Raw genomic sequence first — 57671 nt, forward strand, 5'->3', positions numbered from 1 at the left:
TACAACTCGAAATTAAGCGCCGACTGCAGCTATAAAACAACGCGTAAATCCAGAGAAGTTCCGGTTCGTTTTTTAGGCTTTTTATGTGTAAATTTGTCGCTTCAAATTTCACTGATAACTATGAGTAAATACGATATTATTGTCTTAGGAAGTGGACCCGGTGGTTATGTTACAGCTATTCGTGCTTCACAATTAGGTTTTAAAACCGCTATTGTAGAAAAAGAAAGCCTTGGAGGTGTGTGCTTAAACTGGGGCTGTATCCCTACTAAAGCCCTTTTAAAAAGTGCCCAGGTTTTTGAATATCTTAAACATGCTGAAGACTACGGTCTTAAAGTAGAAGGTGCAGATAAAGATTTTGATGCCGTAGTAAAACGTAGCCGCGGTGTTGCAGAAGGAATGAGCAAAGGTGTTCAATTCTTAATGAAGAAAAATAAAATTGACGTTATTAACGGTTTTGGAAAACTAAAACCAGGTAAAAAAATAGACGTTGATGGTACTGAGTATAGTGCTGATAATATTATTATCGCTACTGGTGCTCGCTCACGTGAATTACCTAGTTTACCTCAAGATGGTAAAAAAGTAATAGGATATCGTGAAGCTATGACTTTAAAAGAGCAACCAAAGAGCATGATCGTTGTAGGATCTGGTGCTATAGGTTGTGAGTTCGGAAGTTTTTACAACGCTATGGGGACTGAGGTAACTATAGTTGAGTTTATGCCAAATATCGTTCCTGTTGAAGATGAAGAAGTATCTAAACAATTTGAACGCAGCCTTAAGAAAACCGGTATTAAAATAATGACAAACTCATCTGTAGAGTCTGTTGATACTTCTGGTGAAGGCGTTGTTGCAACTGTAAAAACAGCTAAAGGAGAAGAAAAACTACAAGCAGATATCATTCTTTCTGCAGTAGGTATTAAAACCAATATTGAAGGTATAGGCCTTGAAGATGTAGGTATTATTACAGATAAAGATAAAGTTATTGTAAATGACTGGTATCAAACAAATATGCCGGGTTATTATGCAATAGGTGATATTACTCCTGGACCAGCCTTGGCTCACGTAGCTTCTGCAGAAGGAATACTTTGTGTGGAGAAGATTGCAGGAATGCATGTTGAAAAATTAGACTACGGAAACATTCCTGGATGTACATACGCATCACCTGAGATTGCATCTGTAGGTATGACTGAAAAACAAGCTAAAGAAGCTGGATACGAACTTAAAATAGGTAAGTTTCCATTCTCAGCATCTGGTAAAGCAAGCGCTTCAGGTAACAAAGATGGTTTTGTAAAAGTTATTTTTGATGCTAAATACGGCGAATGGTTAGGCTGCCATATGATAGGTGCAGGTGTTACCGATATGATTGCTGAAGCTGTATTAGGACGTAAATTAGAAACTACAGGTCACGAAGTACTGAAAGCTATTCACCCGCATCCAACGATGAGTGAAGCGGTGATGGAAGCTGTTGCTGCTGCTTACGATGAAGTGATTCATTTATAGGCATTCCCATATAATTAGAATTAAAAAACCCTGCAAATCAATTGATTTACAGGGTTTTTTAGTTGTTTAAATTTAGGATATAAGTAAATATATAAAGCTCAGACCTTAGTTCAATTCAGTAGGTATCAAGTCACAAAACCAAAACTTTGTATCCCATGATTTTTGATTATCAGAAAAGCAATTATCATCATCACATTCTGAAGGTTCATAACCGCGTAAAACTTTTTCACCTATGCTAAAATCAATTGGAGTCTTAAAAATAGGCCCATCATAGACAAAAGTGTGAAACTCGCCGTTTTCTCCACAGGGATCAACACCTGCTGGCAAATCTTTAATAAATTGTTTATCTATAACTCGTCCTACAAAAGATTTATCGAGATGCTTAGCATTTACACAAACGGTAATGGCCTTAAATCCCTGATCTATAAAGCTATGAATAAGTTCTAATGTGTTTCGTTTCCAAAGTGGAAAAATTGCTTTTATTCCTACTCGATCTAATTGCTCTTCTCTATATGCTTTTAAATCTTCAAGAAAAATATCTCCGAAAATACTATGCGTATTTCCCTTTGCGGCTAAAGCTTCCGTAGTAGCTCCTAGTATCTTAGAATATTCAGCCATACTCACGTTTCCTGAAAGAAATACTTTCTCTAGAGTTAAACCCAAACTTTCCGCCTGTAAATCTAGAAGAGTTTCTCTCAGACCGTGCATGGAAACCCGATCAACATCAGAGTTTAATGTCGTTACTAGTTTTGTAATAGTATATTCTTGTTGCTTTAAAATCTCATAAAGCGCCAATGTAGAATCTTTACCACTACTCCAGTTAAAATAAGCCTGTTTCAAATTGAATTATAAAAAAGACTTAATTGCCAACTCGTAACTTTTAAGACCAAAACCTACAATAATTCCTACTGCATTCTTTGATATATACGAGTGATGACGATAGGACTCACGTGCAAATGTATTAGATATATGTACCTCCACAACCGGAACAGAAATAGCAGCAATAGCGTCACCAATACCTACTGAAGTATGTGTATAAGCAGCGGCATTTAAAACAATACCGTCAAAAACACCTTCGGCTTGTTGAATTTTAGTTATTAAATCTCCCTCACTATTAGACTGAAAATAAGAAAGTTCTGTTTCCTTAAACTGAAATTGTAATGTAGAAAAATAATCTCCAAAACTTTGATTCCCATAGACACCGGGTTCACGTGTGCCCAATAGATTTAAGTTAGGACCATTTATGATAAGTATTTTAAGTTCTTTTTCCATCATTTGAAATTAAGTAAGTAAAGGTAAATTAAAAGCAAAGCAAAAAAAAACCTCGCGAAGCGAGGTTTTAGTTGGTTGATTGGTTTGTTTAGTATGATTAAAATACAAAACCTACACCTGCTTGGATAGCGTAGTTGTAAGCTTTTACATCATCATAAATTTTTGTAAAACCTCTTGTGTAACGACCTTGAATAAAAAGACCGTTGTCAAATTTGTATTCTAAACCTGCTGCAGTACCAAATTCAAAATCATTAGCACCATCAACAATGTTTATATCTCCACCATTATTTGTAGGTTCATAATCGATTTCTTCATTAACTAAGAAGTTAAAAGAAGGACCTGCTTGTAAGCTTAGACCGTCTACTAAGTATATTTTAGCTAATAATGGTACTTGAATGTAATCTAATTGGTATTCTGTGTTGTCATCAATATCAAAAATATTATCCTGATCGATTGTAGCGATAGTTGCTCCTTGCGCAGAATAAATAACCTCTGGTTGTATAGAGAAGTTTTCAGCGATAGGAAATTCTGCAACTAAACCTGCATAAAATGCTGTTCTTGAATCTGGATCGTTTGAATCATCTCCAGCAATATTAGCGAAGTTAACACCACCTTTTACTCCAAATTGAAATGACTCTTGAGCTTTAGCTGTAGTAGTTCCTAAAGCAATAATACTTGCAATTAAAATTAGCTTTTTCATAAATTGTTTGTTGTTTATAATTCTGTGCAAAGCTATATTCTGTAAGGGTTAACGAATGCTAACACTTCTTTAATATTATCTAAATAATTGCCAATTGGGAATACCTTTTCATTCTAAAACTAAACGTTTTGAATTTCTGCTGTTTACCATATTTACCGCAAATTATTCCTCATATGATACCCTTGCAACTCTTTGAAATCTATAATCTTGCAATTTATTGCCTCTTTCTGAAAATATTTTTTAATTGTTAAAATATGTTAATTAAAAATAGTTAGATTTAGTATTTGTAGAAAAAAAAAGCACCCCATTGGGGTGCTCTAATCTAAATATTTTGATTTTTTAGTTAAAGATAAAACCAATTGATGCAGAAAAAACGCCGTTCTTAGCATCAAGAGCATCTGTATCTACGTTGTCTCCATTATCGTAAACATCAGAAAAACCTTGAGTATAACGTCCGTTAAGATAAAGACCTCCATCAAATTTGTAACCTAGACCTACGGCACCACCAAAGTCGATATCATTAAAGTTATCTTCATCGATATCTACACTACCATTAGGACCATCTAATTGACTATCTACAAGAAATCCTATTTGAGGTCCTGCCTCAACATATAATCCCTTAACTAGATATAATTTTGCTAATACAGGAACATTAATATAGTTCAATTGAAATTCTGTATCCTGCTCATCATCTCTTTGCACAAGATCAAAACCTTGTCCAGAGTAAAATACTTCTGGTTGTATAGCAAATCTTTCTGTTACCGGTATTTCTACAAGAGCACCAATATTAAAAGATGTTCTTGCATTATCATCATCAAAGCCATCTCCCCCATCACCAGTGAAGTTAGCAAAGTTTACACCACCTTTAATACCAAAAGCTAATTCGCTTTGCGCCATTAAAGCGGTAGAACCTGAGACAAAAAGTATCGCTGCAATAAATAATTTTTTCATAATTATAAGTTTTAGATTTGAAGCAAAGCTAATTTCAATCTGTTTCAAAGATTATTAACGGAGTTATAATTAAATTTTAAAATATTCCCAAAACCACATTGTTTATTGATGAATTGGCAAAAAACATTAAAAGATTATCAAGCTTATTTAAGATTAGAGCGCGGTTTGTCAGAAAATAGCATTATTAATTATATATATGATATTCAGAAATTAATAAATTGGCTAGCTGATACTAGTGCTCAATGCTCTCCTGTGACTATTAATCAAGAACTTATTCAGCAGTTTATATACAACGCAGCTAAAGATCTTAATGCCACATCACAATCCCGATTGATTTCTGGCTTAAAAGGTTTTTTTGATTACTTGGTTTTCGAAGATTACCGCAAGGATAACCCAACAGATTTAATCGAATCACCTAAAGTAGGACGCAAATTACCAGACACCTTATCTGAAGAAGAAGTAAATTCTATTATTGAAGTCATCGATTTAAGTTCGCCTCAAGGTGAACGCAATCGCGCCATTATAGAAACTTTATACGGTTGCGGATTACGGGTTTCTGAGCTACTTAATCTCAAATTATCTGATCTCTTTTTTGAAGAAGGATATATTTTAGTTACGGGAAAAGGAGATAAACAACGATTTGTACCTATCGCTCCAATCACCCAACACTATATTAAAATATATAGAGATGAAATACGCATTCATGAAAATCCAAAACCACTATTTAAAAACATACTATTCTTAAACAGACGTGGAGCACAATTAACACGTGCGATGATATTTACCATTGTAAAACAGAATACAAAAAAAGCAGGGATTCAGAAAACAATTAGTCCGCATACTTTTAGACATTCATTTGCCACACATCTATTACAAAATGGTGCAGATTTAAGGGCCATACAATTAATGCTGGGACACGAAAGCATAACAACTACAGAAATTTATATGCATCTAGACCGAACACATCTCACAGAAGTTATGAATACCTATCATCCCAGAAAATAAAGCATAAAAAAAACCGGTATAAAACCGGTTTTAAAGACAAACCAACTAATTAGTCTGTAACAACTAATCGTAGGGGGAGAAAGTAAGTTTGCCCCTTAATAGCCTTTGCCTTTAATTCTTTGTAATTCAATGTATTTTGTATTGAATTCTTAATTGCAGCGTTATCTGTTTTCACATTAAGCACTACAATTTCATTTTCAGAATTTACAGTAAAGGCAATGTTTACAGTAGTCTCTTGAGCCACTTTAAAGCGCGAATTACTCAATAAATCCAACAATTGCTTATTCATAGAAGCCTTCACTTCTTTACTAGTAGTTTTACTAGTGGGTTCTGTAGGATCCACAGGATTGGCTGTTAAGATTGCTGAACTGCAAATCGCAAATGCGAGCATAAAAATTTCAATTGTCTTCATAATATTTGATTTTTGATTGATGTATTATAAAGACGAATGGCTTAAAAAACTGTTACACTAAGTCTATTTACTTAACAGATTTTTAACTTTTCAAGTGACTGATCATCAGCGATCTGTAAATTTATTCCAAAGAAAAAGCCCAACTTAACGGTTGAGCTCTTTCCCCTAACTAAACGAAAATCATAGATAAACTTATTTGTTCAATTTACCTATTATACTTATATTGATTGATTGATTGATACTTAAAAGACGCTTGAAATTTCTAATCGTTACACCCACAATCTATTTTAACAGGTTATTAACTTCATTTATATCCTTTTATGTAATGTGTCGCAATTAAATTTACTCACTACTGTAAATTCCAAAAAAAAAGGCTCTCATAATTGAGAGCCTTTAAATATCCTAGTTGAACTAAGACTATAAATTAGCAAGTACTTTTTGTACTTTATCTGCTGCTTCCTGAAATTGGATTGCACTTTGAACGTCTAGACCACTGTTGTCTATTAATTCTTTTGCGATATCAGCATTTGTTCCTTGAAGACGTACAATAATAGGCACGTTAATAGTTCCCATATTTTTATAAGCATCTACAATACCTTGAGCAACGCGGTCACAACGAACGATTCCTCCAAAGATATTTACAAGAATAGCCTTTACATTAGGATCTTTAAGAATAAGTTTAAATGCAGTTTCAACACGCTCTGCATCTGCAGTACCACCTACATCTAAAAAGTTTGCAGGTTCACCACCAGCTTGTTTAATTAAATCCATAGTTGCCATTGCAAGACCAGCTCCATTTACCATACATCCTACGTTTCCGTCAAGATCTACGTAATTAAGGCCTACTTCTTTTGCTTCAACTTCAACAGGATTTTCTTCACGAGTATCACGCATAGCTGCATAATCTTTATGACGGTAAAGTGCATTATCATCTAACGACACTTTAGCATCAACAGCTAAAATTTTATCATCACTTGTTTTTAAAACTGGGTTGATTTCAAATAGAGATGAATCTGAATCTGAGTATGCTTTATAAAGAGCTGTAACAAATTTTGTCATTTCCTTAAAAGCCGTTCCACTTAGACCAAGGTTAAAAGCAATACGTCTTGCCTGAAAAGGTAATAAGCCTGCAGCAGGATCTACTTCTTCAGTATATATAAGATGTGGCGTTTTTTCTGCTACCTCTTCAATATCCATCCCACCTTCGGTAGAATACATAATCATATTTTTACCAGTACCTCTGTTTAATAAAACAGACATATAATATTCTTCTGGCTCACTGTCTCCAGGATAATAAACATCTTCAGCAACTAAAATTTGATGTACCAGTTTACCTTCAGCAGATGTTTGTGGAGTAATCAGATTCATTCCGATAATATCTCCAGCAATTTTTTCTACTTCTTGTAAATTCTTGGCAAGTTTTACACCACCACCTTTTCCTCTACCACCGGCGTGTACCTGAGCTTTAATTACATGCCATCCGGTACCTGTTTCTTCAGTAAGTTTTTTTGCAGCTTCAACAGCTTCCGCCGGACTACTTGCAACTTTACCGCGCTGTATGCGCACTCCAAAACTATTTAGTATTTCTTTTCCTTGATATTCGTGTAGATTCATAATCAGGCGTTTCTATGTATTTGAATTTTGCAGAGCAAAAATAAGTATTTTAAGGCAAACCCTACTAGTAAAATAGTTGGGATTTCAACCTTAATAAACTATTCTATATCACCTAGTGTATAGTCTGTAAAATCTAAAGGATTAAAGTTTTTAAAATGACCGTTGAGTTCTATAAGTCTGCGTGTACGATTTATCTCTTCAACCATAGGTATGGTAGCAGATAAATGATCTATTAGATAAATATAACGATCAGCTTCTTTTTCCATTTTAATAAGCTTTAGCTCCTGCTCTATCGAAAGACCTAATTTATGCGCAAAACTAAAACTGGTCACTTCGTCTGCTAGAAATACTGGCGCTTCTACTTGTAGGGCCTCATAGAGACGTAGAACTAATTTAATAAATAGCAATTTTTGATTTGTCGTACCATTTTTGATATCATCTAGAAACTGTACTTCTGCACCAGCGTAAAGTCTATCTGAAAGAGTAGGTTGAAAATCTAAAATTTTAAAAACGCGTATACCCTCACAAACCACATCACTAGCACCGCTTGAATATTTTTTATCGACTTTTACAAGTTTAACTTCTGTACCATATGCTAGAGTTTTCTCAATATAGGCTGGTATGCCAAAGGTTATCTCGTGTTGTTCGCAGTCATTTACAAGTTGTTGATACCTGTCTTCAAAAATATGTAAAGCCAATCGTTCTTCTGGAAAGACGACCATCTCCAATGGAAACATTGCTAATGTTGATGTCATATAACACTTCTTTTTCGTGAAAATAACTAATTACGGTTCAAAAATTAATTTTTTACTATTTCTCTAACAGATTGATCAATTTTTGAACTTGTTAGGTGCTTAAGTAGATATTCTATATTAGATTTGCACGTTTAAAGTCTTATAGTTATGACCAATCAAAATCTTCTAGCAATTGCTAAAGAATACGGTAGCCCGATATATGTTTATGATGCTGCTAAAATAGAATCACAATACAACAGGTTAACGGGTGCATTTAAAAAGGTTAAAGAATTGCGTATTAATTATGCGGTTAAAGCCCTTTCTAATATGGCAATACTTCAACTTATTCACGGTTTTGGTGCCGGTCTTGACACCGTAAGTATTCAAGAAGTTCGCTTAGGTCTTGCAGCAGGCGTAGATCCTTCAAAAATTATGTTTACTCCTAATGGTGTTTCTCTTAACGAATTAGAGGAAGTTGCTAAAATGGGGGTACAAATTAATATAGATAATTTATCTATTCTCGAACAATTTGGCACCAAGCACCCAAAAACTCCTGTTTGTATACGTATCAACCCCCACGTTATGGCTGGAGGAAATTCTAATATTTCTGTAGGTCATATAGACAGTAAATTTGGAATAAGTATTCACCAGATTCCGCATCTGCTACGAATTGTTGAAAACACAAAGATGAATATCAACGGTATTCATATGCATACGGGAAGTGATATTCTCGATATAGATGTGTTCTTACACGCTGCAGAAATTCTTTTTGATACTGCCAAAGACTTCAAAGATCTTGAGTTTTTAGACTTTGGAAGTGGTTTTAAAGTACCTTATAAGCCCGGAGATATTGAGACCGATATTGAAGAACTTGGCGATAAGCTATCGACTCGGTTTAACGAATTTGCAAAGGCTTATGGGAAACCGCTTACTCTTGTTTTTGAACCTGGAAAGTTTTTAGTAAGTGAAGCCGGCAAATTCTTAGTTAACGTAAATGTTATTAAGCAAACTACTTCTACGGTATTTGCTCAGGTAGATAGTGGCTTTAACCACTTAATACGCCCTATGCTTTACGGAAGTCAGCATGAGATTCATAATATTTCAAACCCCTTAGGACGCGAACGTTTTTATTCGGTAGTAGGATATATTTGTGAGACAGATACTTTTGCGACAAACCGAAGAATCCCTGAAATTGCTGAAGATGATATATTAGCATTTAGTAATGCAGGTGCATACTGCTACAGTATGGCAAGTAATTATAATTCTCGATATCGTCCTGCTGAAGTGTTATTTATGGATGGAGAAGCACATCTAATAAGAGAGCGTGAGACATTTGAAGATCTTTTAAAACATCAAATCCCTCTGAAACAAATAGAAAATGCTTAACTATATGTGAGTTTTATTTTTCACATAAATTTCTAAAAAAAAATAATGAGCCCTGAAGCAAAGCTTCAGGGCTCATTATTTTTTTCAATTTTAGCGAATTCATCAGCGCTTGAACTGATAAAATGATTAAATTAAAATATACTCAATGAAAAGATTAGAAAATAGGCATTTGTATTTAAAATCTTTAATTTCGTTGATTATAATAATTCATATTAAGTGAATAAAAGAGTACTCACAACAATCATTACTTGCTTAGTTTTTTTCGCTTCACAGGCTCAGCAAATTGCTGTGCTTCAATACGAAGGGGGTGGCGACTGGTACTCAAATCCTACGTCCCTGCCTAATCTGGTAAAGTTTTGTAATAAAAATATTTATACACAGCTCGATACAAAAATTGCAACTGTTCTTGCCACAGACACTGGTATTATGCAATTTCCTTTTGTGCATATGACCGGCCACGGGAATGTTTTCTTTTCTGATGAAGCTCTAGATAATCTCCGCAATTATTTAAATGGAGGTGGATTTTTACATATCGATGATAATTACGGTATTGATGAATATTTGAGACCGCAGCTTAAAAGATTATTTCCAAAGGAAGAATTAATAGAATTACCCGCATCTCATCCACTTTTTTCAACGGCCTATACATTTGAAAAGGGATTACCTAAAATACACGAGCACAATGGCACAAGGCCTCTTGCTTTAGGTATTTTTAGAGAAAATAGACTGGTGTTATTATATACGTTAGAAAGCGATTTAGGAGATGGATGGGAAAATCCTGAAGTACACAATGATCCTCCTGCAGTTCACGAAAAAGCATTAAAAATGGGTGCGAATATTATAAAGTACGTTTTTGAAAACTAAACAGTTATCGCACGAAAATACACAAATAGAACCTAATACTTTTCATTTAGTTCTGGTTTGTGATGGCATAACCAGTCCGGCAAATGCAGGAGGTTTAATGCGGCTTTCCGATGCATTAGGAATTTATCACGTGTATTTTTGTAATAGTAAAATTAATTTTGAAAGTTCGAGATTTAAAAGAACTGCGCGGTCTACAGAAATGTACGTACCTTATACGCAGACTCTAGATACTCAAGCACTCTTAGAAAATTTAGTTGCCACTAATTATAAATTGATAGGTCTAGAACTTACTAATACAAGTTTACCACTTACAGCTTATAAAACGGGAGAAAATACCAAAATTGCATTGGTTCTTGGTAATGAACGCAACGGGATTTCTCAAGAGGTTTTAGACAAATTAAATGATACCGTCTTTATACCCATGCACGGTAAAAACAGTAGTATGAATGTAGCTCAAGCCGCAGCAATTGCAGCTTACAACCTTATTAACAATGCCTTATAATGGAAGATAAATCTAAAATAATTGCATATGGTATTCTTAGAGCGCTAGGTATACTTGGCGGAATCATATTAATTCTTTGGTTCTTATACAAGGTGCAGGCTGTAATAATGTTTATTGCTATAGCTGCAGTTGTTTCGCTAATAGGAAGGCCCATAGTAACCTTCTTAAAAACACGACTCAAATTTGGTGATGTGGGAGCAGCAATAACAACGCTTCTCATCGTTATGGGTATTATTGTAGGAATCATAGCCATTTTTGTACCTATACTTATCGATCAGAGTGAACACATAAGTAAAATAAATTTTGAAGAAGTTCAGCACAATATAAATCGCCTCAACGTGGAGTTTAGCCGTTCGTTGGGTGTAGATCAGGTTACGTTAATAGAAGGATTGAAACAATCTGATTTTATCAAAAATTTTGATATTTCAGTAATACCAACATTTATCAATAGCATCCTCGGAAATTTTAGTTCTCTAGTAGTAGGCTTACTTTCGGTAACTTTTATTTCCTTCTTTTTACTGAAAGACAGCAGATTACTTTTAGATAGTTTTCTAGTATTTGCAAATAAAGGAGAAGAAAATAAATTTAAACACGTCTTTCATAAAACGAAACATTTATTGAGTAGGTACTTCATTGGGATTCTTCTACAACTTCTAATTCTCTTTGTAATCTATTCCATTTTACTTTTTAGTTTTCAAATACCTAATGCTTTCGCGATAGCTCTTTTTTGTGCTATGCTTAATGTGGTTCCGTATATAGGACCGGTCATTGGATGTGGTGTAATGATGTTGTTAGTTATTAGCGGATATTTTACCGCAGATTTTGAAACCGTTATCCTTCCCAAAATGATTTATATTTTTATAGGATATTGTATTGCTCAGCTAATTGACAATTTCATCAACCAACCGTTGATTTTTGGAAATAGTGTAAAATCACATCCCTTAGAGATCTTTCTTGTTATTATTATTGCCGGTTTGTTATTTGGAATATTAGGAATGGTAATAGCAATCCCTACTTACACGGCAATTAAAGTGGTCGCACAAGAATTCTTATCTGAATATAAAATCGTTCAAAAACTTACTAAAAACCTTTAATACTTGAACTACCGACTTTTAGATAAAGATGTTGTAGAATTTATTCATTCAAACCTAAATGAAGATATTTCAAGATTGATTCTTAAAGGGAGTCCGTTTTCTGATGTAACAATTCAGGAACTAGCTCAGCAGCTTATTGGGTTTCAAAAAGCACAAAATAAACTACCTTCGTGGTTTTCTAATTCAGAGATATATTTTCCTCCTAAACTTAATCTAGAGCAAACCTCATCTGAGGCTACTGCATCCTATAAAGCAAGTTTATTTACAGGATCAAAAGCAATAGATCTTACAGGCGGTTTCGGGATTGATGATTATTATTTAAGTAAAAATTTCAAACAAGTAACCCACTGCGAGATTAATGAAGATCTCGCAGCAATAGCTGCGCATAATTATAAATCGTTAGGAGCAGGAAATATAAGTGTTGTCACGTCAGATAGTCTAAAGTATTTGGAAAAAACAGATGCTTTTTACGATTTGATTTATGCAGATCCCTCACGACGATCTATCAGTAAAGGCAAAGTATTTATGTTGAAAGATTGTGAGCCTAATATACCTGATAACCTAGATTTATTATTTAAAAAAACAGATACTGTAGTATTAAAAACCAGTCCGTTGCTGGACATAACTGCCGGATTAAAGGAACTTAATTATGTAGTTGAAATTCACGTTGTAGCGGTTAAGAATGAAGTGAAAGAATTACTTTGGGTTCTTAAGAAAAACAGAGCACAACAATCTATAAAATTAGTAGCAGTAAATCTTGATAGTGATTATACGACTCCGGTAACGCTTAATTTTGAAGCACAAAACGAATCATTTTCTGCTTATGCAGAGCCATCAACGTATTTGTATGAGCCTAATGCTGCTTTATTAAAATTAGGAGTTTTTAACTGGATAAGTACGCATTACCATTTAGAAAAACTTGCTCCAAATTCACATTTATATACTTCTGATAAAAAAATTGAATTTCCGGGGAGAGTGTTTAAAATCAACGCTACTGTTCCTTATTCAAAAAAAGAAATTAGCAAGCTTCTAAAAAATAAAAAAGCACATATTACGACACGTAATTTTAAAGAAAGTGCTCCTGCATTACGATCTAAATTTAAGGTACTTGACGGTGGGGATACGTATTTATTTTTCACCACTCTGGAGAACAATAAATCGATTATGCTTAGCTGTTCGAAATTGACTTAATATGACTTTTGAAAAATTTCAAAAGCAAAGTGAGCTCCATCTACCGCCTCATCAATTTCTGAATCTGTGTAGGCCTTTTCATTTACAGCTTCAGTAAAGGCTTTCCACCTATTCATAACATCTTGCGCAGATTTTCCAAAAAAGTGATGTGTTTCAATAGTGTTGATCCCCTTACAATTCTCTAGATTTTTTCTAATTAAAAGGCCTCCCATCATCGAGCCTTCTGCAACGTAAAGTATTCCCAGGAGAAAAGGATAATTTATCTCATTAGGTAAAGATTCATTAAGTTTTGAGGGCAAGGATGCACCTAATTGTTTTAAATCATTTTCTAATGCTTCGGCTTTTTTTGAATCTGCAAAGACTCTTAAAGATTCAGGCATAGGGCCTGAAAATTGTTTTGATAATTCAGAAAGCGTATAATAAGCTTGGTAATTTTGAGATAATAGCGCCTTATATTGATCTAATGTTATACTATGATCCAGTATATATTTTGCAAGGTTATCAGCTTCTGTTTCTTTATGAAGCGTTGCCGTCCTTGTCTTTAAATGTTGTAAAATCATATCCTAATTTAAGGCGTTTTAAGTCTTCCTGTATTTTGTTCATTCCGTCTCGATGAGACATATTTTCTCTGGAAAAATTTTCTAAAAAAAGCTCGATATCACTTACTAACTTTTTACTCTCCAAAATACGTTTGCGTACTGGATTTATATAAGGTCCGTTGTTACTTATCGCTTTAAGATAAGGCTCAATACGCTTATGTAAGGTACTTATATTCTTCTTCAAGATGTAGCCAGAAGCACCATTGAGTATAGTATCTGCTGCAAGCTCTTCATCATTGATAGTACCTGTAATAAATATAAATGTAACCGAAGGAGCTACCTCCTGAGCTAACTCTAATATATCTAAACCTGTACAAGTAGGTAAATTATAATCAGATAGAATAAGGTCTGGCTTTAAATTAGATAAAGCCAATTTAAAATCTCTCAAATTATTACATACTGAAATAGTAGCGTTTTCAGCAATTTTTGAAATTTCTCGTTTGATCAAAGTGCTATCACTAGGATTGTCTTCAACCATTAAAATCTGTAAAGGTTCTTTAATCATCTTATTTATTATATACAATCCAATATTCTATTAAAACAGGCAAGGTTTTGCTTAATTCCAAATAGCTTTTAGGCTTTTCTAAAAAACTATTTGCACCTATCTCATACGCTTCTTTAATATCTTTTTTTAAATCTGAAGATGAGAAAATAACGACAGGAATATTTAAATATTCCTTATAAGCCCTAAATCTTTTTAAAATCTCAAGTCCATCTAATTTTGGTATTTTAATGTCAAGCAAAATTAATTTGGGTAATGCTAACTTAAAACTTTCACTCTCTAAGTAACTTATAGCCTCTTCCCCATCGCAAATGTGCATCAGATTATATTCTGGAATATGCTTCTTAAATATACGTTTCATTAACGCTACATCTCGTGGGTTATCTTCTATAGAAAGAATGTGATTTGAATACACTTAATAAAAATTTTATCCTAAATTAAAGAAAAAAGTACTTCCTTCATTAATCGCACTCTTTACAGTAATAATTCCAGAATGTTTTTTAACAATACGAGCTACGATGGCCAGGCCTATGCCAGAACCTTCATACTCCTCACCTACTAAGCGATTAAAGAGTTTAAATATGCGATGCTCGTGCTTTTGATCAAATCCTATCCCGTTATCCTTAACATAGTAAAATAGATCTCCATTTAATAATGTAGAGCCTACTTCAATATACGGTTCCTCAGCTTTCCCGGTGTATTTAATTGCATTTGTAAGCAGATTCTGCATTAACTGAGTAACCATTTTAGCATCCCCGTTAAGCATTGGCATATTAGCGTCAATAGTAATCTTAAGCTTAGGATGGTTTAGCCTAACATTTAAGAAATCTAGGATATCATTTGTAATTTTAGCGAGATCAAATGGTGCCCGTTCAGTTTCATATTGGGTTACTTTTGAAAATTCTAAGATATTATCAATAAGCTGATTCATATTACTGGCAGAATCTAAAATAGTCTCAATAGCAGATTTACCAAAGTCATCTAACTCTTCATAATAATCTTCTTTAAGAATCTGTGTAAAACCATCTATTCCTCTTAACGGGGCTCTTAAATCGTGTGCAACACTATAACTGAAGGTTTCTAAATCTTCGTAAGCAATAGTAAGTTTATTATTTAAGGTTTTTACTTCCTCGTACTTCTTTAAAATTATTTCAGAAATATTTTGACGCAATACGCTTGCAGCTTCTACTTCATAATCCTGCCAGGGTTCTGATTTTTTCTCTTGAGAAACAGACCACTTTTCAAAAGACTTACGTGGCGAAATTCTGAAGTTTTTCTCATTAGTAAATGACTTATCTGGATTTCCTGCCCAATTTACTGTGCTTTTCTTTTCTGGTTTAAACCAGATTAGACAATCATCTTTGAATTTTGAAATAAAAACACACAATACACCTGAAGCCTTTCTAATCAAATCCTTATCACAGTCTAAATCTAAAATAAACTCGTTTGACTGAAATAAATTTTGAGTTGAGCGTTTTTTAATCTCTGAAATGAATTTAAAGATATCTCTTTCTTCTGGGGCATCTCCCAGACGATATACGATATCATCAATGTATAAAGCAGCCCCGCTGGCATCATTGAGATCGAGAAGATTCATATCTCCTTTAACTAAGCCTTCACTTATATCCCAATTTTCACTTATCTGTTTCATTAGCGTATTACGCAAATTTGCAGACTCGTTCACTTTCTCAAGTAACGTATTTGTAGTTGATAATAAAAGTTGACTCGAGAACACCTGCGTCAGAAACTTACAAGATTGACGCTCGTAATAGTTAACAAACTTAGGCGTATAATGATGACAAGCTATTAATCCCCAAAGCGTACCCTTAAATATTATTGCCGCAGTGAGTGATGCACCTACATTCATATTTTGCAAGTACTCTATATGAATAGGTGACGTTCCTCTAAGCTCACTTAGAGTTAAATCTACAGGATTATTGCGCTCTACACCCTGATGTGCTAAAATAGATACAGGCGCTTCATTTACATCTGAAATGATGCGTACACCTTGTTTTAAAAATAGATCGCGAGCTTGTTTAGGAATATCACTTGCTGGGTACCTCAGACCCAACCAGGTTTCCATTCCCTGATCGCGAGCTTCAGAAATAACAATGCCATCCCAGTTCTCATCAAACTTATAGATCATAACTCGGTTATAATCGTAGAGTTTCTTTATAAGATCTACCGCAACATCACACATTTGCTGCTCGTTATTTTGCTCGCTGAGTCTCGTAACAACTTCTGAGAGCTGAATTTGATAATCAAAAGCGTTTTGCGACTCTTGAAAATTCTCGAACTCCAACAAGATAGAATTACCTGTTTTATGGGCAATTAATAAAATATCTTCATTGTTTAAATGCAGGCGTACCGGAGAAAGCTTTACGTGATTTGTTGCATTTTCTAAATCATTAATAAGGTGGTCTTCAACAAGAGATTCTAGTGAAGAACCTAGTAACTCACTAATAGATTTATTAAATAAGGTGTCTATATTTTCACTACAATAGGTTATTTCTAATGTAGTAGCATCACAAACCAGTAAGTAGCCGTGGCTTTGTATTTTGCCTATTATATGTATAGGTTCTTTATCACAATCGATAAGCTTTAAATCTTCAGGATATAATTCTGATGAACCCTCTTTCATATTAAAGTTTTATTTTAAAATAAAAAGTACTTCCATCGCCAAATTGTGAATCAACCCAAATATGACCATCATGAAGCTTAACAATTTTCTTACAGTGGGCAAGTCCTACACCGGTGCCTTCATAGCGTTCTTCCGTAGGCACTCTTCCAAAAATCTTAAATATACTTTCTAGATCATCTTCTTTAATTCCGATCCCATTATCGGTAATTGCAAATGTTTGATATTCTTCATCAGCAAATGTGGAAATACGAATACTGGGTTTCCTATCTTTCTTTCGGTATTTAAGCGCATTACTTATCAAGTTCTGAAACAGCAGTCGCAACTCGGTCTCATAAGCCATAACTTTAGGCATTTTCCCGACGCTAACTGTGGCATCTGCCTCCCGAATACTTTTATTTAAATCATATTTTACAACCTCAAGCAACTCATTTACATCAACACGAGTTTTCTTTAAGTCTTCACCTATTCTACTATGTTCTAAGAGTGCTTTAATCTGCTCGGCCATTCTTCCGGAAGCTTCATGAATATAACCTAGGTACTCTATTCCCTTTTCATTAAGATTTTCACTATACTTTTTTAGTATAAAATCACTACTAAAACGTATAGTAGCTAGAGGTTCTTGAAGATCATGAGAACATATAGAGACAAATTGCTCTAAATCTGTGTTTGTGCGAAGCAAATCTTCCTTTTGACGCATAAGTTCGGCTTGAGTCTGCTTAAGTTCTGTAACTTCCATAAGTGTACAGCGATAGAGTGTTTCACTCTCATCAAAGTTGCTTAGCGCGTCAGCATTGAATATAATTTCTATACGCTCCCCATTCAAATTTTCTAAAGTAAGTTCTTCCGTAGAAACTTTACCTTCCTCTTTTAGTTTTTTATGAATACGTATTCCTTTTAATTTACTTTCATTAGAATAGTAATCAAAAATCGAAGAACCTATAACTTGACTTTTCTTTTCAAAACCCAGCGTATTAATAAACAACTTATTACATTCTGTAATTAAGCCTGTATCTGCATTTAGGCTTACGTGCATTACAGGATCATCTTCATAAAAGGCTTTAAATTTTTCCTCGCTCTTACGCAGTTTTGCTTGTGATTTTTCAATTTTAGTAATATCAATAAATGAAATTACCACTCCTTCAATTTTTTCACCATGATTAATAAATGGAGAGATCCTTTTTATGAAATGTCTACCCGATTTACTAATAATTCGTTTTTCAAAAACGGTTCCCGATTTCATTACATTTCGAGCATTATCTGCCAACGTACGCTCATTGGATATACTGAAACTAGACACAAAATTCTCAATCGGTCGCCCAATATCGTGCTTCATCAAATGAAAATGCTCCCGAATTGCCGGAGTAAATTTTCGAATAATTAGATTTTGATCTAAAAACACTGTGCCTATACGCGTACTATCAAGAAGGTTATCCATATCAGCATTAAGCATAGCCAGATCTTCCATCTTTTCAATATGCTCGGCGTTGATAGAGTGTAACTCTTCATTTACACTTTGCAGCTCTTCATTAGTACTTTGTAACTCTTCATTAGAAGCTAGTAATTCTTCGTTAGAAGCCTGTAATTCTTCGTTACTTGTTTCTGCTTCTTCTAAGGCATTACTTAATTCGTACTGGGTTTCTTTTAATTCTTCCTCAAGACTAGCAATACGTTCTTGAGCACTTTTTGTTATATCGGCGCGCTCTACAACCACACCTTTAAGGCTGGTTTTATCTTGCTTAATGAATGTTACAATAAAATTAAAAATCTCTGTTTTTCCAGATTCAACAGGTTTTACCAGAACATCAATTACCGCATTTAAATTACCTTCATCATCTATTAATTCTACCTCTTTGTAAAAAACGGTTTTTTGTTTACGTGCAGCTTTACGTACTGCATTACGTACTACCACAGAAAGTTCAGGAGCAATCATACTCATAAGATCTGTCGTAAAACCTTCACTGGGCAACTGGGCATATAAATTAAATGCACCCATTGCCTCAATAATTTTAAAATCTGCGTTTATATAAATACTAGCCGCACCGTATTGTTGTAAAATAGCAGTACTTATCTCGGTACGTAAATAATCTGCTGACATACTTTTTTTGCTACTTGATTTTTTCAAATCTGCTATTTGACTTTTAAATGCGTTACGTTCTGCGGAAGAGCTTAGTATTTCAGTTCTTAACCGTAATGGGGCTTCTAGATTTCTATAGATATTCCACTTTCTATTAATATCTTCAAATGAATCTGCATGCTCGCCTAACGATTCACTTGTACCTAATATTAATACTCCACTTTCTTTGAGTGCATAGTGCAAAATATGAATAACTTTTGCCTGTACACTACTTTGCAAGTATATAAGTAGGTTACGACACATCACCATATCCATATTTTTAAATGGTGGGTCGTTAGTTATATTGTGATTGGAGTAGATTACCGACTTTCTAAGAGAATCCTTAACGGTATAATTCTCTTCTTCTTTTATAAAATACTTAGCAATTCGAGCGTCTGAAATATCGCCAAGTGCATTTTTTGAGTATTTACTTCTTCCGGCTATTTCCAAGTGATCACTTGAAATATCTGTAGCAAAAATTTTAAGACTAAGATCTTTACCTTGTTTATCTATTTCATCTAATATTAGAATACCTAAAGAAAAAGGTTCTTCTCCGGTACTACATCCTACATCCCAAACCTTAATAACTTCGCCATTAGGTTTTTCAGTCACCATTTTAGGAATGACTTCATTCTCTAAAATTTCCCAAACACGCTGGTCTCTAAAGAATTTGGTAACTCCTATAAGAAACTCTTTATATAATACCTCAACCTCTTTTCTGTTGTTTTTTAAATACGTGTAGTAAGCTTCTAACGAATTTAATTTTAAAACACGTACCCGTCGACCTATCCTTCTTAAAAGTGTGGGGCGTTTATATAAACTAAAATCGAGATCTGTGTGTATTTTTAATACCGTTAAAATATCTTTTAATAAGTTCTCATCGTACTGATAAGATCCCGCATCAAAATCTAAATTACTCTGCGCTTCAAAATAATTTGACAATTCATCGCTCATACGTTCTACAGGAACAACATAATCAACCAATCCGGTTTTAATTGCATTGCGCGGCATACCATCAAATTTTGCCTGCTCAGGTTGTTGAACCATTACCACGCCCCCTTTCTCTTTTATAGAACGTATTCCTCGCGAACCGTCACTTCCTGTTCCGCTTAAAATAATACCCGCACATAAATCACCTGCAGTCTCAGCCATCGATTCAAAAAATAAATCAATTGGGAGATTTAAGGTCTTATCTGTAGGTTTTGCTAAGAGCTTAAAACGACGCTCTTCTATGATCAGATTTTTAGTAGGTGGTATTAAATAAATACTGTTTGCCTGTATTTCTGCACCATCCTCAATAATTCGTATTGGAATTTTAGTGTTTTTACTTAATAATTCTGCCATCAAACTTTTATGGTCTGGAGACAGATGTTGCACCACAATAAATGTGTACAAAGAAGATGTGGGAACATTATCAAAAAACTCGTTAAGTGCCTGAAGTCCGCCTGCACTAGCACCTATACCAACGATTATGTGCTTTGCATTTTGGGTAATTGTATCTATAGTCACAAAGTTATTTTGAATAGTTAGTTTCTTTTAAATGCCTGATTTATTATTAAAAATAATAAACTAGATGAGAATGAATCAAAATTACAATATCTATAGATATGAATTTAACGTGATGTTAAATTTTAAGAAATCCTTAAGTATTGTATTACTTATAATAATTATTAATTACGATATTTAGATAATTTCAAGCTTTGAAAATCCTCAATCTTGAGTCAATAAAAAAAGCACCGTTACCGGCGCCTTATAATATAAGTATTTTTATAACTAATAATTATAAACTACGGCATTAATATTCATACCGGCACCAACAGATGCAAAAACAATACAATCTCCTGGATTGATTGTATGTCCCTCTACTTTAGCCTTTAAAATAAGATCTAATAACGTTGGAACTGTAGCTACAGATGAATTGCCCAACCAAGAAATAATCATAGGCATCACTTTTTCAGGAACTTCATCAACTTCGTAAAGTTTATATAATCTTTCAATTATAGCATCATCCATTTTACCATTTGCCTGATGTATAAGTACTTTATTTACATCACTAATGTCTTTTCCTGCCTTATCTAAGCAGGCCTTTATAGAAGTAGGAACAGTCTCTAATGCATATTGATACAATCTGCGACCATTCATTTTTAAATACAGATCGTCTTTGTTAGCATCGGTTTTATTATAAGAGCAGCCCATAGTAAGCATTTCTGCATATCTATATGTATCAGAACGTGTTTTATGAGCTAATATCCCCACTGGAGATTCACTCTCAAAAGCTTCTACAATAGTTGCACCAGCACCATCTGCGTAGATCATACTATCTCTATCATGTGCATCAATAATTCTAGAAATGGTTTCAGTACCTATTACCAGAATTTTTTTTGCATCTCCAGATTTTATAAAATAATCTGCCTGAATCATTCCCTGCAACCATCCCGGACACCCAAAAGGTAAATCATAGGCAACACACTCAGGGTTTTCAATTCTAAGCTTATATTTTACTCGTGCTGCAAGTGCAGGAACCATATCACTACGATTTGATCCATGTTTTACATCTCCAAAATTGTGTGCAACGATTATATAATCTAAAGTCTCAGCATCTATCGCTGCATCCTCAATAGCCTCTTTTGCTGAAAAATATGCAATATCAGATGCTACTAAATCATCAGATACGTATCGCCTTTCGGCAATAGTCGTGATTTCTTCAAATTTTTCAATTATATAATTATTGTCCCTAGCAACCGGATTTCCATTGGATTCATAAAATTCATGATTTAAAAAATCACTATTCTTTATGCGTCTTTCAGGTATGTAATTTCCTGTACCTGTAATCGTACTGTATATTTTCTTTGTCATAAAATCCTGCTTTTAGTCGCAGCTTTTAACTCTAGTTTACATTTAAAATTGATCGTAATTTAACATAATGGGGGTAAAATACAATCTTATTATTTAATTGAGTCCTTAGGACATTATTTAATACTATGTTCAAAACCCATCATAAAATCAAAAACTATTAATTATCAATCAGTTATAAATAAAAAATAAATACTTTCGATCAATTATTCGTGTTTGTTATGTACCAAATTTTAAAATCACACTCCCGCAATTACGCATCGTATCTGTATAATATGGATTTATAATTTTTTCTGAAGTACTAAGCCAAACCGCTCCTTCACTATTATTTGCCATTGGACAACGCTGCAAATATAATGCAGGTTTTAAATTATTAAGATTATTTACTATCGCAGCCATATTTTCATTAAGAATCACAAAATTTTCTCGTTGACTTGCAATCGTTTTTGCATTTATAATTGCATTGAGCATCTTTGTAATTTTGGTTACTTGCATCTTCGCAGAATTCGGAAGTGTTTCCAAATTAACTTTATTAAAGGAGGATTTTAAATCTGTTGCATATTCAGAAACCCGTTTAGGGTTAGATTCTACAAAGGCTTCTGTTAATTTTAAGTACCCCGATATTGTACTATTTAAAGATGCTTCATTAGCTTCAGAAAAAACAACCTTGTTGTCCTTAGACTTAAGCTGCTCATCTTCAATACCAGAATTCATCATTGATTTTTTTCCGCCTAACTGAGCGGCTGCATCAACCGTGAATGTTCCATTAACTACGATTTCTTCACCTACAGATAATCCGGAGACAATGGTATAATTTCCTCCTGCTTTTTGTCCTAATCGAACTTCTCGCATCTCAAAAACAGTTTCTTTGGGATTCGGTTTAACATAAACCAGCGATCGCTCTCCCGTCCACATCACTGCTGAAGCAGGTATACTTAATTCAGAATTGGACGTGCCTGGCGAGCTATCTACACGCGCAGATACAAACATTCCCGGTTTAAAAAGGCCTTCTTTATTATTAAGTATAACTCGTATAGTAACAGTGCGAGTCTGCGTATTGAAAATAGGATCAATAAATGATATCTCGCCTTCAAAACTGCGATTAGGATATGCATTTGTTTCTATAGAAAGTAACATCCCTTCTTTAAATTGATCGATTTGACGTTCATAAACATCAAATTCAGCCCAAATAGTAGCTAGATTACTTACCTTAAAAATAGCTTTCCCGTCCATAATATGATCTCCCTCATTTACGGCAATTTCAGTCACTACACCAGATACGTGAGAATAAATTGGGAAACGTGTTACCACTTCACCAGATTGCTCTATTTGATCAAGTAATTGACCGTGAATTTTAAGGTTATTAAATTTACTACGTACGGCATTATATAACTTAGGCTGTGTTGCTTTCATTTTTGCAGCTGTGATTAACTCTTGCTGCGCCGCTACCAATTCTGGCGAATAAATAGTTGCAATCCGTTGTCCTTTAGAGACCTCCTGCCCCAGAGAACGAATAGCTAAACTTTCTATTCTACCATTAAAATGGGCTGGTTGCGTTGCTGTGGCATTCTCATTTATTGCGATCCTGCCAGACAAATTAGTTGTATTTGTACCAGTGGTAGTTTTGCTGCCAATGATTAAAGTTTGCACTCCCGCCAATGCTATTGCATTTTTGGTCATTGTAAATTGATTTGCTTTCAATCCCGAAGATTCCGTTTCCTTTTTAACGAGATCCATTCCACATATAGGACAGTCACCAGGCTCTTCTCTAATAATTTGCGGATGCATAGAACACGTATACAGTTCTGCAGCATCACTAGCGATATGTTCATGACCAACTTCCGCAGAAATGGATTCTTGATTATCGCTATTTGTAAACAACAAGTAACCCAATCCCAAGCCTACTGCGCCAGCTATTATAATGTAAAGAATAGATTTATTCATAATTTTATTTTATTTCTTCGGAAACATTAAATTTTCTACCTCCTGATATTTAGTCTAGAGATTTATTCCGTAAGCGCAATGCATTTGCAATTACAGAGACCGAACTAAAACTCATAGCAAGTGCAGCAATCATAGGTGACAATAGAATCCCAAAAAACGGATACAGTACTCCGGCGGCGATAGGCACACCAATAGAATTATATATAAGAGCAAAAAATAAATTCTGCTTAATATTTCTCATAACAGCAACACTCAGGTTATGAGCTTTTACAATACCATGTAAATCGCCCTGCACTAGTGTTATTGCTGCACTTTCTATTGCAACATCTGTACCTGTCCCCATTGCAATACCTACATTGCTTTGCGCTAGTGCTGGGGCATCATTAATCCCGTCTCCTGCCATAGCAACGAACTTTCCTTCATTTTGCAAACGCACAATCTCATCCTGCTTATCTTCAGGCAGCATTCCTGCTTTATAATCTATTAGATTAAGGGAGTTTGCTACCGCCTTTGCTGTATTTTGATTATCGCCGGTGAGCATTATTACAGCAATATCTTTTGCCTGTAGAGCCTGTATAGCTTTTTTACTTGATTTTTTAATTTTATCAGTGATTACTACAAAACCTACCGCTTCCTTATTTACCGATAGAAAGGATACAGTTTTGCCCTGCTCTTGATGCTTTATTGATGCCGCGCGCAATTCATCTGTTATGCTTGCGCCAGCTTCTTCCATCATTTTTTCATTACCCAATGCCAACTTTTTATTCTCAAAATTACCAGTAACCCCTTTTCCGGTAACCGAATTAAAATTTTCTATTTTAGAAATTGTAACACCTTGTTCTTGAACGTAGCGTACAGTAGCTTCGGCAAGTGGGTGCTCACTTAAATTGTTAAGTGCAGAAATGTATTCTAAGAGTGCTTCTTCTGTAAAATCTCCATACGAATGAATTGCTTCAACAGATGGTTTTCCTTCGGTTAGCGTTCCTGTTTTATCAACAATGAGCACATTAATTTTATCCATTTTTTCTAGTGCTTCGGCATTTTTGATCAGCACACCGTTTTGCGCACCTTTACCTACACCTACCATTACAGACATAGGAGTGGCTAAACCTAATGCACATGGACAAGCAATAATGAGAACTGCAATCGCATTTACTAATGCATAGACATAAATCGGCTCTGGACCAAAAATTACCCAAAGAATGAAAGTGAGTATAGAAATCCCTACAACTACAGGAACAAAATATCCAGATATTTTATCAGCTAACTTCTGAATGGGTGCTTGACTGCGGCTGGCTTTATTAACCATCTCGATGATTTGAGATAACAATGTTTCTCCACCTACCTTTTCAGCTTTCATTAGAAAAGATTGTTTTCCATTTATGGTTCCGCTGCTTACCGTGTCGCCCTCATTTTTATTAACCGGAATAGGCTCTCCAGTAATCATTGATTCATCTATAGCACTCTCGCCTTCTGTAATAATACCATCAACAGGTATTCTGTCTCCCGGCTTTACACGTAAAATATCATTCTTCTCAATCTCATCTATTGATACCTGCTGCTCATTCCCGTTTACGATTTTTAATGCTTTATTAGGTGCCAACTTAAGCAATTCTTTTACCGCAGAATTGGTTTTACTATGTGCTCTGGCTTCTAAAACTTGACCCATTAAAACCAGAGTAAGAATTACAGTTGCAGCTTCATAATAAACGTGAACAGTATCTGAGGCTGTCTTAAACTGCTGCGGAAAAAAATCGGGAATAAGCATACCAAATACACTAAAAAGCCAGGCAACTCCGGCTCCAATTCCTATAAGTGTAAACATATTGAGATTCCACGTTTTTACTGATCTCCACGCGCGTTCAAAAAACATCCATGTTGCATAAAAAACCACAGGTAGTGATAAAATAAACTGAACCCAATTCCAATATTCCTGAGCCATTAACTTATACAAAGGATTGTCATTGAGCATTTCACTCATAGCGATTATAAATATGGGAAGCGTAAAACCGAGCGCAATCCAAAATTTATTTAGCATTTTTTTATACGACTTTTCTTCAGCCGAAAGATCCGGTTCAACAGGAACCAAATCCATCCCACAAATACTACAACTACCCGGCTCATCTTCGTTAATCTCTGGGTGCATAGGACAAGTGTAGGTAGTATGCGCTGTAGCTCCTGCGGTTTTTTCCTGCACTAAGTCCATACCGCAAACCGGGCAATCTCCAGGTTTGTCGTAGGTTTTATCTCCTTCACAGTGCATAGGACAATAATATACTCCCTCACCTGCCGCTGCTTTAGGATTGGTTTCTGACTTTGTTTTTTTAGAATCCTTCTTAATTTTGGGCGCTTTGCCTTGTTCGTGAATGGTATAATCCCCACCGGCTTCGGCTAATGCAGCCTGATAAACCCCAATTTTAATAGGTTTTTCGGTTTCGAGAATTGCTTGAGCATTTGACAAATCTATGTCTGCCTGAATGACGCCACTTACCTTAGATAACGTTTGTTGAACGTGGTTTTGGCAGCCTTTGCAACTCATTCCGTGTATGTGATAGGTCTTTGTCATTTTTTCCAGATATTAGAATTTAAAGGATAGTCCTCCATTTTCTGTACAGCTCTATAACTGTATTATTTAATTATAACTTTATTTAGTTATCGTCGCGGTTACAGAACCACAATTCATCATTTTATCTCCGTAGTAGGGGTTTTCAATAGTGCTTTCATTAGACAACCAGTCTGCTCCCTTACCATTTAATGCCATAGGACAATGTTGTTTATATAGGGTTCCGGCATTTATATTTTTTCTAAAGTAAGCCTGCACCGCATTTGAAAATTGTGAAAATGCTTTGCGCTGTGCGTCTAAATCTTCTGTAATAGCAATTGCCTCTGCTGCAGATTTTAGTTTTGCGTTACTCTCATCAAAAATTATAGCGAGATTTGCCGCTTGTTGTTTAGTCTTTTCTGCATCTGAAGCTATAAGAGCTACACGCACTGCATTATACGCATCCCAAACCCCTTTAGAAGCCGAATTTTTAAAAGAAAGAGCTGCTTTGTCAATTCTCATTTCTGTAGAGCTGTTGGAGGTTTCTAACTCTTTTTGTCCCGGATTACCCATAGGCTCATTAGCTACTTCATTTTCTACTGAAATAACTGGCTCCAAAGAGTCATTCTCTGTTTCATTTTTTTTATCATTACCGCATGAAGTTATTGATAATGCTATAGCAGCAATGCTTACTAATTTGATTGTATTTTTCATAGTCTGTTTTATTTTGAGGTTAAATAATTAATTATAGCAACTTGTTTATAATAACGCATTATGGCGTCCACTTGATTTCTATTAAATCGTAATTGCAACTCTTGAATATCTAAAATTTCATTAAAATCTATAGTTCCGGTTTCATAATTTTTTAGTAAAATTTCTTCAGCATTACGCGCTTGTTTTAGATTCTCTGCCTCCTTGAGAAAATCTATTCGTGCAGAATTTCTAATTCGTATCGCATCTGCGTACATCCCTTTTAATAGATTTAAACGATCACTTTTTTGAGCATTTATAACTGCTTGTTTAATTTCATTTTGCCTACTTATCGATTTATATTTTGAGGTAAATAATGGTACAGATACCGAAATCATAGGCATAATAATATCTTTTCCATTATTCTCAACCACCATATCTGTACGCTCCGATACCGGCAAATAGTCAAGTCCTATTCCTAGTTTAGGTGCAGCATCACGTTGATTGAGGAGCTCTTCCTGCAGAATACTTTCTGCCAGTTTATCATAATTAAGAATTTCATAATTGCTTGATATATCGGTTATCGTACTTTCAAAATCTTCTGCAGGCAAATACAAACTATCTGCAACTTGCACTGCAGATTCTACCTCGATATTTAGTAGTGCATTAAACTGAATTTTTGCAGCTTTCAAATCTTCATCTAACAATGCCAACTGAGCAAGTAAATCGTTTTGACGAATTTGAATTTTTAAAAAATCTACCGCTGATGCCGTTCCTACTTCAACTGCATTAAGTGCTAGCTCTTCATATTTTGAAAGTAAGTCTAAGCTTTCATTCACAATCTTTTTTGTAGTCTGTATCCTGTATAACTCGTAATATTTTTGAGCTACTTCTAATCTCAATTTTCGTTTGGCAATAACATAATTTACATATTCGGTATTTGCTAAGGCATTTTGATAATTTTCACGTGCAGCAATAGTTCCAAACCACGGGATCATCTGTTTAACAGAAAACCGAGCTCGTTGACTACCTACTCGAGTTTCTGGCGTACTTACAAAGTATGCCGCGCTAATTTCTGTATCGGAAAGTCCGCCAACTTCATTTATTTTCTCTTTTGCGATCTCGTAATTCAAATCAAATGCTTGAATAGCAGTATTGTTTTCTTCAGCTACTTCAATGTAACTCGCTAAATCTTGAGAATAAACTTTCACAGCATTTGCACTAAAAAAAATTATCGCAAACACAAATTGCCAACACCTAATAGGTTGTATAATCATTTTAATAATTTTATAAGGAGCCACCCGATTGATCTTCAATTTTAATGGCCTTTTTCAATTCATATTCTTTCTTCCAACTATACAACACAGGAACTATGAAATAAGAAGTTATATCTATTATCATACCTCCAAAAACAGGTATAGCCATCGGAATCATAATATCACTCCCGCGCCCGGAAGAAGTTAATACTGGAAATAAAGCGAGCACCGTTGTAACCGTCGTCATCAGACACGGTCTAATACGTTTGCCCGCCGCTTTTAAGGTTGCAAGGCGTATCTGCTCTTTAGTATTGGTTTTGATTTTATCAAAAGTTTGAGTGAGATAAGTTGCCATAACCACACCATCATCAGTTGCAATTCCAAAAAGTGCAATAAAACCTACCCAAACCGCCACACTCAGGTTTACCGTCTTTATATTGAAAAGATCGCGTAGATTCTCACCAAAGAAATCAAAATTTAAAAACCAATCTTGACCATATAACCAAAGCATTATAAAACCTCCGGCAAAAGCCACAGCAATGCCTGTAAAAACCATCAACGAGGTGCTAACAGATTTAAACTGAAAATAAAGAATCAAGAATATTATGAGCAGCACTAGTGGTATAACTACCGAAAGTGTTTTTTCTGCCCTTAATTGATTCTCATAAGTTCCCGTAAATCGATAGCTGATTCCTTGCGGTACAATCAATTCTCCAGAATCAATTTTTGAAGCTATTATAGCTTGTGCATCTTCAACGACGTCTACTTCAGCATAACCATCAAGTTTATCAAATAATACATAACCTATGAGAAAAGTATCTTCACTTTTTATAACCTGTGGCCCTTGCTCATATCTTATTTGAACAAGTTCGTTTAAAGGCACCGGGCTGCCACTACTTACAGGCACATAGATATTCTTTAAATCTTCAGGGTTTTCTCTTAGCTCTCTGGGATAACGCACACGCACCATATAACGTTCTCTACCCTCAACAGTTTGCGTAAGCGGCATGCCTCCTACAGCAACTTCAAGAATTTGTTGTACAGTTTGAATAGAAATCCCGTAGCGTATTAATTTTTCCCGTTCAATATCAATAAGCAAATAAGGTTTGCCTACGATGCGATCAGCAAAAACAGCTTCAGGCTTTACTCCCGGAGCTTGCTTTAAAATTTCTTCCAGCTGTAAGCCAAAAGCTTCAATTTCTTTGAGATTAGAGCCTTTAACTTTAATCCCCATAGGTGCACGCATACCCGTCTGCAACATCACCAATCTAGTTTCAATAGGTTGCAGTTTTGGCGCTGAAGTTATACCGGGTAGTTTTGAGACCCGTGCAATCTCATTCCAAATATCATCAGCAGACTGAATTTGAGGTCGCCAACTACGATAGTACTTTCCACTAGCATCGGGTATTAATTTATCTGCAGAAATTATGTTTTCTGTGAGATAATTACCCGCTCCAGAAGTATTATTTGGATTAGAAACAGAACCACCTGCTTTTAAAACAAAATCTCCATTATTGTTAACCTTATAGCGCTGTATCTTTCCATCACTATTCAGTAAATATTCTGGTTTATATTGTACGATATTTTCATACATAGATAGCGGCGCTGGATCTAAAGCAGATTCTGTACGACCCGCCTTGCCCACCACCGTCTGTACTTCTGGAATACTGGCAACAGCCATATCCAATTGCTGCAATACTCGTTTATTTTCCTCAACACCAGCGTGAGGTAACGATGAAGGCATCAGTAAAAATGTACCTTCATTTAATGAAGGCATAAATTCTTTTCCTGTATTAGAAAGTATGAAACCTCCACAAATCAATAAGGCTGTAGGTATTGCTAAGAATAGAATTCTATTTGCTAAAGCCCAACTTAAAATACGCTCATAGAAGTGTTTTAGAATCCAGAAAACTCCAAAAAATATTCCGCAGAGGAGAGTTACAAAAACAAGATTGATGACTATACTTCTATCAAAACCTAATGGTCTCCAATAGGTTGCCAGTAAAAAAGCTATTGTGATAATTGAGATAATTCCTTCCGCTTGCGGAAAACCATTAAAAGACAATCTATTTACATATCGCAAAAGCGCTATTATTCCAAATGCGACTAAGACCAGCCCCAGCCAGTTTCCATAAACTAGTGTGATTAATCCTACTACAATCAGACTTAATTTAAAAATTAGCTTTGTTGATTTTTTAAAGCTTTTTCTACGGAAAATTAAAGCAGCAAAAGGTGGAATTATAAATAAAGCAATAACTAGTGAAGCGGTGAGAGCAGCTGTTTTTGTAAATGCAAGTGGTCTAAATAATTTGCCCTCTGCACCTAGGAGTGTAAAAACAGGAATAAAACTTATAATCGTCGTTAAAACAGCAGTAACAATTGCTCCCGAAACCTCTGAGGTAGCATTATAAATTACGTTGTTAAGCGCTAATTTTTTAGCTTGCTTGCTATTGTCATCGAGATGGCGTATCATATTTTCGGTCAAAATAACGCCAACGTCAACCATTGTACCTATGGCTATAGCTATCCCCGATAAAGCCACAATATTGGCATCAACATCAAAGAGTTTCATTGCTATAAAAACCATTAAAACGGCAACAGGTAATAATCCAGAAATTAATACGGAAGCTCTTAGATTAAACAGCATTACAATGATTACGAGAATGGTAATAAGTATCTCCATTGTTAACGCTTCATCTAGCGTATGAAGGGTTTCATTTATAAGCTGTGTGCGATCATAAAAAGGTACGATTGTTAATTGCGATTTAGTGCCATCTGGTAATAATTTAGAGGGTAGGCCTCCACTAATTTCGGTGATTTTATTTTTTACATTGGTAATCACTTCCATCGGGTTTGCGCCATATCGGGCAACTACGACACCGCCTACAACCTCGGCTCCTTCTTTATCTAAAATACCTCTACGCGGAGCTGGTCCTAACGAAACGTGAGCAATATCTTTAACCCGTATAGCAGTGTAGTTTGATGCAGAAACAACGGCATTTTCTATATCTGCTACAGATTTAATGTAACCGAGACCACGCACGAGATATTCAGCCTTATTAATTTCTAAAGTTTGCGCACCTATATCTCTATTACTTTCTTTAACAGCATTAACAAGAGCACTTAAATCTAGATTGTATTGTCTAAGAAGTTCGGGATTTACGTCTATTTGATATTCCTGAACGTATCCTCCAATAGATGCAACTTCTGACACACCTCCTGCTGAGGCAAGACCGTATTTTACGTAATAATCTTGAATACTTCGTAATTCTTGCAAATCCCACCCGCCTGTGACATTTCCTTCTTCATCACGTCCTTCTAGCGTATACCAATAAATCTGACCCAATCCAGTGGCATCTGGTCCTAATGTAGGATTAACACCTTCAGGGAGTAATGTCGCTGGTAAGGAATTTAGTTTTTCTAAAATGCGACTACGACTCCAGTAAAATTCGATATCTTCTTCAAAAATGATGTAGATACTTGAAAAGCCAAACATTGAAGAACTCCGTATCGTTTTAACTCCCGGAATTCCCAACATAGCCGATGTTAACGGGTAACTAATCTGATCCTCTATATCTTGAGGCGACCTCCCGTCCCACTTTGTAAAAACTATTTGTTGATTTTCACCTATATCTGGTATAGCATCTACGGCTACAGGACTGCGCGGTATAAAGCCTATATCCCAATTAAAAGGTGCAGTTGCCACTCCCCAACCAATAAATATTGAAAGTAACAATATTGCTACAAGCTTATTTTCTATAAAAAATTTGATGCTTTTATTGAGCATATCTAATAGATAATGAATGAGAAAAGTATGTTCTAAAAATTTTAGATAACATAGAAAATTCTTTCGCAAATGCGAAAAAAACTAAGATGTGCAAAGGCACATAACTCTCAAATCAATATCAAATTATAAAAACCTGATCCCGAATATGGATATCTCGAATGAGATTAGGCGGAGAATAATCAGTATAGAATAAATTGTCTATTTGCTCTGGTGCAAGTAGTGCATAGTAGCTATAAACAAATGCTGAAACGAAAAATTGCTGATCTAAATCTAAAGTACAATGTACCGGTTTTAAGTCATCCTTTCCAGTAGCTACGATCTTTTTATCTGAACAACAACCCTTTAAACCAATTGTTGTATCACAGTCTGCAGTGACACTCTTAACGTCCATACCACAAGAATTGGTATGATTTGTAAGGGAATAGTCAACAAGCGTTTTACCACAATAATGCATATTTACAGTAAATGACATCGTAGTAAATAATACTACAATTGCCATAACACCTGCAATTATTTTATGTGAAACTTGTTTCATATTCCTGCAAAGATAAACAAAAACGGTGTTAAAAAATAAACTCGGTAAATCAAAAAACTTACCGAGTTCAAAAAATGTTTGCTTATTATATTTTGACTACCATTTTACCTTTATTCTTTCCTTCAAAAAGGTCTAAGAATGCTTGTGGAATATTGTCAAAACCTTCTACTATGGTCTCTTCATATTCAAGTTTTCCTTCAGAGAGCCATCCTGCTAATTTCTGAATTCCTTCTTGAAAATCTGATTGAAAATCTCTAAGCGTAAAACCACTCATTGAAACACTATTTTTAATTAAAGTTGTGTTTACACGAGGACCTGAAGGTGTTTCTGTCTTATTATAATCTGCAATAGCACCACAAAGAACCACGCGCGCATTACGTGCAATATTGGCCAACACTGCATCAAAGATTGTTCCGCCTACATTATCAAAAAATACATTAACACCATCTGGTGCAACCTCTGCTATAGCAGAAGTCATATCTTCTGTTGTATTGTAATTAATAGCTGCATCATAGCCAAACTTACTTTTAAGCATTTCTACTTTTTCATCGTTACCTGCAATACCTACAACTTTACAACCGTGTATTTTCCCTATTTGACCTACTATAGTTCCTACCGCACCTGCGGCACCAGAAACAACTAACGTATCTCCCTCCTTAGGCAAACCTAATTTTGTAAGACCAAAATAAGCAGTCAAACCAGTTAAGCCCAGAACACCCAAATAGGCAGATAATGGAGCTTTATCTGCATCTACTTTATTAAGACCTTCGCCATTAGAAGTTTGTTGCTCTTTCCAAGCTAACATTCCATTAACGAAATCCCCTTTTTTAAAATTCTCATTTTTAGACTCTATAACTTCTGCCACAATACCAGATGTTATAGGTTCATTAAGTTTAAACGGTTCTATATATGACTTTTGATCCATCATACGCCCACGTAGATATGGATCTACAGAAACATAACGTGCTTCAAGAAGAAGCTCTCCGTCTTTTGGCGATGGGGTATCTTCCTTAGTAAATTCAAAATCTGAATTCTGAGGAGCACCTACGGGTCTATTTTTTAATTTAATTACTTTATTCATCATTTTTTGATTTTAAATAAAGCGCAAAGTTAGAGAGGATTGTACAGACAGCTAAACCTTTAGATTGTAAGGTTTAGTTAAAGTATGGCAATAGGATTATAGAAAGTCTTAAGCTGACTTTAAACGGGCTCTTATACTGGAAGAAAGTAACAAAGGGTCAAAAGGTTTAGCAATAAAATCTGAAGCACCTAACAAATAAGTACGCGTAATTATGTTTTTTTCTGCGGCGGCAGATAAAACGATTACCGGAAGAAAAGGAAACTCTGTCTTCACCCATTTAATAACATTCATCCCTGAAGTAAAGGGTAAAACCAGATCGATAAGAATAAGATTAAACTGTATGGTCTTAACCAGCTCTATAGCAGATGTACCATCACTACAAACAATAACATCATATCCTTCTTTGCAAAGCTTAAAATTTAAAGCACTTGCCACCATAGGATTGTCTTCCACTATAAGAATACGCTCACCCATTATCTGTTCTAATTACTAGAGATGATTACTGATAATAATGGCTAATTTAGTATTATTTTTAAATAATAAGCAATTTTATCGTTCAAGCAACTGTAAATTAACTACTTGAAATCTATATTTTACTTGTAGATAATGCTTATTGGTTGACCAATTAGTCAATCGATTTAGGTAGTTATAAAAATCTCTGGTAAATCATTTTTTAGATGATTCTGAATTGTGCGGAATTCAATATCTAAAAGTTTTATCAAATTACCCACTTCTTCATTTTCTGCATGGTGAGCTAATCGATCACAAAAGTCTTTACCTCTTCTATTTTCGAGCATTTCGAACGAAGGCTTAATATTATGCGCAACATCCCCTATTTGTTTAAAATCATTTTGCTGGAGTAGAGACTGCATCTCTATGATGCGCTCGCCAACAGAATAATTAAAAATGCGAATACTCTCTACAACAAAAGATTCATCTCCTTCAGATAAGTTTCTTAGATAGGTTAATGAATAATCGCCTACCGCAGGTTCATCAGGTTCATCAGAAAAATTAATAACTGCTTTTAATTTTATCTTGTCTTCGGCACTAAATTGATTACTTAACACCCGATAAACAACTGTCTCCGAATAAATAGAATCTTGGTTTTCAGAAACAACAAACACTTGGCCGTCGTAATTAAACTGATCTTTAAAATAGTTAAGCGTTTGTAACGCACCTAAAGGCTTAACATTTTCTTCAATAATAATTAATGAGGGTAATTTATTTCTTTTAAGGTGTTGTATTGCTGCCAATCCTGTTGAAAAATAAGTCACTTTATTTTCAACCAGACTCATTAGTTTTTCAAAGCGCTCTTGCGTATTAGTATCTTCACCTATAAAAAATACTTCATTTTTATTCTTAGTTACTTGCGTCATTATTTATATAAATCTCTAAATAATTTCAAAGCTACGCTTTGTCAAAAGTTTTAAAATACACTGCTTTAAATCTTCTAAGACTACTGGTTTTGATACATAATCATCCATACCATTTGCAAGACAACGATCTCGTTCTCCTTTTATAGCTCTTGCTGTTAATGCAATTATTATTATCCGCTTGTCACTACTTTCTATTTTTCTAATAGCTTTAGTTGCTTCAAAACCGCTCATAATAGGCATTTGAATATCCATTAATATAAAATCTATGCTATTATCCTTGTAAGCGTCAACAGCTTCAGCACCATTATCTACTTCAATCAATATTGAATTAGGTAACACTTTCTTTACTATCGTACGAGTCAAAAACTTATTTACAGGATTATCCTCGGCTATAAGTATAGTAGGTGAAATATTTGTGAGGTCTACCTCTTCAACTACTTCCAGATTAACATTTGATGAGAGTTCACTCTTTTCGAAATCATCAAAAAACTCAAATAATTGATGGCGTTGTACCGGCTTAACCATTTTACTTAAGATATCGAGCCCTGCACTTTGTTCATTTAAAACCTGATCTTCCCCAGAGCTATGTAGTAATAAGATAGGTAGATTTTCTTTACCTATATTCAATTCATTTCTAATATGTCTTATAAGTTCGATACCATTTAAATATGGCATATGATAATCTATTATTGCCAAATCAAAATCTGTATCGTTTTCTAGAATATCGAGAGCTTCAATCCCATTTTGAACCATGCGTGATTCAATATTTCTGTCAAGAAGCATCTCATTAAGAATCACCCTATTATTTTCATTATCATCAACCACAAGTATTCGTTTTACGCTGGAGATTGTACTACCGTCTGTAGGTAAGGTGTTCTCATTAGAAAGTGCTACTGTGAAAGAAAATGTGGTGCCTACACCTAAAGTACTTTTAACGCTGAGCTTACTTCCCATAAGCTTGAGAAGTCTATTACTTATGGTAAGACCTAATCCCGTACCTCCATATTTTCTGGTTGTTGATGCATCTTCCTGGTTAAAAGCTTTAAAGATTTTTTGAAGATTTTGAGGGGCAATTCCTATACCAGTATCTCTAATAAAAAACTCATAATTCGTTTTCTGTGTAGACTCATTAAATTCCCGCTGTTCTATTTTAAGCTCTATTTCTCCTGCCTGCGTAAACTTTACTGCATTGCTTAAGAGATTAATAATTATTTGTCTCAATCTTAACCCGTCTGCCAGAACGTATTTATCAAGTTTGCTTGATATGTTAAGCAAAACTTCAATATCTTTCTGATGCGCTTGTTGCTTAATCATTTCTACAGAACGACCACAAAGTTCAGTAAGATTAGTGGGTTCCTCATTAATTTCAAGCTTCCCGGCTTCAATTTTTGAAAAATCCAAAATATCATTTATAAGATCAAGTAAGGTAATGGCAGATGAGTAAACAGTTTCCATATACTTACTTTGATTTTCATCTAAAGAAGTTTTCATTAATAAATCTGTAAAACCTATAACTCCATTAAGTGGCGTACGGATTTCGTGGCTCATATTTGCCAAGAATTCAGATTTAGATCTGTTTGCTGTTTCAGCTCTATTTTTTGCCTTTAAAAGTGAATTTTCCATCACTTTTAAGCTGGTTATATCTGTAGCTACTCCCAGATAACCTCTAACCTCACCCTCTTCATTTCGAATAGCTGTTATAACGAGTTGGACCATAAACTTTGATCCATCTTTTTTAACGTACGTCCATTCATTCGACTCAAGGTGGTTCTTTTTTAACTTGAACGAAAAGGTTTCATTGGTATTTACAGATTCACCATATTTTGTCTGAAGTTTTAACCTGTATTGCTCAATCTCATCTTTCAAATGAAAGATTTCAGACTTTTGTTTTCCTATTACTTCTTCCGCTTTGTAACCCAGTAAATTTTCGGCACCTTTATTAAATTTACGAATATTTCTATCCAGATCTGTTTCGATAATTATAACTTGAGTTGTAGAATCTAAAAGCGCCTTCAAATCAGAAAGACTATCTTCTAATGCAATTTTAGCCCTAATTTGTTCCGTCATGTCTACGACGTGACCTATAAGAGAAGAAACTTCGCCCTGATCATTTCGTAAACCCGATACTGTTAGGTAGCAGTTGACAATACTGCCGTTTTTATGAATGTATCTCTTTTCAACCTGATAGGTATCAAGCTCCTTATTAATAATACGAGTAAATAGATTTATATCATTTAACCTGTCATCTGGGTGTGTTAGTTGCTCAAGAGTTAGTTTTACAATTTCCTCTTTTGTATAACCCAGCATTTGTGCTAGATTATTATTTACGTTGCGCCACTTACCTCTAAGATCTACAAGCGCCATCCCATTAGGAGAGTATTCAAATACACGTTTAAAGCGTGTAGCATTCTCAAGTGATTTGCGCTCTAGTCTCTTTTTATTGGTTATATCTTCTACCTGCGTAATTATAAAATGATCATCTTTAGCATCACTTTTAACTAGTGAAGATTTTAAACTACACCAGATTGATCTCCCATCGTTATGAAAACATTCTACATCTATACTATAATTACTTATACTTCCTGCTAGTAGTTCTTTACGTTTCTCAATAGCTAAAGGTAAATATTCGGGCTTTATAACATCTTTAAATGTGTAGGTCAATACCTCGCTTTCCGGTAAATTGTCTAGTCCAAAAATCGAACGAGCAACCGGGTTGGCCATTTCTAAATTATTCTTTTGGTTAACCAAAATGATACCTAATGAAGAATTTTCATAGATATTCTGAAATCTCAACTCTGCCTTTTTATGCGACTCTTCTTGTAACTTTCTCTCATTTATATCTTGAAAAGCTCCGTAAATGCGAATACATCTACCTTCCCACATCTCAGCTTTGCCCAGGCTTCTTACCCATTTTTCAGAACCATCTGCCAATACAATAATGAATTCATCATCATAAGAGACCCCGTTCTCAACACAATTTGTAAACCGTTTTATTAAAAGATCCCTACTCCACCCTTCTTTAAAAAAGTTAATTCCTGTTTCTAAATTAGGTATATAGTCTTCAGATACGCCGTGTATAGCTTTTGTTACTTTAGTCCAACTTATGTTATTTTTTATCAAATCAACTTCCCAACCACCTACATTTGCAAGTTCATTTGTTTCTTCATAAATCTCCTTGAGCTTTTGTAAATTCTTTAAGCGCTTTGAAAATTTAGAATTGGTACTGTCTTGATCATCTTGCTTAATAAATTTTATAAAAAGATGCTTAATTTTATTTGAATCCTCAAAGATTAAATGTTCTGGCGTGCAATTTAAAAACTCTCCATTACGCGTTAGAAATGTAAATTCACATTTCTCTACCGGTTCTGGTAGTTTTTCACCACTTGCTAAATATTCTTTTAGTTTATCAATTTTTGAACGTCCTGAAATCCCAACTGAATGTCTCCACAAATCTGCTTTATCTTCCTCATTAGGAACTTGATAATCGAGCTGTGACCAGATAGATTCAGTTACAATAAAATCTTCCAGATTGGACAAATTTGAATAATAAAACCCAATATTTACTTCCTTAGTTATCCAAGAGAATATGGAAGAATTTTCATGTAAGATCGAATGGAAATCGTCTTTAAAATTTTCTGGTTTAGACATAGTCTAAAATATTAGGTAATAAGTTGGATTTTGATCTTAACATTCTTAAAAATTACGATCAATACCATCAAAAGTATGACATTTATCTCAAAAAAATGCTTTTGACCGATATCTCAAACAAATGAAAGACAATTTTTGGAATTAAACGTTAATTTTCGTGACTAATACATTAGCTGTAATTATTATTTATAATAATTATTTTAAGCAAATTCCATAAGAACCTGATTTATTTGCGATTAACTCAAAAGTGTAATCAAGTATAAGGTTTTTTTCTGGACGGTGAGAAACGTAGATTAATGCTGTATTAGATTGATTTACAATTCTTTTAATTAGCGCTATTACACGTTGTGCACCAATGTCATCAAGTGAACTAGTGGGTTCATCCAAGATTAAAAGCGGAGGCTGTTTAATCATTGCCCGAGCAATAAGTATCATTCTTTTTTGAGATTCATTGAGTGTAGAAAATTGATTATTTTTTTGAGTTAACAAGGCAAGCAACGAAAGCCATTGTTCTGCTATTTTAGACTGAAGATTGCTAGGTTTATCAATTAAACCGACACTATCAAAGAATCCAGAAAGTATCATCTCAATTACAGTGGATGACCCATCAAAATGTTCTGTGAGATTTGTCGTGAAGAGTCCTATTTTTTGCTTTATGTCCCACACACTCTCTCCGCTCCCTTTTTGTTTATCAAACAGATATAACTTCTGACCGTATCCTTTAGTATTATCCCCACTCATCATATTAATAAGTGTTGTTTTACCAGATCCATTGGGTCCTTTTAAATACCAAGTCTCACCCTTTTTGATTTCCCAATTTATAGCTCTAAGAATAGGTTTTTCCCCATAGAAAACTGATACATTCTCGAACCTAACTAATGACTCCGGAATAATATTGAAATTTGATAAAGATTGTGGAAATTCATCGTGTAACTCATAAATTACTTTCTTCGCTCTCTCTTCGGAAGATTTAATTGTATTGATTTTATAATCCGAATCAATATTCAATTCGGTAGTTATAAATTGAAGTACATCTTCTTTGCGTCTGTAGAGTTGTAGAATAGTAGTATGATTAGATAACTTGTATAGTTGAGATCTCAGCCACTTTACGTGATGTGTATCAAGTGTATCAAAGGGATTATCTATAATCAAAAAATCGGGATTTTGATTTATTAGATATTTAAAAAGCAGCATTCTTCGCTCCCCCGTAGACTTATTCAGTAAGCTATCTTGCTCGTCTGTTATAATTTTTATATCGTACTTGTATTCTTTTTCTAAGTAGTGCTTTAAAGTATAATCTGAAAAAAATAATCCAGACTTTCCCGTATCGGTCTTCAAAAAATCTAAAGTCAGTAATTCGTTTACAAAGTCAGGTGTAAGTTTTAAAGTTGATGAATCAAGTGAATAATGTTTACGAATACTCATAATAAAACTGAAGTCATCAAGAAATTAATCATCAATCGTTAATACTATCTTACCTATATGCGCACTACTGTCCATAAGTTGGTGAGCCTCACCGGCATTCTGTAATCTAAAGGTTTTATACACTATAGGTTTAATTCTTTGCTCTTCAATCAAAGGCCAGACATATTCTAAGAGATCTGAAGCAATTTCAGCTTTGACTTCATTGCTTTGAGGTTTAAGTAAACTTCCCGATAACTTAATTTGTTTGGACATAATCGTCCATAAATTAATTGTAGGAGACAGACTTTTCATACCATTAATATATTGTAGACGTCCGTTCTTAGCTAATAAGTTTAGATTTTTTTGTGTGTAATCCCCACCTACCATATCAAGAATCACATCAATTTTCTCGTCTTTGAATTCCCTTTCAAAATCGGTTTCCTTATAATTTATAACTTTTCCAAAATTGTTTTCCTTTATAAAATCTAACTTCTCCTGAGATCCCACTGTAGTAAATGTATGAATCCCTAAAGCTTGTGCAACTTGCAAACCCATCACACCAATACCGCTTGTACCACCGTGAATAAGTAAACCTTCTTCTTTTTTAATATGAGCTTGCTGAAAAATATTAAACCATACTGTAAATAGTACTTCTGGTAGGGATGCAGCTTCTACAAAATCTAGCCCTTTAGGAACAGGAAGGCAGACCCGCGCATCAATGCATAATTCTGTTGAATACCCGCCACCAGGAACCAATGCACAAATGTGATCACCCACTGTATACGCTGTAACTTCAGAACCTATTTCAGTAATTACACCGGCTACCTCTAAGCCTGGAATAGTGGCTACTTCAGCATCACCACCATACGCATCAGGATTTTCACGTGTAAGAATATCGCTTCGGTTTACACCAGCTGCTTTTACAGCGATACGCACCTGTTCTCGACCAAGCTCCTTACTTGTAAACTCTTTAATTTCTAAAACTTCTGGCCCTCCAGCTTTGGTAATAACAACTGCTTTCATAAAAAATATATTAAAGCTAAATTTAAATATTAGTCGTATTAAAGTAGGCGGTATGATGTGAAGAGTATGCTAAAGTTTGTAAATTAAAAAAGCCTTCTCTAATCGAGAAGGCTTTATATCAATATATCAAGTATAATTTAAACGTGAAGAGCACGGTCCTCGGTAGCGGCGAGCGCAGCCTCTTTAACTGCCTCTGCATAAGTAGGGTGTGCATGTGACATACGTGCAATATCCTCGGCACTGGCTCTAAATTCCATTGCGATCACCCCTTCTGCAATAAGATCTGCAACACGGGCACCTACCATATGAACGCCTAAAACCTCATCTGTCTTTTTATCTGCAAGAATTTTTACGAACCCATCGATATCACCAGAAGCTCTTGAGCGTCCTAATGCACGCATAGGAAATTGGCCAGATTTATATTCAACACCACTTTCTTTAAGTTGTTCTTCCGTTTTACCTACAGATGCAACTTCTGGCCACGTATAAACCACGCCAGGAATTAAGTTGTAATCGATATGTGGTTTTTGACCCGCAATTGTTTCAGCTACAAAAACACCTTCTTCTTCAGCTTTATGAGCAAGCATAGCACCTTTTACAACATCGCCTATTGCATATATGTTAGCTACATTTGTTTGCAAATGATCGTTAACAGCTACTCTGCCACGCTCATCTGTATGAACACCAGCCGCATCTAGATTAAGACCATCTGTATACGCTTTACGCCCTACAGAAACTAAAACGTAGTCTCCTTTAAACTCAACTTCGTTATCTTTTTTATCAGTTGCCGTTACAACAACTTCATCATCATTACGGGTTACACCATTTACTTTATGAGAAACAAAGAATTTAATCCCCTGTTTCTTCATCACTTTTGTTAACTCTTTACTTTGTGCAGCATCCATTGTAGGTATAATACGATCCATATATTCTACAACACCTACTTCAGAACCTAATCGTTTATAAACTTGACCCAGTTCAAGACCTATAACACCGCCGCCTATAACGATCATATGTTTAGGTATTTCTTTAAGTTTTAAAGCCTCGGTAGAAGTTATAACTCGCTCTTTATCTATATCGATAAATGGTAGGCTGGCTGGCTTACTACCCGTGGCAATTATAATATTCTTTGCTTCGATAGTAATATCGTCACCGTCTGCAACAGCAATATTAATATGCGTTTTATCTTTAAAACTACCTACACCTTGATAGGTATCAATATCATTCTTGCTCATTAAAAATTCAATCCCTTTTGTAGTTTGATCTACAACCGATGCTTTACGGGACATCATTTTCTCTAAATTAATTTTAACCTCTCCTGGTATTTCTATACCGTGCTCCTCAAAATGTTTTATGGCATCTTCATAATGATGTGAGGAATCTAATAAGGCTTTAGATGGGATACAACCTACATTAAGGCAAGTACCGCCCATAGTTGCATATTTCTCAATGATTGCTGTTTTAAGACCCAACTGGGCGCAGCGAATGGCAGCCACATAACCTCCGGGACCGGAACCAATAACTGCAACGTCGTATGTACTCATAATTTTGCTTTCTTTTTTAAGAGGGTTTAAAGGTACGATGTTGAAAAATGTTAACCGAATTATCTTTATGGATTATTTTCAGATAGTTTGTTCACACATTCTGAATATAATACTCAACAAGCAAACTATTCTACAGTAAATTGACTGGCTTTCATAACACCAGAATTACCATCAGGATTTGTCCCCCATGAGAATGAAAATGATTGTCCGCCTGCATTTTCATAATACCAGAAATCAAACTTATGTTTGCCTGCTGAAAGTAAAATTGCAGGAGAGCTTGTAGATTGATTGCTACTATCTACCCAATCATTCAATATTAAAACATCATCAATATAAATTCGCGCACCGTCATCTGATGATTGAGTGAATATAAAATTACCAGAATTTTTAACTAAATAAGTCCCTGTGATTTTGACTACAAACCCGTCCTCATCAGTAGATGGATTAAATACTGACGAGTAAATCAAATCTCCATTATAATCTCCAGATTTTGAGATTCTGGTATTGGTTTTAAGGTTAATTAAATCAGGTGAAGCTATACTCGCTATATCATAAGAATAATACTGAACACCTCTAGTTTCTGAAACAGCCGGTAACTGCCAACTCGCATTACCATTTGCATCTGAACTTAGGATCTTACCTATTCCCTGAGTACCGTCAACTATTTTCACCTTACCTGCTACGTGTAATTTGGTGGAATTATCTGGTGTCGATGTTCCAATCCCTACATAAGCAGCTGTATTTCCTAAAACTATTGCATCGACTCCGTTTGCAATGGCTCCTCTACCAATTGCAGTTGAGCCTACTGAGTTAGTTCTTGCGTCGGCACCTAATGCAGTAGATTGATAACCATCTGAAATTGTGTTTATACCAATCGCTATTGAATGATCTCTTCTAGCATCTGCAGATGAACCAATAGCTACTGCTGCCTGCTTTTGCCCCTTAGCTGAAGAACCTAATGCAATAGAACCACCATCAGAAGCTATTGCTGATGTACCAATTGCGACGGCACTAGTAGCAGTTGCTTTGGCTTGAAAACCTACTGCTGTTGCATTAGCAGCATTACTTGAAGCTTCTCTACCTAATTGTAGAGAGTTGTCAACTTTAAAACTACCCACTGACATATTATTTACTCTAAAATTAAGTGGTTGTGAGTTTGTCGTACCTAAAAAATCTGTTGCTGCAATAGCGTTCCCTTGTAGTGCCCAATTAGAAGAATTAGCTCCGGGAACTTGCCAACTCGCATTACCATTAGCATCTGAAGTTAGGATCTTACCTGTTCCCTGAGTACCGTCTGTAATTTTTACTGTTCCTAAAACATCCAGCTTCGCTATTGGATCAGCTACACCAATACCTACATTCCCTGCGTTATTGATAGTCATTGCTCCCGGATTTGCCGTTTGATTAACTGAGCCCGCACGGGTGGTGTTAAATACAATTTTTGTAGGTAAACTTCCCGCTGCAGGAGATCCGTCTATAAACATGCGCATACCGCCTACCTCATTGATAGTATTACCATCATGTGTTTTAAAAACTACTGATCCTATTTCTTGATTAACATTTAACAGTTTCGGCGCAGCCAAGGTTCCTCCTGTATTATAAAAAATAACATTAGGAGGATTAGTACTCGCACTTGTAAACTGCATATCGTTGTCACCATCACGTTTTATCTCGATATGTTCAATAGGTTCCATTGTGCCAATACCTACGAAGCCGTTCTCCCTTATAACCATTCGATCTACAGTTGATAAAGATCCTGACGGTGTGGTCGCAAATTTAATCTTACCAGAACTTGATGTTGACGAAGATGCACCGTCCGCTTGGAAATAAATTTCTGCGCTCGGATTAAAAGTGTAAGCCGCAGCATTTGTCATCGCTTGACCTCGCAATCCTCCAATACGTGTATCGTTAGGTAAAAGAGCAGGAGATGCTAGCGTTCCTCGAGCTCTTAATAAATCAAGATCTAGATCATCATCCAAACCATTTATAAATCTCAAAAACAAAACATCCCTAGAGTTTTCTGTTGTTATGTGTAAAGCTCCTAATGGATTACTAGTCCCTATCCCTACCTGCCCCATGGTGTATAAGTTATCAGTATTTAAAGTAGCTGGTTGTAAGGTTTCGGCTTTATACCACGGTTCGACCGTACTATTTAATGGTATCCATCCAGTTACTCCAGAGTCCCAGTAATGAAATCCTTTGGAGTATGGAGCAACATCAGCTATTAAATATATTAATTGTCCGTCAGTTGATCCATTAGCGTTGAGATTTGCAACTCGAGGTATTAAAATACCATCTTTTGCAGAAACTGCTCCTAAATGATTAGCTGCTCGTATATCTAAAGATGCCTCTGGCATAGTAGTACCTATTCCTACTTGAGTCCAACCAGAAATAAAACTTAAAAAGAAAGAGAAAGAAAGTATTTTTTTTATCATACTATTTTAAATCTATGTGTTTATTAATCCTCAATGGTTTACAACTATAAATAGTCATTTTAAACTTGTGCAAATCAACAATATTTTACACACATAACCTACTTTATAACCACTTGAACGTATATACGTTAAGCGCGCTGTAATCGGTTTGTAGGAAAATAGAAATAATATGAAATTTAACATTTCCTTTAAATGTAATTTTAGTCGATTAATGTCAAGAAATCGGGTGGTATTAATTACAAGTGAGATTTAAGTATAGAATGATTATAATTGTAAATATTTTACAATTCACCATATGAATCAGGATTCAGACCCTAAAAATCAAGAAATAGTTGAAAACCGTGAGCTAAATATTTGGGAGGCTATGATTCCCATAATTGCATTAGTAGCAATGCTTGCTTTTAATGTTTATATGTTTGGAGATGATGCTTTAAGTGGATCCAATCAATTTATACTTCTTTTAGGTGCTGCAGTTGCTGCAATTGTAGGGTTGTTAAACAAAACTTCATTTGAGACTATGATGGATGAAGTTGCACAAAATGTAAAATCTACAGCGGGTGCTATTTTAATACTTCTTTTAGTAGGGGCATTAGCGGGCACTTGGCTGGTAAGTGGCATTATACCCACTATGATTTATTATGGATTACAAATTTTAAATCCGTCCATTTTTCTAGCCGCTTGTGTAGTAATCTGCGCAATTATTTCTGTTGCTACCGGTAGTAGCTGGACAACTTCTGCAACTGTAGGTATAGCATTAATTGGCATTGCAAATGCCCTCAATATATCACTAGGTATGACTGCAGGCGCAATACTTTCCGGAGCTTATTTTGGAGATAAACTTTCTCCCTTAAGCGATACTACAAACCTGGCGCCAGCAATGGCGGGTACCGACTTATTTACGCACATACAGTATATGTTATTTACTACGGTGCCCACAATAACCATTACAATTATTGTATTTATAATAATTGGTTTTAATATTGAAACAAGTGGAACTGCAGATACTTCAGTGATATTAAATTCTATAGACGATGCTTTTAATATAAGTCCGTGGTTGTTTGTAGTTCCTGCCTTAGTAATACTTCTAATTGTTAAGAAAACTCCCCCACTTATAGCACTACTAGCCGGCACTCTGCTGGGCGCCATTGCAGCCTTGATTTTTCAGCCAGATATCGTTGCTAATTTAGGAGGCAGTGATACACTTTCAGTAAAAAGTGGGTATATGGGAATTATGAATGCAATCACCGTAGATACGGCTATCGAAACTACAAATGAAAATCTTAATGACCTTTTTGCAGCAAGCGGAATGGCGGGAATGCTGGGAACGATCTGGCTAATACTATGCGCAATGACTTTTGGTGGGATTATGGATGCCATAGGTGCGCTCTCTCGAATAAGTAAATTCATGCTTAACCTGTTCGACAGCACGTTTGGTTTGTTTGCTAGTACAGTAGCTACTTGTATTGGTCTTAATGCTACTGCAAGTGATCAATATCTTGCAATTGTGGTTCCCGGTAAAATGTATGCTAAAGCATATCGTGATAAAGGTCTTGCTCCAGAAAACCTGAGCAGAACATTAGAAGACAGTGGTACCGTAACTTCTGTACTAGTCCCCTATAACACCTGTGGTGCCTATCAAAGTGGAGTTCTGGGAGTATCTGTAGCAGATTATTTTGTATATGCCATCTTTAACTGGTTAAGTCCTTTTATGACTTTAATTTTTGCTGCATTGCGTATAAAAATTAGAATGCTTTCTGAAACAAGTCAATCAAAATAGTTTAGTAAATAAAAGGGTAAAATCTCCAATTAATATTTTCTAAGTGAAGTGCTTATAAGATTGCAAATTTATTAAAAAAGTATTTGAACAATTGCGTTTTATAACCTATTGACATTGCAGCTATAAAGCCATAGATTATACCTATTCTACTATAACATTATTTATTTCTTTTGAAACAGTATACGATCTAAACGTACTACTTTTGCCGAAGAATTAAAAAACAATAATAATGACATTAGTAGGAAAAAAATTCCCTAGCATCACAGTAGATGCAATGAACGAAATGGGTGATACGTTCAAATTAAATATTCTTGAAGAAGCACAAAATCACAATAAGAAAGTTTTGCTTTTTTGGTATCCTAAAGATTTCACATTTGTATGTCCTACAGAATTACACGCATTTCAAGCTGCATTAGCAGATTTTGAAAAAAGAAACACTATAGTTATTGGTGCTTCTTGCGATACTCCAGAAGTGCATTTTGCATGGTTAAATACCCCTAAAGATAATGGCGGTATCGAAGGTGTAACTTACCCTATACTTGCAGATACAAATCGCAATCTTGCAAACCGACTAGGAATTCTTGATGTCACTAATGAGCGCTATGATGAAGAAACTGGCACTCTTTTAGTTGATGGTGATAATGTTACTTACAGAGCTACTTATTTAATTGATGAAGAAGGTACTGTATTTCACGAAGGTGTAAATCATATGCCACTAGGTCGTAATGTAAATGAATTTCAACGCCTAATCGATGCTTATACGCACGTGCAAGAAAAAGGTGAAGTATGTCCTGCAAACTGGGAAGAAGGTAAAGATGCTATGAATGCTAACCGTGATGGTGTTGCATCATATTTAGCAACTAACTAAATATAAAATTATCCAGACTCTCTCTATTGTAAATTAGGAGTCTGGATACTATTTTAAAGAAGATATTAATTCTCCACATTGTGGTTAAAATCAAATACTATGTTAAACGAACTTGATCAAGATAATCTTGCAGAAATCGTAAATAGCAATGATACAGTAGTTGTTCAATATATGGCCGGCTGGTGTGGAAATTGTAGATTAATGAAGCCTAAATTCAAAAAAATGGCTTCAGAAAATGAAAACACAGTATTTCTACTTGTTGATGCTGAAAAATATCCGGAAAGTAGAAAACTGGCGACAGTAGATAACCTTCCTACATTTGCCACTTTTAAGAATGGTGCATTTGTAAATCAGGTACAAACAAATAAGCTAGAAATCCTAAAAGAATTAGTAAATGAAGTTACCAGTAATTAAGCATTTACAGAAAAATAACAGCGCTGAAGCTTTAGAGCATACCATCGAAGTATTAGAGTCTTTTACAGAACATAGATCTGTAAGTGAACAAGAAATGGATGTTGTAGGTGAGCTTATAACAAATCTGTGCGGTGCAGTAGAGATGCATCAAATGATCGCAAACGGAATGTCTGAAAAAGATGCTGCTAACGGTTTTGCTCAGAAAGTGTTAGGATCTATAGATAGATAATTTCTTATCAACAGTTTTAAAATCCCTTAATCGTAAATGATAAAGGGATTTTTTGGTTTTAGACAATTACGCAAATTAGCATTTGTTTAATTGTTACTCTATACGCTAATAAGTACATTTACTCAAACATACAAAAGCATTATGGCAACAATAACATTAGGTGGAAACACAACCCATACCCTAGGTGAACTTCCTAAAGAAGGAACAACAGCTCCCAATTTTCAGCTTGCTACAAAAGATCTACAACACGTATCTTTAGAAGATTTTAAAGGTAAACGCGTTGTGATGAACATCTTTCCGAGTGTAGATACCGGCGTGTGTGCAGCTTCTATCAGACATTTTAATAAAGACGCTTCAGATCTTGAAGACACAATAGTTTTATGTATATCAAGAGACCTTCCTTTTGCTCAGGCTCGTTTTTGCGGTGCCGAAGGCTTAGAAAATGTGGTTACTCTATCTGATTTTAAAAATGGCTCTTTCGGTAAAGATTACGGTCTTGAAATTGAAGATGGTGCGTTTGCAGGATTACATTCTCGCGTGGTTATAGTTTTAAATGAAGATCATAAAATTATATATAGCGAGCAAGTTTCAGAAATAGGTCAAGAGCCTAACTACGAACTGGCTTTAAACGCGTTAAACTAATCAATGAATAACGCAAAAGATAGTTTTATAATAAATCGAATTAAAGCGTTTAGGTATGCCTTTAAAGGCGCCTGGCTACTCATAAAAAAGGAACCAAGTATAAAAGTGCAAATGGTTTGCGCAGTGCTGGTCACCATACTTGGTTTTGTATTAGATATTTCTACTACAGAGTGGATTCTACAACTACTATCTATAGGTCTGGTATTATCTATTGAAGGTCTTAATACCGCAGTTGAGAAAGTTGCAGATTTTATACATCCCGAGTATCACAAAAAAATAGGCGATATTAAGGATGTCGCTGCAGGTGCTGTTACGTTTGCCGCACTCATTGCGGCAATAATTGGTCTTATTATTTATATTCCAAAACTGTTCTAAAATTTTATCAGTTGAGTACCGTTTGATATTTGTATTTTTGCCAACCTGTAGATTTTAAAATCAATGCTACATTTGGCAAAATATCTATAACTACAGCATTGCAATCTTAAACTAATAATAAGTTACCGGTACAAATAGTCAACGCTTGGAATGGCCAGAAAAAAAACCAAAACCACAACCAAAAAAACTACGCAACCTAAGAAGTTAACTCTTAAGTTGTCTAAACAGCAGAAGATTGTACTGGGGAGTTTTTTATTTCTCCTGGGTATCGCACTTCTATTTTCTTTTATTTCCTTCTTCTTTAATTGGCAGGCAGATCAAAGCACATTAGATAGTCTGGGAGATCGCAGTGTAGAAAGTCAGAATTGGCTAAATAAATTTGGTGCTGCCATTGGTGATTTTTTCATATATCAAGGATTTGGGGTAGCTTCATTTGCGCTTGCTATTTTAGTAACGCTCACTGGTTTTTACTATTTCTTTGACAAGGAAAAGAAATCCCTTCGCGCCTATTGGTTTTGGGGAATAATAGTAATGCTTTGGTTCGCCATTTTCTTCGGATTCTTTTCAGACTCTGCACCATTACTTGGTGGTATGGTAGGTTTTGAACTAAATGACTATCTACAAGATTATTTAGGATTAATAGGTACAATACTTATTCTTGCTTTTTTTGCAATTGTATATTTCGCCATTCGATTAAAAATCACTCCAGAACTTGTAGGCTCGTATTTAAAACAGAAAAAGCAGTCGCTTCAGAGTGAACTAAACGATGAAGACGATGATGATTTTTCAGAATACAGAGACAATGCGTTTGATAAAGACAATATAGATTTGCCTAAAGCTAAACCAGCCCCTACTCCATCTGCAACAGATGAGAAAGTTGATGAACCGGTTTTACAGCAAAGCAAACCTGCACCTAGCGAAGAACCGGTGCTAAAATTAGAAACAACACAAGCTCCTCAAGAAGATTTTGAAATAGAAATTGAAGAACCTATTGAGGAAGAAGAATTGGTAGAAAATCTTAGCACTAAGCTTGTACAGGATTTTGGAGAATTTGATCCTACTTTAGAATTAAGCAACTACAAGTTTCCTTCGATAGATTTATTGAAAGATTATACAAAAGGACAAAGCATAACCATTGATCAGGAAGAACTTGAAGAAAATAAAAATCGTATTGTAGATACGCTTAAAAACTATAAGATCGAGATCGCGCACATAAAAGCAACTGTAGGCCCTACGGTTACTTTATATGAGATTGTACCCGAAGCTGGCGTGCGTATTTCTAAAATTAAAAACCTTGAAGATGACATTGCGTTGTCACTTTCGGCATTAGGAATACGTATAATTGCACCTATCCCCGGTAAAGGAACTATAGGTATCGAAGTGCCTAACAAAAACGCGCGCATCGTCTCTATGCGCTCTGCTATAGCTTCTCCTCGTTTTCAAAATGCCGAAATGGAATTACCCCTTACATTAGGTAAAACCATTTCTAATGAAACCTTTGTAGTTGACTTAGCAAAAATGCCTCATTTACTTATGGCGGGTGCTACCGGTCAAGGTAAATCTGTAGGTCTTAATGCAATTCTTACCTCGTTACTTTATAAAAAACATCCTGCAGAAGTAAAATTCGTGCTGGTAGATCCTAAGAAGGTTGAGCTTACACTGTTTAATAAGATTGAACGTCATTATCTGGCTAAATTACCAGACTCTGAAGAAGCAATTATTACAGACAACGCCAAGGTGATAAATACGTTGAATTCGCTCTGTATTGAGATGGATAATCGCTACGACCTACTTAAAAACGCATTGGCTCGTAATATCAAGGAGTACAACGCAAAGTTTAAAGCTCGTAAACTGAATCCAAATGATGGTCATAAGTATTTACCATACATCGTATTGGTAATTGACGAGTTTGCAGATCTTATTATGACTGCCGGTAAAGAAGTAGAAACTCCTATTGCACGACTTGCTCAATTAGCACGAGCGATAGGTATTCACTTAATTGTAGCTACTCAACGTCCATCGGTGAATGTAATTACAGGTATTATAAAAGCCAATTTCCCTGCGCGTATTGCATTTAGAGTTACCTCAAAAATTGACTCACGTACAATTTTAGATAGTCAAGGTGCAGATCAATTAATTGGGCGTGGTGATATGTTATTTACTCAGGGTAATGAACTTACGCGGGTGCAATGTGCTTTTGTTGACACTCCTGAGGTTGAAAAAATTACTGAATTTATAGGGTCACAAAAGGCATATCCTGATGCCCATCATCTACCAGAATATGTAGGCGAAGAAGGTGGCACAAGTCTTGATATAGATGTGAGCGACAGAGATGTTCTCTTTATGGAAGCTGCGGAAGTTATTGTTATAGCACAACAAGGAAGCGCTTCTTTATTGCAACGTAAACTGAAGCTGGGCTACAATAGGGCAGGTAGAATAATTGATCAATTAGAAGCTGCAGGCATTGTAGGACCCTTTGAGGGCAGTAAAGCTCGCCAGGTACTGGTTTCAGATATGAATGCCTTACAACAACAATTAAATAATGATTAAAATGAAAAATTTAAAAATAAAAGCATTTACCTTTTTATTTGTATTTCTCGCGGGTATTACGCTTTCTAATGCTCAAGATACTAAAGCAAAATCTCTTTTAAATGAGGTTTCTACTAAAGTGAAATCATATAAGAATATGTTTATCGACTTTAAGTACACGCTATCGAATGATGCAGCCGGCATTAATCAAGAAACACGCGGTGATGTTACTCTTAATGGAGATAAATACAAACTGAATTTAATGGGAACCACCCAGATGTATGATGGTAAAAAATTATATACTGTAATCCCTGATGATGAGGAAATCACTATTTCTACTCAAGACCCGGGAGATGATGATGCTATTACACCTTCAAAAATGCTAACCTTTTTTAATAAAGGTTATACATACAAATGGGATATAGATCAAAGTGTAAATGGTCGTAAAATACAGTATGTAAAATTAATTCCTATTGATTCTAATAGCGAGTTAAAGTCTGCTTTGCTTGGTGTTGATGCCCAGACAAAACATATCTACCGCTTAATAATGACTCAAAAAAACGGAACAAAAATTACTATAACTGTAAATTCATTTAAGACAGACCAGCCATTACCCGGCAACTTGTTTGTTTTTGATGAGAAGAAATATGCAGATTATTACATCAATAGGCTAGACTAGCTTCTGTGAAAATACTGGACCGTTACATACTTACGACTTTCGTTAAAAATTTTCTGAGTACATTCATCATTTTGATGTTCATATTTGTACTTCAGACGGTATGGCTATATATAAAAGAACTTGCTGGTAAAGATCTTGATTTCTTTATTATCATCAAGTTCCTTATGTATTTCTCTCCGCGCTTGGTCACGCTGGTATTACCGCTTACAGTATTACTTACCAGCATTATGACCTTTGGTAATTTTGCTGAAAATTATGAGTTCGCTGCAATGAAATCAACAGGAATTTCATTGCAACGAGCCATGAGAAGTCTTACAATCTTTATTATAGGGCTTGCTGCTACTTCATTTATGTTTGCTAATTATGTTATTCCTGCTGCAGAATTTGAATCACTTAATTTGAGAAGAAATATTGCTCAGGTAAAGCCCGCAATGGCAATTACAAAAGGACAGTATACAGATATTGCAGACGGCTATGTAATTAAGGTGGCCGATAAACAAGGTGAAAATGGGCAATTTTTAAAAGATGTAATTATCTATGAAAAAAATCCCACTCGTATAGGAAACTACACGGTAATTAAAGCACGAGAAGGAGAACTCATTAGTGCCGAAGGTGATAATATTTTATCACTTAAACTTATTGACGGTAATTACTACGACGAGATCGAGCAGAGAAACTACAACAAACAAAAGCGCGAGCCATTTGTAAAAAGTTATTTTGAAACGTATACCATTAATATAGATTTGTCTGAACTAGACAATGTAGATATGGATGAAAAAAGTATTGACAATGCGTATACAATGCTTACCGTTGCCCAGCTTAGTGACACCTTAGTTGATATTTCAAAAAATTATAATTCTCATTTAGAAGGTTTAGGAAAAGGAGCTTTACGGGAGTTGTATTTACAGAATTTAGATTCTACCTATCTCGCAAATGTCCCTGTAGATACTTCCCGAGTACTCAACGAGAATTTGCTAGAAAATTTTGAAGATTCAGAAAAGATGCAATTACTGGATCGTACTATTGCCAAAATTAAAAATGAGATAAATGACATTAAAAATGACAAGACCACAAATAGTCAAAAAGTAAAAGTTCTCAGTAAATATGAGATTGCATTACACGAGAAATTTGTTCTTGCCTTTGGATGTATTATACTCTTTTTTGTAGGAGCACCTTTGGGAGCTATCATCCGTAAGGGAGGATTAGGGTTACCTATTGTGGTAGGTGTTGTTTTGTTTCTAACCTATCACTTTATAGGTATTTTTGCAAAAAACAGCGCAGAAGACGGTAGTGTTTCAGCCTGGTTAGCGAGCTGGTTGAGCACACTTATATTATTTCCGCTAGGTGTATATTTAACTTATAGAGCAACCACTGATCAGGGGTTATTTGATCTAGACGGATTTCTTGATCCTGTTAAAAAGTTATTTCGTAAAAAAGATAAAAGCGGTATTGACTCTCAGCAACCACTTAAAGATGCAGAACTTTCAAATGCTGAAAAGGCACTTCTAAAAATTAAAACCAAGCAGGAATTAGAAGATATAGTAGCCAATTATAAAAAGTATGGATATTCTGAAAATTTTAAAGACGCTGCAGCACTTCTTTTAAAGCAACAATCTTAGCCTAATAGATCTCCTTTTAGTCTTAAATCTGTAGGCTCACAAAGCTAAATTGTATCTTTACGCATCTAAATTAAACTCATGACTACGCAGACATTTACCAGAGATATAGAACTCAATACCATTCAGGAAGCTATTGAAGATATTAAGAATGGAAAAGTAATAATTGTTGTAGATGATGAGGATCGGGAAAATGAAGGTGATTTTTTAGCCGCATCAGAGATGGTCACGCCAGAAATGATAAATTTTATGGCGACTCACGGCCGCGGACTTATTTGCACTCCTATTACTGAAGACCGTTGTAAAGAGCTCAAGCTGGATATGATGGTGGGAACGAACAGTGACCCTATGGAAACCGCATTTACGGTTTCGGTAGATTTGAAAGGAAATGGAGTTACCACCGGGATTAGTGCTTCAGATAGAGCAAAAACTATACAAGCATTAATAAACCCAGAAACCAGACCTTGGGATTTAACGCGACCGGGACATATTTTTCCGCTTAAAGCGAAAGAAGGTGGTGTATTAAGGCGTACCGGGCATACAGAAGCTGCCATAGATTTTGCACGTCTAGCTGGTTTTGCTCCTTCAGGCGTAATTGTCGAAATCATGAATGAAGATGGTACGATGGCACGTTTACCTCAATTACTTCAAGTCGCTAAAACTTTTGATATTAAAATTGTCTCTATCGCAGATCTTGTTGCATATCGCATGCAACACGATTCTCTTATCGTTAAAAAAGAGGATTTTAATATAGATACCCGTTATGGCAATTTTAGATTGCGTGCCTATCAACAAACTACAAACGACCAAATACATATTGCTCTTACAAAAGGCACTTGGGAGATCGATGAGTCGGTTTTAGTACGTGTGAATTCTACTTTTGTAAATAATGACATCTTGAGTACACTCACTCAGGAAAATGATCGCAAACTTGATAAAATTTTTGAAACTATAAATACAGTCGGAAAAGGTGCGATTGTATTCATCAATCAGGAAAATATCGCTCACAAATTACTCTACCGTCTTGCCGAAATTAAAGATAGGCAGGAAACTGGTCGTAACAACGCGGTGCAGTCTAAGATGGATCTTAAAGATTTTGGTATTGGTGCTCAGATATTACACGATTTAGGTATCACAAAAATTAAACTTTTATCTAATAGCGAAGAACTTAAGCGCGTAGGTATAATAGGATACGGACTTGAAATTACAGAACGCGTAACGTACTAAACGCAAAACACGCTTATTTTCCATAGACATTTTGCTGATACAACTAGAGAAGCAAGTTTTATACCTAAATTTTCTATAATTAGAATCGACTCGTATAACAACGAGTTATTTTCTAAATTGTCAATAAATTAGATTTATTCTTGGCTGGTGTTTTTGTTGATATGTTCACATACTGAATGTATTATTTAAAGTACTTGTTACAAAACGGAAACTTATCTTTATATCTCAACATCCCACACGTAGTTATTTTCGTAATTATAGCGTGAACACGATAGTATATGAGGGTTAAAAAGATAGTCTTATTAAAACTACTAGGTTATTTAACACTAGCCTTTGTTGTGCTACTCCTATTTGTGAGCACCCTCTCCTATCGTATTAAATCATATAGTGAGCCTTATATTTTTGATACGGCTGCTGAAACTCCAAAAGTATATTCCGTAATCATTTTAGGAACCAGCGTGCTGTCTAATGGAGAATTATCGACAATGCTTAGAGATCGTGTAGAATCTGCATTATTACTTTACAAAACAGGAAAAGTAACGCGGTTTTTAGTAAGCGGAGATAATGGCTCTACGAGTTATAATGAACCGCAGGCAATGAAAAGATATCTTAGGGAACGCGGAGTGCCCGAAGAAGCTATATTTATGGATTATGCTGGTTTTGATACCTATGATTCGATTTACCGCGCCTCTTATATTTTTGAAATTGATAATGCAATTGTTGTCTCACAACGTTTTCATCTTCCGCGTGCAATTTATATAGCTCGCCAAATGGGTCTTAATTATTACGGTTACAATGGCGATCGTAGAGCTTATGATCTTGAAATGCGCAACAGGTTTAGAGAAATCTTAGCGAATGTAAAAGCGTTTTTTGAACTTACATTTAACAAAGAGCCTCATTTTAAGGGAGATAAAATCCCCATCACCGGAAAAAACAATTAGTTTCAAAATTCCTTTAAAAAGAGTGTTGCCATATTAAAAAAACTTTCTATATTTGCACCCGCAATCAGCAAATAGCTGATGAGACAACTCAGGAGAAATGGCAGAGCGGTCGAATGCGGCAGTCTTGAAAACTGTTGAGGGTCACACCTCCGGGGGTTCGAATCCCTCTTTCTCCGCGAAAAGCCCTAAAAAAGGCAATAAAAACCCTGTAAATAGTTGATTTACAGGGTTTTTTATTTTTATTGATTTCATTTGATATCAAATAATTGCAAAGAAAAGGTGGCCAATTCGGTGTCACTTTTTTACGTCCACCAACTGACACCGAATTATAGTCAAGACACTGTCATTCAGTGATTTAATTCAAAACGTGATTAATTTTTTTTGACTACATTGAATAGAATTTAAAAACTATTCGGTGTCACATTCTCTTTCTCTTCTGTTCTACATCAAAAAAAGTAAAGCCGATGAATACGGCAAAGCTGTTATTTACCTGCGTATTACGCTCGATGGCCGCAGGGCTGAATGCAGTGTTCATAGAAAAGTCAAAGTTGACGATTGGCACTCCAAAACCCAACGGGCTTTAGGTAATTCTCAAAACTCACAAGAAATTAATAGAGAAATAAGCATAGTCACAGACAAGATTTATGGTATTCAGCATCAGTTTCAGCGTGAAGGAAAACCCTATACTGCTTTGAATCTTCGAGATGCGTATTTAGGTAAAGACAAATCCAAAAAGATGCTCCTTGAGATTTTCCAAGACCATAATAACAAAGTTGACAACTTAGTAGGCAAAGATTTTGCCGCCGGAACTGCAGAACGTTATCGTACCTGCAAAAAACACATAGAAGCTTTTATAAAGCAGAAATACAAGATAAATGATATTCCAGTGCAGGATGTAGACCATAAGTTCATCACTGGGCTTGAATACTATTTAAAAACCACACGCAAGTGTGCGCATAACTCTGCAATCAAGTATATCACAAACTTTAAGAAGATCATCCGCATCGCTCATGCAAACGATTGGATCGATAAAGATCCCTTCTTGAATTGGAAAGCAAAACTCAAAATCGTAGAACGTGAATTTTTGACAGAATCAGAAATTCAAAAAATTATTGAACTCGATTTAAAAATGGAACGTCTGAATCAGGTTCGTGATATTTTTATTTTTTGTTGTTTCAC

Annotated in this window: 47 protein-coding genes and 1 tRNA gene (2 of these 48 running past the window's edge); 21 read left to right on the plus strand and 27 right to left on the minus strand. The window is 35.2% G+C overall.

From position 1 onward, the window contains the following. On the plus strand, positions 1-35 hold the end of the coding sequence (locus DSM00_RS07075) for a uracil-DNA glycosylase family protein (RefSeq protein ID WP_128757321.1). The gene continues 535 nt to the left of window position 1, outside the view; the window shows 35 of its 570 coding nt (coding positions 536-570); the start codon falls outside the window, past its left edge; the stop codon is at positions 33-35. 85 nt (positions 36-120) lie between these two features. Further along, positions 121-1497: a dihydrolipoyl dehydrogenase gene (gene lpdA / locus DSM00_RS07080; protein WP_128757322.1), complete on the plus strand. Its 1377-nt coding sequence runs from the start codon at positions 121-123 to the stop codon at positions 1495-1497. Positions 1498-1602: 105 nt separating this feature from the next. Here lpdA (DSM00_RS07080) and DSM00_RS07085 read toward each other — a convergent pair whose 3' ends face one another. The 4 genes from DSM00_RS07085 to DSM00_RS07100 all read right to left on the minus strand — a co-directional run bounded on the left by DSM00_RS07085 (position 1603) and on the right by DSM00_RS07100 (position 4420). Continuing rightward, positions 1603-2337, minus strand: a complete 735-nt coding sequence (locus DSM00_RS07085; RefSeq protein ID WP_128757323.1) for a Dph6-related ATP pyrophosphatase — start codon at positions 2335-2337, stop codon at positions 1603-1605. A 6-nt stretch (positions 2338-2343) separates the two neighbouring features. Continuing rightward, a complete protein-coding gene (aroQ, locus tag DSM00_RS07090; RefSeq protein ID WP_128757324.1) occupies positions 2344-2769 on the minus strand; it encodes a type II 3-dehydroquinate dehydratase in 426 nt (141 codons plus the stop codon). Between the two features lie 97 nt (positions 2770-2866). Next, on the minus strand, positions 2867-3469 hold the full coding sequence (locus tag DSM00_RS07095; protein ID WP_128757325.1) for a porin family protein: 603 nt from the start codon (positions 3467-3469) through the stop codon (positions 2867-2869). Between the two features lie 339 nt (positions 3470-3808). Beyond that, positions 3809-4420, minus strand: a complete 612-nt coding sequence (locus DSM00_RS07100) for a porin family protein (protein ID WP_128757326.1) — start codon at positions 4418-4420, stop codon at positions 3809-3811. A gap of 108 nt (positions 4421-4528) precedes the next feature. Between DSM00_RS07100 and DSM00_RS07105 the strand changes: the two genes are divergently transcribed. After that, positions 4529-5425: a site-specific tyrosine recombinase gene (locus tag DSM00_RS07105; protein ID WP_128757327.1), complete on the plus strand. Its 897-nt coding sequence runs from the start codon at positions 4529-4531 to the stop codon at positions 5423-5425. Between the two features lie 49 nt (positions 5426-5474). On the opposite strand, the gene DSM00_RS07110 is transcribed toward DSM00_RS07105, so the two are convergent. The 3 genes from DSM00_RS07110 to DSM00_RS07120 all read right to left on the minus strand — a co-directional run bounded on the left by DSM00_RS07110 (position 5475) and on the right by DSM00_RS07120 (position 8206). Then, positions 5475-5837, minus strand: a complete 363-nt coding sequence (locus tag DSM00_RS07110; protein WP_128757328.1) for a hypothetical protein — start codon at positions 5835-5837, stop codon at positions 5475-5477. Positions 5838-6254: 417 nt separating this feature from the next. Next, positions 6255-7451 (minus strand): ADP-forming succinate--CoA ligase subunit beta, encoded by a 1197-nt coding sequence (sucC, locus tag DSM00_RS07115; RefSeq protein WP_128757329.1) that lies wholly within the window; start codon positions 7449-7451, stop codon positions 6255-6257. Between the two features lie 98 nt (positions 7452-7549). Further along, positions 7550-8206, minus strand: a complete 657-nt coding sequence (locus tag DSM00_RS07120) for an LON peptidase substrate-binding domain-containing protein (RefSeq protein ID WP_128757330.1) — start codon at positions 8204-8206, stop codon at positions 7550-7552. Between the two features lie 147 nt (positions 8207-8353). Here DSM00_RS07120 and lysA point away from each other — a divergent pair, with 147 nt between their 5' ends. The 5 genes from lysA (at position 8354) to DSM00_RS07145 (ending at position 13222) form a co-directional block, all read left to right on the plus strand. Then, a complete protein-coding gene (gene lysA, locus DSM00_RS07125) occupies positions 8354-9571 on the plus strand; it encodes a diaminopimelate decarboxylase (protein WP_128757331.1) in 1218 nt (405 codons plus the stop codon). Positions 9572-9787: 216 nt separating this feature from the next. Further along, a complete protein-coding gene (locus DSM00_RS07130) occupies positions 9788-10435 on the plus strand; it encodes a DUF4159 domain-containing protein (protein WP_128757332.1) in 648 nt (215 codons plus the stop codon). After that, complete coding sequence (locus tag DSM00_RS07135; protein WP_128757333.1) at positions 10425-10937, plus strand: TrmH family RNA methyltransferase; 513 nt, start codon at positions 10425-10427, stop codon at positions 10935-10937. Before DSM00_RS07130 ends, DSM00_RS07135 begins: the two co-directional genes overlap by 11 nt. Then, positions 10937-12031, plus strand: coding sequence for an AI-2E family transporter (locus DSM00_RS07140; protein ID WP_128757334.1), 1095 nt, complete (start codon positions 10937-10939; stop codon positions 12029-12031). Before DSM00_RS07135 ends, DSM00_RS07140 begins: the two co-directional genes overlap by 1 nt. Positions 12032-12034: 3 nt before the next feature. Further along, entirely contained in the window at positions 12035-13222 is a 1188-nt protein-coding gene (locus tag DSM00_RS07145) for a class I SAM-dependent methyltransferase (protein ID WP_128757335.1), read from the plus strand. Here the strand turns inward: DSM00_RS07145 and DSM00_RS07150 are convergent. The 20 genes from DSM00_RS07150 to DSM00_RS07245 all read right to left on the minus strand — a co-directional run bounded on the left by DSM00_RS07150 (position 13219) and on the right by DSM00_RS07245 (position 45195). Beyond that, complete coding sequence (locus DSM00_RS07150; RefSeq protein WP_128757336.1) at positions 13219-13782, minus strand: biliverdin-producing heme oxygenase; 564 nt, start codon at positions 13780-13782, stop codon at positions 13219-13221. The two genes, DSM00_RS07145 and DSM00_RS07150, sit on opposite strands and share 4 nt — an antisense overlap. Further along, positions 13739-14326, minus strand: coding sequence for a response regulator (locus DSM00_RS07155; protein WP_128757337.1), 588 nt, complete (start codon positions 14324-14326; stop codon positions 13739-13741). Before DSM00_RS07155 ends, DSM00_RS07150 begins: the two co-directional genes overlap by 44 nt. Before the next feature lies 1 nt (position 14327). Next, the gene (locus DSM00_RS07160; protein ID WP_128757338.1) at positions 14328-14738 is read right to left on the minus strand and encodes a response regulator; all 411 of its coding nucleotides are present in this window, start codon (positions 14736-14738) and stop codon (positions 14328-14330) included. A gap of 12 nt (positions 14739-14750) precedes the next feature. Next, a complete protein-coding gene (locus DSM00_RS07165; RefSeq protein WP_128757339.1) occupies positions 14751-16964 on the minus strand; it encodes an ATP-binding protein in 2214 nt (737 codons plus the stop codon). 1 nt (position 16965) lies between these two features. Then, positions 16966-20586, minus strand: a complete 3621-nt coding sequence (locus DSM00_RS07170; RefSeq protein WP_128757340.1) for a chemotaxis protein CheB — start codon at positions 20584-20586, stop codon at positions 16966-16968. Positions 20587-20850: 264 nt separating this feature from the next. Beyond that, positions 20851-21933, minus strand: a complete 1083-nt coding sequence (locus DSM00_RS07175) for a 3-oxoacyl-ACP synthase III family protein (RefSeq protein ID WP_128757341.1) — start codon at positions 21931-21933, stop codon at positions 20851-20853. A gap of 216 nt (positions 21934-22149) precedes the next feature. Further along, the gene (locus DSM00_RS07180) at positions 22150-23874 is read right to left on the minus strand and encodes an efflux RND transporter periplasmic adaptor subunit (protein WP_128757342.1); all 1725 of its coding nucleotides are present in this window, start codon (positions 23872-23874) and stop codon (positions 22150-22152) included. 49 nt (positions 23875-23923) lie between these two features. Next, complete coding sequence (locus tag DSM00_RS07185; RefSeq protein WP_128757343.1) at positions 23924-26440, minus strand: heavy metal translocating P-type ATPase; 2517 nt, start codon at positions 26438-26440, stop codon at positions 23924-23926. A gap of 78 nt (positions 26441-26518) precedes the next feature. Further along, entirely contained in the window at positions 26519-27130 is a 612-nt protein-coding gene (locus DSM00_RS07190; protein WP_128757344.1) for a DUF3347 domain-containing protein, read from the minus strand. A gap of 8 nt (positions 27131-27138) precedes the next feature. Beyond that, on the minus strand, positions 27139-28383 hold the full coding sequence (locus DSM00_RS07195; RefSeq protein ID WP_128757345.1) for a TolC family protein: 1245 nt from the start codon (positions 28381-28383) through the stop codon (positions 27139-27141). A gap of 10 nt (positions 28384-28393) precedes the next feature. Further along, on the minus strand, positions 28394-32149 hold the full coding sequence (locus DSM00_RS07200; RefSeq protein WP_128757346.1) for an efflux RND transporter permease subunit: 3756 nt from the start codon (positions 32147-32149) through the stop codon (positions 28394-28396). A 118-nt stretch (positions 32150-32267) separates the two neighbouring features. Next, on the minus strand, positions 32268-32684 hold the full coding sequence (locus DSM00_RS07205; RefSeq protein ID WP_241652367.1) for an HYC_CC_PP family protein: 417 nt from the start codon (positions 32682-32684) through the stop codon (positions 32268-32270). An 85-nt stretch (positions 32685-32769) separates the two neighbouring features. Beyond that, positions 32770-33765 (minus strand): NADP-dependent oxidoreductase, encoded by a 996-nt coding sequence (locus tag DSM00_RS07210; protein WP_128757404.1) that lies wholly within the window; start codon positions 33763-33765, stop codon positions 32770-32772. Between the two features lie 108 nt (positions 33766-33873). Next, the gene (locus DSM00_RS07215) at positions 33874-34239 is read right to left on the minus strand and encodes a response regulator transcription factor (protein ID WP_128757347.1); all 366 of its coding nucleotides are present in this window, start codon (positions 34237-34239) and stop codon (positions 33874-33876) included. A gap of 164 nt (positions 34240-34403) precedes the next feature. Next, the gene (locus DSM00_RS07220) at positions 34404-35141 is read right to left on the minus strand and encodes an Hpt domain-containing protein (RefSeq protein WP_128757348.1); all 738 of its coding nucleotides are present in this window, start codon (positions 35139-35141) and stop codon (positions 34404-34406) included. Between the two features lie 15 nt (positions 35142-35156). Continuing rightward, the gene (locus tag DSM00_RS07225) at positions 35157-38789 is read right to left on the minus strand and encodes a PAS domain-containing hybrid sensor histidine kinase/response regulator (RefSeq protein WP_128757349.1); all 3633 of its coding nucleotides are present in this window, start codon (positions 38787-38789) and stop codon (positions 35157-35159) included. A 195-nt stretch (positions 38790-38984) separates the two neighbouring features. Continuing rightward, positions 38985-40214, minus strand: a complete 1230-nt coding sequence (locus DSM00_RS07230) for an ABC transporter ATP-binding protein (RefSeq protein WP_128757350.1) — start codon at positions 40212-40214, stop codon at positions 38985-38987. Between the two features lie 24 nt (positions 40215-40238). Continuing rightward, positions 40239-41216, minus strand: coding sequence for an NAD(P)H-quinone oxidoreductase (locus DSM00_RS07235; RefSeq protein WP_128757351.1), 978 nt, complete (start codon positions 41214-41216; stop codon positions 40239-40241). Between the two features lie 137 nt (positions 41217-41353). Beyond that, positions 41354-42760 (minus strand): dihydrolipoyl dehydrogenase, encoded by a 1407-nt coding sequence (gene lpdA, locus DSM00_RS07240; protein WP_128757352.1) that lies wholly within the window; start codon positions 42758-42760, stop codon positions 41354-41356. A 125-nt stretch (positions 42761-42885) separates the two neighbouring features. Beyond that, entirely contained in the window at positions 42886-45195 is a 2310-nt protein-coding gene (locus tag DSM00_RS07245; RefSeq protein ID WP_128757353.1) for a PA14 domain-containing protein, read from the minus strand. 295 nt (positions 45196-45490) lie between these two features. On the opposite strand from DSM00_RS07245, the gene nhaC reads away from it, so the two are divergent. From nhaC to DSM00_RS07310, 13 genes are all read left to right on the plus strand, one after another. Beyond that, positions 45491-46972, plus strand: a complete 1482-nt coding sequence (nhaC, locus tag DSM00_RS07250) for a Na+/H+ antiporter NhaC (protein WP_128757354.1) — start codon at positions 45491-45493, stop codon at positions 46970-46972. 229 nt (positions 46973-47201) lie between these two features. After that, entirely contained in the window at positions 47202-47840 is a 639-nt protein-coding gene (locus tag DSM00_RS07255; protein ID WP_128757355.1) for a peroxiredoxin, read from the plus strand. A 99-nt stretch (positions 47841-47939) separates the two neighbouring features. After that, positions 47940-48254 (plus strand): thioredoxin family protein, encoded by a 315-nt coding sequence (locus DSM00_RS07260; RefSeq protein WP_128757356.1) that lies wholly within the window; start codon positions 47940-47942, stop codon positions 48252-48254. Continuing rightward, complete coding sequence (locus DSM00_RS07265) at positions 48235-48483, plus strand: DUF6952 family protein (RefSeq protein ID WP_128757357.1); 249 nt, start codon at positions 48235-48237, stop codon at positions 48481-48483. The genes DSM00_RS07260 and DSM00_RS07265 overlap by 20 nt, the downstream gene beginning before the upstream one ends. Positions 48484-48624: 141 nt before the next feature. Further along, on the plus strand, positions 48625-49125 hold the full coding sequence (gene tpx / locus DSM00_RS07270; RefSeq protein ID WP_128757358.1) for a thiol peroxidase: 501 nt from the start codon (positions 48625-48627) through the stop codon (positions 49123-49125). Positions 49126-49128: 3 nt separating this feature from the next. Continuing rightward, positions 49129-49500, plus strand: coding sequence for a diacylglycerol kinase family protein (locus DSM00_RS07275; RefSeq protein WP_128757359.1), 372 nt, complete (start codon positions 49129-49131; stop codon positions 49498-49500). Between the two features lie 150 nt (positions 49501-49650). Further along, positions 49651-52050, plus strand: coding sequence for a DNA translocase FtsK (locus tag DSM00_RS07280; RefSeq protein WP_128757360.1), 2400 nt, complete (start codon positions 49651-49653; stop codon positions 52048-52050). A 1-nt stretch (position 52051) separates the two neighbouring features. Further along, complete coding sequence (locus DSM00_RS07285; RefSeq protein ID WP_241652368.1) at positions 52052-52708, plus strand: LolA family protein; 657 nt, start codon at positions 52052-52054, stop codon at positions 52706-52708. A 5-nt stretch (positions 52709-52713) separates the two neighbouring features. Continuing rightward, positions 52714-54327: an LptF/LptG family permease gene (locus DSM00_RS07290; RefSeq protein ID WP_128757362.1), complete on the plus strand. Its 1614-nt coding sequence runs from the start codon at positions 52714-52716 to the stop codon at positions 54325-54327. Positions 54328-54405: 78 nt separating this feature from the next. Beyond that, a complete protein-coding gene (gene ribB / locus DSM00_RS07295) occupies positions 54406-55551 on the plus strand; it encodes a 3,4-dihydroxy-2-butanone-4-phosphate synthase (RefSeq protein ID WP_128757363.1) in 1146 nt (381 codons plus the stop codon). 278 nt (positions 55552-55829) lie between these two features. Then, positions 55830-56492 carry a SanA/YdcF family protein gene (locus DSM00_RS07300; protein ID WP_128757364.1) on the plus strand — a complete coding sequence of 221 codons (663 nt, stop codon included), beginning with the start codon at positions 55830-55832 and terminating at the stop codon, positions 56490-56492. 91 nt (positions 56493-56583) lie between these two features. Continuing rightward, positions 56584-56668, plus strand: a tRNA-Ser gene (locus DSM00_RS07305). A gap of 239 nt (positions 56669-56907) precedes the next feature. Next, positions 56908-57671 carry the 5' portion of a site-specific integrase gene (locus tag DSM00_RS07310; protein WP_128757365.1) on the plus strand. Its footprint extends 457 nt past the window's final position, so only the first 764 of its 1221 coding nucleotides appear in the window; the start codon lies at positions 56908-56910; its stop codon lies off the right edge, out of view.

The organism is Leeuwenhoekiella aequorea, assembly GCF_004104375.1.
In the GTDB taxonomy this organism is placed as follows: Bacteria; Bacteroidota; Bacteroidia; order Flavobacteriales; family Flavobacteriaceae; genus Leeuwenhoekiella; species Leeuwenhoekiella aequorea.

What these genes read in the sequence shown, in the direction of transcription:
- lpdA (WP_128757322.1), top strand. Translation starts at nt 121, where the DNA reads ATGAGTAAATACGATATTATTGTCTTAGGAAGTGGACCCGGTGGTTAT.
- aroQ (WP_128757324.1), bottom strand. Translation starts at nt 2,769, where the DNA reads ATGGAAAAAGAACTTAAAATACTTATCATAAATGGTCCTAACTTAAAT.
- DSM00_RS07095 (WP_128757325.1), bottom strand. Translation starts at nt 3,469, where the DNA reads ATGAAAAAGCTAATTTTAATTGCAAGTATTATTGCTTTAGGAACTACT.
- DSM00_RS07100 (WP_128757326.1), bottom strand. Translation starts at nt 4,420, where the DNA reads ATGAAAAAATTATTTATTGCAGCGATACTTTTTGTCTCAGGTTCTACC.
- DSM00_RS07105 (WP_128757327.1), top strand. Translation starts at nt 4,529, where the DNA reads ATGAATTGGCAAAAAACATTAAAAGATTATCAAGCTTATTTAAGATTA.
- DSM00_RS07110 (WP_128757328.1), bottom strand. Translation starts at nt 5,837, where the DNA reads ATGAAGACAATTGAAATTTTTATGCTCGCATTTGCGATTTGCAGTTCA.
- sucC (WP_128757329.1), bottom strand. Translation starts at nt 7,451, where the DNA reads ATGAATCTACACGAATATCAAGGAAAAGAAATACTAAATAGTTTTGGA.
- DSM00_RS07120 (WP_128757330.1), bottom strand. Translation starts at nt 8,206, where the DNA reads ATGACATCAACATTAGCAATGTTTCCATTGGAGATGGTCGTCTTTCCA.
- lysA (WP_128757331.1), top strand. Translation starts at nt 8,354, where the DNA reads ATGACCAATCAAAATCTTCTAGCAATTGCTAAAGAATACGGTAGCCCG.
- DSM00_RS07140 (WP_128757334.1), top strand. Translation starts at nt 10,937, where the DNA reads ATGGAAGATAAATCTAAAATAATTGCATATGGTATTCTTAGAGCGCTA.
- DSM00_RS07150 (WP_128757336.1), bottom strand. Translation starts at nt 13,782, where the DNA reads ATGATTTTACAACATTTAAAGACAAGGACGGCAACGCTTCATAAAGAA.
- DSM00_RS07155 (WP_128757337.1), bottom strand. Translation starts at nt 14,326, where the DNA reads ATGATTAAAGAACCTTTACAGATTTTAATGGTTGAAGACAATCCTAGT.
- DSM00_RS07165 (WP_128757339.1), bottom strand. Translation starts at nt 16,964, where the DNA reads ATGAAAGAGGGTTCATCAGAATTATATCCTGAAGATTTAAAGCTTATC.
- DSM00_RS07175 (WP_128757341.1), bottom strand. Translation starts at nt 21,933, where the DNA reads ATGACAAAGAAAATATACAGTACGATTACAGGTACAGGAAATTACATA.
- DSM00_RS07180 (WP_128757342.1), bottom strand. Translation starts at nt 23,874, where the DNA reads ATGAATAAATCTATTCTTTACATTATAATAGCTGGCGCAGTAGGCTTG.
- DSM00_RS07185 (WP_128757343.1), bottom strand. Translation starts at nt 26,440, where the DNA reads ATGACAAAGACCTATCACATACACGGAATGAGTTGCAAAGGCTGCCAA.
- DSM00_RS07190 (WP_128757344.1), bottom strand. Translation starts at nt 27,130, where the DNA reads ATGAAAAATACAATCAAATTAGTAAGCATTGCTGCTATAGCATTATCA.
- DSM00_RS07195 (WP_128757345.1), bottom strand. Translation starts at nt 28,383, where the DNA reads ATGATTATACAACCTATTAGGTGTTGGCAATTTGTGTTTGCGATAATT.
- DSM00_RS07200 (WP_128757346.1), bottom strand. Translation starts at nt 32,149, where the DNA reads ATGCTCAATAAAAGCATCAAATTTTTTATAGAAAATAAGCTTGTAGCA.
- DSM00_RS07205 (WP_241652367.1), bottom strand. Translation starts at nt 32,684, where the DNA reads ATGAAACAAGTTTCACATAAAATAATTGCAGGTGTTATGGCAATTGTA.
- DSM00_RS07210 (WP_128757404.1), bottom strand. Translation starts at nt 33,765, where the DNA reads ATGAATAAAGTAATTAAATTAAAAAATAGACCCGTAGGTGCTCCTCAG.
- DSM00_RS07215 (WP_128757347.1), bottom strand. Translation starts at nt 34,239, where the DNA reads ATGGGTGAGCGTATTCTTATAGTGGAAGACAATCCTATGGTGGCAAGT.
- DSM00_RS07220 (WP_128757348.1), bottom strand. Translation starts at nt 35,141, where the DNA reads ATGACGCAAGTAACTAAGAATAAAAATGAAGTATTTTTTATAGGTGAA.
- DSM00_RS07225 (WP_128757349.1), bottom strand. Translation starts at nt 38,789, where the DNA reads ATGTCTAAACCAGAAAATTTTAAAGACGATTTCCATTCGATCTTACAT.
- DSM00_RS07230 (WP_128757350.1), bottom strand. Translation starts at nt 40,214, where the DNA reads ATGAGTATTCGTAAACATTATTCACTTGATTCATCAACTTTAAAACTT.
- DSM00_RS07235 (WP_128757351.1), bottom strand. Translation starts at nt 41,216, where the DNA reads ATGAAAGCAGTTGTTATTACCAAAGCTGGAGGGCCAGAAGTTTTAGAA.
- lpdA (WP_128757352.1), bottom strand. Translation starts at nt 42,760, where the DNA reads ATGAGTACATACGACGTTGCAGTTATTGGTTCCGGTCCCGGAGGTTAT.
- DSM00_RS07245 (WP_128757353.1), bottom strand. Translation starts at nt 45,195, where the DNA reads ATGATAAAAAAAATACTTTCTTTCTCTTTCTTTTTAAGTTTTATTTCT.
- nhaC (WP_128757354.1), top strand. Translation starts at nt 45,491, where the DNA reads ATGAATCAGGATTCAGACCCTAAAAATCAAGAAATAGTTGAAAACCGT.
- DSM00_RS07255 (WP_128757355.1), top strand. Translation starts at nt 47,202, where the DNA reads ATGACATTAGTAGGAAAAAAATTCCCTAGCATCACAGTAGATGCAATG.
- DSM00_RS07260 (WP_128757356.1), top strand. Translation starts at nt 47,940, where the DNA reads ATGTTAAACGAACTTGATCAAGATAATCTTGCAGAAATCGTAAATAGC.
- DSM00_RS07265 (WP_128757357.1), top strand. Translation starts at nt 48,235, where the DNA reads ATGAAGTTACCAGTAATTAAGCATTTACAGAAAAATAACAGCGCTGAA.
- tpx (WP_128757358.1), top strand. Translation starts at nt 48,625, where the DNA reads ATGGCAACAATAACATTAGGTGGAAACACAACCCATACCCTAGGTGAA.
- DSM00_RS07275 (WP_128757359.1), top strand. Translation starts at nt 49,129, where the DNA reads ATGAATAACGCAAAAGATAGTTTTATAATAAATCGAATTAAAGCGTTT.
- DSM00_RS07280 (WP_128757360.1), top strand. Translation starts at nt 49,651, where the DNA reads ATGGCCAGAAAAAAAACCAAAACCACAACCAAAAAAACTACGCAACCT.
- DSM00_RS07285 (WP_241652368.1), top strand. Translation starts at nt 52,052, where the DNA reads ATGAAAAATTTAAAAATAAAAGCATTTACCTTTTTATTTGTATTTCTC.
- ribB (WP_128757363.1), top strand. Translation starts at nt 54,406, where the DNA reads ATGACTACGCAGACATTTACCAGAGATATAGAACTCAATACCATTCAG.
- DSM00_RS07300 (WP_128757364.1), top strand. Translation starts at nt 55,830, where the DNA reads ATGAGGGTTAAAAAGATAGTCTTATTAAAACTACTAGGTTATTTAACA.